Below are 57,671 nucleotides of genomic sequence, written 5' to 3' on the forward strand. Positions count from 1 at the left end.
CAAACCGCCCTCCGTATCCGGAACTTCGTTGAGCTCGGCGGACGCCTCGCCCTCTGCCACGACCCGGAGGACCGGCCATGAACCTCAGCGCCGCCGTCCTGACGCTTACCGCCTTCTACGAGGCCCGCCGCCGGTACAAGGCCGCGCGCACGCGCCACCATCTGCTCGCCGCACAGCATCGGCGGCTGGATAAATTCCTCGCCGGAAAAGCGGCGGATGTGCCCGCTTTTAAGGCCTTTGGCGGCCTGCCGCTGAGCGATTGGCCGGTGATGGACAAGGCCGCGCTGATGGCCGACTTCGACCGGTATAACCGCCTCGGCCTCACTGCCGTGCAGGGCTGGGCGCATCTGGAGGCGGGCACCGCGCCCAAGGGCTACGCCATAGGCGCAAGCACGGGCACATCCGGCAATCGCGGGCTCTATATCGTATCGGAGCGGGAACGCTATCGCTGGCTCGGCACGATGCTCTCGCGCGCGCTGCCCGATTTCCTTTCCCGCAAGCACCGCGTGGCCATTGTCCTGCCCGCCAACAGCCGGCTGTATGACGCGGCCAATGAAAGCGGCCGCCTCAGCTTGCGCTTCTTTGATCTTGGCCGGGGCATCGACGCGCAGTTTGCGCCCCTGGCGGAGTTTCAGCCGACGGTCATCGTTGCCCCGCCCAAATTCCTTCGCGCACTTTCTGAAAGCGGCACAGCCCTCACGCCAGAGCGCATTTTCTCCGGCGCGGAGGTGCTCGACAGTGAAGACCGGCGCATCATCGAGGCGCGCTTCGGCCTGAAGCTGCGCGAGATTTACATGGCCACCGAAGGCCTGTTCGCCATCGCGTGCGAGCATGGCACGCTGCACCTCCTGGAAGATCAGGTCGCCTTCGAATTCCAGCCTGTCGAAGGCAGCGACACCCTCGTCACGCCTCTCATCACCGATTTTTCGCGGCAGACGCAGGTGATGGTCCGCTACCGGATGAATGATGTTCTGGAACTGACCGACATGCCCTGCCCCTGCCACGCGCCCCACCGCGCCATCAGGCAGATCCATGGCCGCTGCGACGATATTTTCACCCTGCCGAGCTATGGCCAGCCGGTGCGCGTTACGCCAGATGTGATCCGCAATGCCGTGCTGCGGGCGGACCGGCGCATCTCCGATTTCCGGGTAACGCAGATTGCGCGCAACAAGGTGTTGCTGGAGTTGAAGGTGGAAGAAGCTGACTGCCTGGATGCCGCGTCTGCGAGCCTCGCAGCAATGTTCAAGGCCTGCGGCGCGGTCCCGGATATTGCCACGGGCACCGCCCTGCTTCTTCCGCCATCGGATCACAAGCTGCGCCGTGTGCGGGTCGCCATTCCATGAGAGTATCGATCCAGACGCTGGGCAGCCTCGGCGATGTGATGCCCTATATCACTACCGCCCGTGCCCTGATGGCAGGCGGCGCGGATGTGACGCTGATGGCGCCGCGCGAATACACCGAGACGATGACCGCCCATGGCGTCACGCCCGCCATGGCGCCCGCCTTCTCGCTGAATGAGTGGAACGCGGAGGCTGAGCGACGGGGCACATTATCCGATCCCGTACAATTCTTCCGGGACTGGGGCGAAATGGTCGTGCCCTATGTGGAAGACATCACCGCCCATTGCCTGATGGCGGCCGAACATGCCGATATCGTCCTCGGCAACAGCATCTGCGCGCCGGCCCGTGTTGCGGCCGAAGCCTATGGTATCCCCTACATCCTCAGCGCCCAGCAGCCCGCCATCAGCCCGACCCGTGAAATACCTTGCGCCCTCATGTGGCGCCCCTGGCATGGCACATGGCTGAACCGCGCGGGCTATCTTACAGTAGACATCGCCCAGCGCCTGATGCTCGAAGCGCTCAAGGACCAGAGACGCGCGCTCGACCTGCGCCCCATCCCGCAAGGCGGCACACGCTGGCATCTTGGCCAGCCGCTGGCCCGCGTCACCAGCGTCTCGCCCGCGCTCATTGCGTGCCGGCCAGAGGATTGGCGCTCGAACGATCATCTCATGCCGTATCCGTCGCTGGATGTTCAGGGGCCAGATGAACTGCCGCCGGCGCTGCTCGACTTTCTGAGCATGGGCGCCGCGCCTCTGCATGTCGGCCTCGGCTCGTTCGAGAGCGATGCAGAGCGCGAACAGATCTCCCGACTCCTGCGCGCCATCCGCCACCTGCGTTTGCGCGCGATCATCTCTTCGGGGCTCGTCGGGCAGCTGCCCCAGGATTTGACTGAAGGCCACTTCGTTTCTGGCCATGTATCTCATCCGGCACTGTTTCCCCTCTGCGCGGGCGTCATCCATCATGGCGGGGCGGGCACGCTCGACACGGCCCTGCGCGCGGGCACGCCGCAGCTGATCGTGCCGGATCGGCTCGACCAGTTCTGGCACGGCGTGCGCCTGCGCCAGATCGGCGTGGCACCGGCGCATATCACCGGCAAGTCGACAGAGGATGAGATGGTGACGCTGCTGGCCCAGCTCACCGCGCCCGAGATGCGCGCCCGCGCGCAATCCCTTGTCTCCGCCCTGCGCGCCCGTAACGGCGCGGCCGATCTCGCCGCCTTCACACGCGCCGAAACAGAGCGCTTCCAACAAAGTGTGAGATAACCCCCGCGATCAGGAACACCACCTGCCCGCCCGCCAGCAGCGCCCATTTGTGCGCTGCGATGAAGGCCTCCACGTCCACATCGCCCCGCGCCGCGCCCCAGGCGGCGGCGTAGCCAATCGCGACAAACATCCCCACGCCCAGCGTCACCCCCAGCGCTGACCCCACCGCAAAGCGCTGCCACGCCATCCCCGCGCTGCCACACACCGGCGGCATGAACCAGGCAATCGGCCCGAGCAGCCGCGACACCGCCACCGCCTTGATCCCATGGCGCGCCAGCAACCGCCGCGTTTTGCGCAGTGCCGCCCGTCGCGAGCGCTTAGCCAATGCAAACCGGTTGAACCAGGGCCGCATCTGCCGCCCGGTCAGATAGCCGATCTGGTCGGCCGCATACGCCCCGGCAAAGACGGCCGCCACTGCCCAGATCGCCCCCTCACTGAACAGCAGCCCGCCCGCCATCAGGAAGAATGCCTCCCCGAACACGAAGAAACAGAAACCGAGCGTCGCATCGAAGAACGCGCCAAGGAACAGGGTCAGGAGCAGCGAAACCGACATGTTATTCCAGGGCCAGATGAGCAAAGGCCGCCGCGATCTCCGCGACGGCCTCTTCTGTCTACAAGTCCTGCCCAGATTTGTCCCGGCTTGTCCTGATATGCGCTACTTCAAGCGCGAGAGCACACTGAACGGGCTGTCGGATGGCTTGGATTGCTCCTTGGCGGGTGGCGCCTTGGATGAGAGCGCAGAGGCGGCCTTGTCCGGCGCGCCGGAGGGGCGCTTACCCCCCTGTTTCATGCTGAGGCCGATCCGCTTGCGGGCAACGTCCACCTCCATCACGGTAACGCTCACCACCTGCCCTGTTTTCACGGCATCGTGGGGGTCTTTGATGAAGGTGTCAGACATCTCCGAAATATGGACCAGCCCGTCCTGATGCACGCCAATATCCACGAATGCGCCGAAGGCGGTCACATTGGTCACCACGCCCTCAAGACGCATACCGGGCTTCAGGTCGGTCACCTTATCTATGCCCTCCTGGAAGGTTGCCGTCTTGAACTCCGGGCGCGGGTCGCGGCCGGGTTTTTCCAGTTCTTTGAGGATGTCCTTGATTGTCGGTACACCGAATGTCGCGTCGGCAAAGTCTTCCGGCTTCAGCTTTGAAATGAAGGCCTTGTCGCCAATGATCGTCTCGACCTTACGGCCAGCCGCCTTGGCAATCTTCTCAACCACCGGATAGGCTTCGGGGTGAACCGCCGAAGCGTCCAGCGGGTTCTTGCCATTCATGATGCGCAGGAATCCTGCGGCCTGCTCAAAGGCTTTCGGGCCAAAGCGTGGCACCTTCTTCAGCTCCGTACGCGCCTTGAACGGACCGTTCTGCTCACGATAAGCGACAATGTTGGCCGCAATCGTCGCGTTGAGGCCCGCTACGCGTGCCAGCAGCGCCACAGAGGCGGTATTCACGTCCACGCCCACCGCGTTCACACAGTCTTCCACAACACCGTCGAGCGAGCGGGCAAGGCCTGCCTGATCCACATCATGCTGATACTGGCCAACGCCAATTGCCTTGGGTTCAATCTTCACCAGCTCCGCCAGCGGATCTTGCAGGCGCCGCGCAATCGAGACCGCGCCGCGCAGGCTGACGTCCAGTTCCGGAAACTCCTTCGCCGCCAGCTCCGAGGCGGAATAGACCGAGGCACCTGCCTCCGACACCATGATCTTGGTCAGCTTCAGCTCGGGCAGCTTGGTGCCCAGATCGCCCACCAGCTTCTCGGTCTCGCGGCCCGCTGTGCCGTTGCCGACACTGACCAGCTCCACCTTGTGGCGCTTGCAGAGGGTTGCCAGCGTCATCAGGGACCCGGCCCAATCCTTCTTGGGTTCATGCGGATAGATGGTCGCCGTTTCCAGCAGCTTGCCGGTCGCGTCCACGATCGCGACCTTGCAACCCGTGCGGATGCCAGGGTCGATCCCCATCACAACCTTTGGGCCAGCGGGCGCCGCCATCAGCAGGTCATGCATATTGCGCGAGAACACCTTGATGGCGTCGCGGTCGGCGCCCTCTTTCACGCGGCTGATCACGTCGCGCGAGGAGGAGGGCTCCATCTTGCTTTTCCAGGCGGCTTCGGCGGTATCCATCAGCCAGTCGTCGCCGGGGCGGCCTTTCTTGGCGATGCCGAACTCGGTGCGGATTTCACGCAGCGCCGGATGTTCGCGGCCCTGTTCCACCGGCACGGCCAGCTTCACTTTCAGCACGCCTTCCTTCTGTCCACGGAGGACAGCCAGCGCACGGTGCGACGGCATCTGCGTCACCGGCTCATCAAAGTCGAAATAGTCGGAAAACTTCGCGCCTTCCTGCTCCTTGCCTTTGACGAGGCTGGAGCCGAGCTTTCCCTCTTTCCAGACGGTCTCGCGCACCTTTCCGACAAGGCGCGGCGTCTCGGCGATCCGCTCCACCAGAATATCCCGCGCGCCTTCCAGCGCCGCATCCATATCCTTCACGCCCTTGCCGGACGCGATGAACGCCTTGGCCTCATCAAACGGCGAGAGCGACGGGTTTGCCAGCAGGCGCTCGGCCAGCGGCTCAAGGCCCGCTTCCTTGGCGATGGTCGCCTTGGTGCGGCGTTTCTGTTTGTAAGGGGCGTAAAGGTCTTCCAGCGCCACCTTGGTCATCGCCCAGTTGATCTCGCGCTCCAGCGCGGGCGTCAGCTTGCCCTGCTCGCGGATGGCGCTCAGAACCGTTTCGCGGCGCTTGGCCAGGTCGGTGAGATAGTCGAGCCGTTCGGCGAGGTTGCGCAGCTGCGTATCGTCCAGCCCGCCGGTGCGTTCCTTGCGGTAGCGCGCGATGAAGGGAACCGTCGCGCCTTCCTCCAGCAGCTCCATGACCGCCTGAACCTGACGCTCCTGAACGCCCAGCTCATCAGCAATGATGCGGGCAATGGAAGGCGGAGAAGCCTGAGAAGAAGAACGTACCTGTCCGGTCATGAACGCGCGCCTTATGCAAACGTTGGAAACTCTTGCCCCATCTGGAGCAAGCCTCCTCAATTGAAGATAAGACGTTTACACCTCGTTTACGCTCAAGGCACGCGCTGTGAATTCCGCGGGGCGTGTCAGGCTTTCTCGGGCAGCGAGGCGCGCAGATTATCGCGCAGCCCCGAAAGCGAGCGCTGCAGCAGCGTCAGCTGATCTACCGTCAACCCGGTCGCCTGAAGGATCTGCTCAGGCACGCAAGAGGCTTCGGCCAGCAGGTGCCGGCCTTTGTCGGTCAGGGACACCAGCACCTGACGCTCATCGGCCTTGGCGCGCGCGCGGCTGACCAAACCTGCCGCCTCCAGCCGCTTCAGCAGCGGCGTCAGCGTATTGGATTCCAGGAACAGATGCTCGCCCAGTTCGCTGACGGTCTGGCCTTCGGCTTCCCACAGCGCGACCATCACAAGGTATTGCGGATAGGTCAGCCCCAGTGGCTCCAGGAGCGGCTTGTAGACCCGGTTAAAAGCCAGCCCCGCCGAATAAATGGCAAAGCACAGCGCATGATCCAGCACGGCCGGACCATTCAGGGGGGAACCTTCGGGGCGTGTCTCGCGTTTTTTCTTCATGGCGGAAATATAAATCGCACGCGATTTAATCGCAAGGCTTGAAGTCTTAACGCCAATGCGCAATATGTATCGCACGCGATCTAATCGCGAATGATATTTCAGGATGGAACCAGCAGAAAAGGATGTTCCCCATGGCCATCAACGTTCTCTACAAAACCACCGCTACGGCCACAGGCGGCCGCGATGGCCGCGCCAAGACCGCCGATGGCGCGCTGGATGTGTCGCTTGCGATGCCCAAGGAGCTGGGCGGCAGTGGCAATGGCAACAACCCCGAACAGCTGTTTGCGGCCGGCTATGCCGCCTGCTTCCTCAGCGCCATGAAGGCCGTCTCCTCGCAGGGTAACCATTTCAAACTGCCCACCGACACCACCGTTGCCGCCACAGTCGGCATCGGCCCGCGCGAAGACAAAGGCTTCGGCCTTGTCGTTAAGCTCGACATCGCCATTCCGGGCGTTGAGCGCGCCGAGTCTGAAAAGCTCGTCGCCGAAGCTCATGAAGTCTGCCCCTACTCGCACGCAACGAAGGGCAACATCGAGGTTACGCTGAACGTCCTTTGACGAAAATCCGGGGCGCCTCTGAGAGACTCAGAGGCGCCCTGTTTTCGCTTCGGCGCGGCGGTAATCTGCGCGCGCCTTAACACGCATCAAAACGTAAAATCATCCTGCTTTATGATTGGATAGGATATATTGACGACGCTTATCTTTCATAAATCCAGGCGCATCCCAAACATAAAAACTCAATTTTATATCTGTTTTAATTGATATTTTTCTACGATCGCATCTTCCGACCCACATCCACTGATTGCTGGCGGATGTCCATTTTTCCAGTCCCGCCGGCAGCGCTCAAACTTCGTCAGAAAAAAGAACCCGAAAGCATTTGACTGCCCGTTAAGGCTTCCCTATCGCTGGCGTCGGGGCAGAGACCCCGGCAGCGTCGGCATTGTTCGCGCGGCTGATAATGGCGGGAGGTTTCCTCGATCCGTGAGCTTCGCGGCACGAGCTTCCTTGTAAAACACAGGCACATTTCATGGCGCGCGCCTCTTGGCGGCGATCCCTGTTGCTTTGCCGTGTCTGGCCATCATCCGCGCTTGCCGCCGCCAGCCAATGACACGTCAGCCCAGGGAGACTTCTCTTGAAAAAACTCAACTGCCGCCCGTTGCTCACCGGCACATCGGCGCTCGCACTCGCCGCCGTTTTCGCGCCGCTTTCCTTCGCCCAGGTCGAGGATCAGCCCGCCGAAGCAGAAGCCGAACAGAGCGACCTCAAGCTCAACCAGATCGTCGTCACGGCCACCCGCCGCGCAACCGATCTTCAGGACACAGCCGTTGCCGTGACCTCCGTCGATGCCGAGTTCATGGCCGAAGCGCGCGTCGAGAATATCGGCGACATCACCGCCGTTTCGCCCAGCGTGACCTTCCGCAACACGTCCAACCCGGCCACCTCCGCCAACCTCCAGATCCGCGGCATCGGCACCACCGGCGCCAACCGCGCATTTGAAGGCGCTGTCGGTGTCTTCGTGGACGGCGTTTATCGCACACGGCCGGGCGCTGCGCTTCAGAACTTCCTGGATGTCGGCAGCCTGCAGGTTCTGCGCGGCCCGCAGGGCACGCTATTTGGCAAGAACACGTCTGCTGGCGCTATCCTGCTGGAAAGCTCCACGCCGGTGATCGGCGAAACGGGCGGCGATTACTCCCTCTCCATCGGCAATTATGAAGCCGTGACAGGCCAGGTCACCGTCAATGCACCGATCGGTGACAAGGCAGCCCTGCGCCTCTCCGGCATCAGCGCCAACCGTTCGGGTTTCTTCGAAAACCCCAACACCGGCGAAGACTATAACGAGCGCCGCGGCATGGGCCTCAAAGGGCAGTTCCTTTACGAGCCCACCGACACGCTGCGCCTGCGCATCATCGCCGATCATTCGCGTTCGGACGAAAACTGCTGCTTCGGTACGGTAGATGCCATTCCCGGCCCTGTGCAGGATGTGGTTGACCAGATCATCCGGGATCGTGGCCAGGTGCCCACATCGCGCCGCAAGGATGAATACCAGTCGGTGCTGAATATTCCGCCCCGCCAGGTCGTCGAAGACACCGGCTATACCGTGAAAGCAGACTGGGACGTTGGCCCCGGAAAGCTCTCCTCGGTCACAGCACTTCGTCAGTACAAAGTCGACCAGATGACCGATGCGGACTTCTCCGGCGCCGATCTTCTCACGCTGAAGGAAAAGTTCAAAAGCAACTTCTTCTCGCAGGAATTCAGCTATTCCGGTGACCACCGTTTCGGAGCAGAAGGCAGCGCCGATTATGTCGCCGGCATCTTCTATTCGGACGAGAAGATCAATTCCAACCGCACCGCCTGGTGGGGCGAAGACCTTCAGGAAGTCTACAGCTTCACCCTTCCGCCGACTCTGGTGTTCGACGCCTCCGCCGGCCTGCGCTCGGTGGAAGTCATCGAAGGCAACAACCAGTCCTTCGCCGTCTTCGGCCAGTGGGACGGCCGCCTGAACGAGAATTGGGGCCTTACCGCCGGTCTGCGCTGGTCGCAGGAAGAAAAGCAGGGTCAGTTCGAAAACCTCTATTACCGCCCCAATCCTCTGGATGTGTACAAGGTGCTCGGCGTCCAGCCCGCGCCCCACTTCAACACCAGCAAAACCGATGAAGCCTTCAGCGGCACGCTCGGCGTCCAGTATCACGTCAACGAAGACGCGATGCTCTATGCCAGCTACAATCGCGGTTTCAAGGCGGGCGGGGTAAACCTCGACGCCAACGCCGCAGGTGGTTTCCGTCAGAACCCGGACTTCTTCCCTGGCGCGGTTCCCGGTGATCCGACCTATGATCCGGAATATGTCAACGCCTACGAACTCGGCCTGAAAACCGAATTCTGGGCCAGCCGCGCCCGCGCCAACTTCTCCGCCTTCTATAACGACATGACAGACCTGCAGGTAGCCCGCTTCGTCGGCACCCAGTTCCAGGTTCTCAACTCGGCCACCGCCGAGGTCTATGGCGCCGAGGTGGAAAGCGCGTTCGAGCTGACCGAGGACTTCTCGCTGGACGCAGCCGTCACCTGGCTCTCTCAGGCAGAGCTTGGCGAAGACCCCACGCTTGGCCCTGTTCTTTCAGGCCGCCGCTTCGCGATTGCTCCGGAACTTTCCGGCAGCATTGCCCTGCGCATGGATAAGCCCGTCACCGACAGCCTCTCCCTCGTCGGCCGGGTTCAGACGCAATATTCCGGCGGCTATTACACCGGCAACTCCGACTTCTCCGAGCAGGGCGGCTACGCGCTCACCAACCTGAACTTCGGGATCAAATCGGTCGATGGCTGGACGCTGGAAGCTTGGCTGCTGAACGCCTTCGACAAGCGCTACGTCACCAACCACTTCTCCACGACGCTGCAGTCGGGAGACGTCAACGCCTATATGAGCGCGCCGCGCACATTCGGGGTCACCCTGCGCGGATCATTCTGATCAGGCTGACGTTACGTAACCTGCTGCGACTTGCGGTCATCCCTTCCAAAATGGGGTGACCGCAAGTTCATTTCTGAACATAAGACCTGCATATTGTTTCAACAGAAACGATCTCAAGAGTGGAAGTTTCATGTCCCCGACACTCCTGCCACCCGGCACTGCCGCCGATCCGCAACAGCGCGTTCGGGTCACCCTCTGGCTCCTGCTGATCGTCAATGCGTTCAACTTTGTAGACCGTCAGATCGTCAACATCCTGGCTGAGCCGATCAAGAATGATCTCGGCCTCAACGACACACAGATCGGCCTGATGACCGGCCTCGCCTTTGCGGTCGTCTACACCTCGCTCGGCATTCCGATTGCGCGCTGGGCCGATAATCCCAAGTCAAACCGCGTCGGCATCATCGCCGGCTCGCTCGCCATCTGGTCGGGCATGACGGCGATCTGCGGTGTCGCCCAGAATTTCTGGCAGATGTTGCTCGCCCGCATCGGCGTGGGCATTGGCGAAGCAGGCTGCACGCCGGCCTCCCACTCACTGATCGGGGATACCGTACCGCCTGAAAAACGGGGCTCGGCCATCGCCTTTTTCGGCCTTGGCATTCCGATCGGTTCGCTTTTCGGCATGGTCATCGGCGGGGTTCTGGCAGACGCTGTCGGCTGGCGCATTGCGTTCATGGCCGTCGGCGTTCCGGGCGTCATCCTCGCCCTGCTCCTCTGGTTCCTCGTCAAGGAGCCCCGCAAGGACGGCACCCTCGCCGAAGCCGCCGCACGCCTCAAGCAAAGCCAGGCCGCGCCCCGCGCCTCGATCCGCGAAACCATCGCCGAAGTGCTCAGCTCCAAGGTCTTCATTTACGCCACTCTCGGCGCGTCCTTCGTCGCCTTCCTGGGCTATGGCAAAGGCGTCTGGAACGGCATCTTCCTCATTCGCACGCATGGCCTCTCGCTTACCGAAGTCGGTCTGCTCTACGGCGTCAGCGCAGGTCTCGGCGGCGTGGCAGGCACATGGCTGGGCGGTTGGACGTCGGACAAGTTCGGCATCCGCAAGCCGGTCCACTATATGCTCGCCCCGGCCGTCGCCATGCTGCTTACCGTGCCGATCCTACTGATCGGCTATGCCGGTCCCGTCTGGGTCGCCATCCCGATGCTCTGCCTCTCGGCGGCGCTGTCGGGCGTCTATTACGCGCCCACCTTCGGCTGTGTTCAGCTCCTCATCAGCCCGGCCTCGCGCGCCGTGGCGGTCTCTCTGATGCTGTTCACGCTGAACCTGATCGGCCTCGGCCTCGGCCCGCTCCTGTTCGGCATCCTGTCAGATCTTCTGGCGCCGATGGCGGGCAGCGAAAGCGTGCGCTGGTCGCTGTATGTGGCCGGGTGTATGGGCGTCATTCCCGCCGTGCTCTACTGGCTCGCCAGCAAGAATATCGGCCGCGAACTCAATGAGAAGGCCGCCCGCGACACCGCTCTTTCGTAAGGCAGAGCGCCCCAAACAAAAACGGGATCGGGCCACCGCCTGATCCCGTTTTCCATTTCCGGTGTGCCTCAAGGCCCGGTGAAGCGAATGTTCCCGGCTTCAAGCCCTTTCAGAACAATTTCTGTTCCGCCCGTCTTCATCATCCATTCCAGACGATGATCCCGGTACTGACGCTTGAACAGGCCGGCCTTAACCGCCTGATCCACCTGGTTCATGCCGCCGATAGAGGCTTCGGACTCGCGCCGCGCCAGCGCCACGCTTTCACGCGCATTCGCCCGCTTGGCCCATGCGCCAAGGCGCGAGCTTTCGGCCGGGCGGATGTCAAAGCCTGCCGCGCCATTGAGATATGGCACCACGCTGAGATCACCCCAGCCAAAACTGGCCCCATTGAACCACTCGCGGTCCCCCAGATACCCCTCCAGAACCTTGAAGAAAGCTTCGGCTTGCGTGCGTGCCTTGGCTTCCATTTCTTCTTTCTTGGCGCCCTCGGCGCGGCGGAAGAAATTGAGCTCGCCAAGGCCCCATGTGATCGCCTCAAACTGGGTGTCCATCACGTCTTCGATCATCCGCACACGGGCACGGTCCGCCGGCGACTTGGGCAGCATGGCAGGGTCGGGCCACACGTCCTCAATGTATTCCAGGATGATCGTGCTGTCGAAAATCTCCACATCGCCATGGATCAGCGCTGGCACCTCGCCGCGCGGATTGGCCTTGGCAAAGCCCCCCGCCGTTGCGCCCGTGCCGATGCCCTCGGGCAACCGCGTTTCAAACGGCACGCCCTTTTCCCGCAGCGAGATTTTCACCTTCTGCGCATAGGGTGAGAGCGGATGTTCATACACAATCACGTTAGTCATCTTCTTCCCCTCAATACCCGGCCAGACGGCCCAGCGGGCGCCCGTCCACGATCTGATCCAGATACTCGCTCATGCCGTAGCCCACCTTTCCGTCGCAGCGATACTCCGTCATCGCCTCGGTGATGCGCGTGGTCAGCTCGGTGCCATCGGGCGCCGTGCGCCGGTTGCGCAGCGGAATGAGGGAGAGCACCTTGCCGGTAACGGTATATTCCTTACCGCTCTTGGTACGGATCTTTGCTTCAAGATCGGTCTGGTATTCGTTTGCGTCCCAGTTGCTGGAAAGCTCGGCGGCAACGATCCCGTCATAGATGCCATCGCGGAACACCATGCCGCTCTGATGCACGCCGCCTTTGCCATCGCCCATCACATTGAACATCATGCCAAAGTCCGCCCCGAAATTCATCGGGCACCAGCGATACCATTCGATCGCCTGCCAGTGGCGCGGCCCCCAGGATTTGTCGCGCAACCCATGCCCGTCAATCTCCAGCCGCTCACCGCCGCATTCGATAAAGCCTTTGGCCGCGCAATGCTGCTCATAGTGCGCCTTGGCGAACGACTTCTCCGGATCGATCTCCAGCGGCGTTCCGTCAGCCTTGACGGTTTCCCCGCCATACATCGGTGAGACGCCGGTATAGGTCATCTCCATCTTGCAAGGCAGGCGCGGATTGTTCCGGAATGCCACCTTCGGATCAGCCATCTGGCCAGGCTCCTTCAGCACCAGCAGCTCGCCGGAATAGGTGATCTTCAGCGTCTTGAACGGCTCCACCACATCAATGCGCAGGCCGCCCGCGTTCATCTGTGAATTGTCACTGATCTCCGGCCGCGCAAACATGAAACCAACCCGGCCGTCGGGGAAGTAAACGCACATCGACATTTCGGCGTAGCGCTGGTTGGGCCGGTTGCCCAAACGGAACCACGCTCCGGCGCGCTTTCCCGCGTCGAACACGTTGAAATACATGCTTTCATTGTAATTCTCGGCGGTGCCCGGATCGTGGGTGAACTCGTCTTCCGGCGCGAGAATGGTCTTGTAGCCTTCAGCTGCTTCAGCCATGGCAAACTCCCCTGATATTCAGTTATCAGACGAACCTGCCACGCGATTTTCCGGATACAAGCCTGTCCTCGCGTCAGAACCCGCCCTATCCGGGAAACTACTCAGGCCTGCCGCCGGGTCAGCTCGCCGATGAAGGAATGCCGGTCGCCGGGGAAAGTCTGCCACACATGCGTCACCGGCACGCCGTTAAGCCATGTCCGCCGCTCCAGCAGCAGGCACGGCGCGCCTTCCGGAATATCGAGATGGGCTGCAATGGCGGGGTCGCCCGCCACCGCAAAGATCCGGTGCTCGGCCTGCGACCAGGGCACATGCCCCAAAAGCCAGGTGCCTGGCGGGGTTTCGGCAAAGTCGGCCGCTTCAACCTCGGGCACCGCCGCGAGGTTTACCAGCCGGCGCTCGAAACCGAACGGCTGCCCATCGGCCTGGTGCACGCCGCGCAGCTCAATCAGCCGCCCGCCCTTGCCCGCCAGCGCTTGCTCGCCTTCTCCCTTGGCCCGGCGCACGGCCCGGCGTAGCAGCGTGTAGTCATAGCGATGCCCCTTACGCTCCAGGTCGAGGCGAATGTCGGGAACGTCAAGGATGGTGGAATCGCTGGGCGGGTGCGCCACGAACGAGCCGGCCCGTTTCCGGCGCACGATCAGCCCCCGGCTCGCCAGATCGCTCACCGCCTTGTTCACCGTCATGCGAGAGCAGTCGTAAATCTCCATCAGCTCCCGCTCCAGCGGGATGCGGTCATCCGGCTTCAGCCCCCCGGAAAGGATCTGGCGCTCGATGTCGGAGCGGATGCGTTCGCTGACGGAAAGGGGTTCGGAAGGGTCGCGCATGTGTCCTGTTTTGTCCGGCTTTGTCTCGATTTGTCCAAGTTTGTCCAGATTTGTCCGGCTTTTGTCACGCCAGAAGCGCCTCAAGGCAGGCTTTGTACCGCGCCTCGATTGCGGGTCTGTGAATATGGTGTCCGCCCTGTACGACATGCTCACCGCGCCGCCAAACATCTGAAATTGCTCCGCTTTTAGCCCGGAACACCCAAGCGTCCAGCAAGCGGTCGTCCCCCATTGCCGCTTCGGGCAGCACCGCGTCGGTGATCGCGGCCATATCCGCCGGATTGCCGGGCGCCAGTCCAACAGAAATGCCCGCCGCCCGGCCCCCGCCTGCCAGGGCGTGCTCAAACATCGAACGCCCGGTCGAGGCAAACCCCTCACCGGTCAGGACGTTGCGAGACAATGTCTTGAAACGCTGGGAATATTCCAGCATCCGCAACTCGTCTGCCGCGCCAATTGAAACATTGGAATCGGTTCCAACGCCGTAGTGTCCACCATAGGAAACAAAGCCCCGGCCATCAAAAATGCCGTCACCCAAATTCGCCTCGGTCACCGGGCACAACCCCGCAACCGCCCCGCTTTTGGCTATCCCGTGGATTTCCCGGTCGTTCGTATGCGTCGCATGCACAAGGCACCAGCGGGCATCGACATCGGCATTGTGCAGCAGCCACTCCACAGGCCGCGCGCCCGACCAGGCCAGACAGTCCGCCACCTCCTGCGCCTGCTCGGCAATATGGATGTGGACAGGCCCGGCCTTGTCCATCGCCAGCAATGCCTTGAGCTGGGCGCGGGTCACCGCGCGAAGGCTGTGCGGCGCAAAACCCAACACAAAATCAGGCTGATTGGCACCATGCTTTGCTGCCGCGTCCATCAGCGTAGCAAAGCCCTCAAGATCACTCAGGAACCGCCTCTGCCCGTCCAGTGGCGGCTGCCCGCCAAAGCCCGAATGGGCATAGAACACCGGCAGCAGCGTCAGCCCCAATCCTGTATCGCCCGCTGCACGAACCACCTGCCCCGCCATCTCCGCCGGGTCGGCGTAACGCGCGCCCGCTTCGTCATTATGGACATAGTGAAACTCGCAGACCCGCGTGAAGCCAGCCTCGAGCATTTCCGCATAGGCCATCGCCGCAATCGCGTGGACATCCTCCGGCCCAATCCGGCTGACAAACCGATAGAGTAGAGTTCGCCACGACCAGAAACTGTCCTGAATATTTTCCCGAACTTCCGTCAGCCCGGACATCGCCCTCTGGAACGCATGGGAGTGAAGATTAGTCAGACCCGGAAGAACAGACCGGCCCCGAACCGCCCCTGAAGGAGGCGCAACATTTACGGATACATCTGCGATGAGCCCGCGCTCGATCGTGATCGCCACCCCGCTTGCCCAGCCAGAAGGCAGAAGCGCGTGATCGAACCAGAGACGCTCTGAAGATTTCCCGGCCACTGGACATCCCTCCGACTCTTCTATTATGTCTATACATATTAAAAGAAGTCCGATGCGAAGACAACGGGACCCTGGAGATGCAGAAGAAGCGGATCTGGACAAATGCACGCTTGGCCACAATGGCCGCAGGCCTGCCGGGCCTGGGCATTGTGGAAGACGGCCTCATCGCGGCAGAAGGCGACCGGATCACCTTTGCCGGCCTGGCATCTGACTTTCCCTATACGGAGGGGCCCTCTACGCAGGGATATGAGGTAACCGATTGCGGCGGCCGCTGGATACTTCCCGGCCTGATCGACTGTCATACACATCTCGTCTGGGCAGGCAGCCGCGCAGACGAATTTGAACGACGCCTCGCCGGCGCCAGTTATGAGGAGATTGCCCGCTCTGGCGGCGGTATCCGCTCAACCGTCAGCGCTGTTCGCGCGGCCAGTGAGGCTGAGCTGGTTGCTGAAAGTCTTCCCCGCCTTAACGCCTTGATTGGTGAAGGCGTCACGACGATAGAAATAAAATCCGGATACGGATTGAACATTGAAGATGAACTCAAACAGCTCCGCGCCGCCCGCGCGCTCGGTGAAGTCCGCCCCATCGATGTGGAAACCACCCTTCTCGCCGCGCACACTCTACCCCCGGAATATGAAGGCCGCGCCGACGCCTATATCGACCTCGTCTGCAACGAGATCATCCCTGCCGCCGCCCAGGCAGGGCTTGCAAGCGCCGTGGACGCCTTCTGCGAAACCATTGGCTTCACACCGGAACAGACTGGCCGTGTACTGAGCGCGGCCCGCCATCATGGCCTTGCCGTGAAGCTTCACGCCGACCAGCTCTCAAACCTTCAGGGCGGCGCTCTTGCCGCCCGCCACAACGCACTCTCTGCCGATCACCTGGAATATCTCGACGAGGCGGGCATTGCGGCGATGGCTCAGGCAGGGATGGTCGCCGTGATGCTTCCCGGCGCCTATTACGTGCTGCGCGAGACACATCCCCCGCCGCTGGAGGGACTGCGGCGCGCGGGCGTTTCCCTTGCGATTTCAACGGATTGCAATCCCGGAACCTCTCCCCTCACCTCCATCCTTCTGGCCATGAACATGGGCGCCACGCTCTTTCGCATGACCGTCGAGGAGTGCCTGCTCGGCACGACACGCCACGCCGCCCGCGCGCTTGGCCTCGAAAAAGCAACCGGCACACTGGAGGCCGGAAAGCTCTGCAATCTGAGTATCTGGGACATTGATCGTCCGGCAGAGCTCGTCAACGCCATGGGCCTAAACCCCCTTCACACGCGCGTCTGGAGAGGCCAATGACCACCATCACGCTGACGCCTGGCTCTGTCCCACTCTCCAGTTGGCGCGCCCTCTGGCAAGGCGCCACGCCCAAGCTTGATCCGGCCTGCCGCCCCACCATCGCCGGCAGCGCCAGCGCGGTCGCGCGCATCCTCTCCAGAGGAAAACCCGTCTACGGCATCAATACCGGATTCGGTAAACTCGCTGCCGTGCGTATTCCCGACGATCAGTTGGAAATGCTCCAACGCAACATCGTCCTCTCACATGCCGCCGGTGTGGGGGAGCCTTCGCCTGCAAACATCGTCCGCCTGATGATGGCCCTCAAGATGACAAATCTCGGCCGCGGCGCCTCCGGCGTGCGCCTTGAAACCATTGATTTGATGGAAGCGATGCTGGCCGCCGATCTTCTGCCGCTCATCCCGGCGCAAGGGTCCGTTGGTGCCTCGGGCGATCTGGCACCCCTCGCCCATATGGCCTGCGCGATGATCGGCGTCGGCGATGTGTTCCTCAAGGGAGAGCGCCTCAGCGCGGCATCCGCTTTTCGCAAGGCCGGCCTCACGCCCCTCCCCGCACTCGCGGCCAAGGAAGGCCTCGCCCTCCTCAATGGCACGCAATTTTCTACCGCCTGCGCACTCGCAGGTCTGTTTGAGGCCGAGCGCATTCTGCAAAGCGCGTTGGTCACCGGCGCCCTCTCCACCGAAGCGGCCAAAGGCTCCGACGCCCCATTCGACCCCCGCATTCACGAACTGCGCGGCCATAGGGGGCAGATCGACTGCGCAGATATCCTGCGGGATCTTATGGCGGGGTCTGCAATCCGCGCCAGCCACCTTGAAAACGATACCCGCGTTCAGGACCCCTACTGCATCCGTTGCCAGCCTCAGGTCGCCGGCGCCGCGCTCACCCTGCTCCGCCAGGCGGCTGACACACTGCTCACCGAATCCAACGGGGTCTCCGATAACCCTCTGATTTTTCCGGAGACGGATGAAGCGCTTTCCGGCGGAAATTTCCACGCCGAACCCGTCGCATTTGCCGCCGACATGATCGCAATGGCGCTGTGCGAAATTGGCTCCATCTCCGAGCGGAGAATTGCGATGCTGGTCGATCCGGCGCTTTCAGGAATGCCCGCCTTCCTCACGCCCCAGCCCGGCCTCAACTCCGGCTTCATGATCCCGCAGGTCACGGCGGCCGCCCTGGTCTCCGAGAACAAGCAGATGGCATTCCCCGCCAGCGTGGACTCGATCCCCACATCCGCAAATCAGGAAGACCATGTCTCCATGGCCGCCCATGGCGCACGGCGGCTTCTTACGATGGCAAAGAATGTGGATTATATTCTTGGTATTGAACTTCTCGCTGCGGCGCAGGCTTGCGACTTTCACGCGCCGCTGCGGTCCAGCGACGCCCTGGAGGCTCTGCGCGCCCGCATTCGCCAGGATGTGCCGCCGCTTGACCATGATCGCCTGATGCATCCCGATATCGAGGCTGCCACGGGGCTCATTCGCAGCGGCGAAGCCATCCGCGCCGTCAACCGGCCTCTGCCGGCCCTGGAGGCGGCGCCATGACCGGCTGGTTGACCGTCAAGGAGGGGCCCCGTCCCCTGATCATTTGCTTTCCGCATACTGGCACCGTTCTGCCGGAAGATGTGGCGGACCATTTCGTATCTCCAGAACTTGCACGCCGCGACACGGACTGGTGGGTCGACAAGCTGTATGCCTTCGCAGGCGACATGGGCGCCACCCTGATCCACACGGCCATCTCGCGGTCGGTTATTGATGTGAACCGCGATCCGTCCGGCGCCTCACTCTATCCTGGCCAGAACACAACAACGCTCTGCCCCCTGACAACCTTTGACGGCGCGCCGCTTTACAAACCGGGCCACCCCCCAAATGATGCGGACATCGCCCGCAGGCGCGCCGCATTTCATATTCCCTACCATCACGCTATCGAAGACCAGATTTCCCGCCTGCGCGCACGCCATGAAAAGGTTGTCCTCTATGACGCCCATTCCATTCGTTCGGAAATTCCAGACCTCTTCGACGGCCTGCTACCGGTCTTCAATGTCGGCTCAAACTACAAGACCACCTGCGCGCCGCAATTCGCCGAAAATGTTGAAGCCATATGCGCCGCCTCCGGCCAGCCCAGCGTACTGGATGGCCGCTTCCGGGGTGGATGGACCGTGCGCCATCATGGGCAGCCAGACCACAATGTCCATGCGATCCAGATGGAGCTTTCCTGCCGGGGGTATATGCGCGAATCCATCGGCGCGGTCGACGATACGGACTGGCCCGTTCCTTTCGATGCGGACTATGCCGCCCCCATGACAGACATCCTGAAACAGGTGCTAGGCGCCTGTCTCGCCTTTGCCGAAAACGCCTGAGGAGACTGCCGATGCCCTATCCTGCAAATGTCCGCGAAATCCGCGCACCACGGGGCACGACGCTGAATACCCAAAGCTGGCTTACCGAAGCGCCGCTCCGGATGCTGATGAATAACCTTGATCCCGATGTGGCCGAACGTCCGGAAGACTTGGTCGTCTATGGCGGTATAGGTCGCGCCGCCCGCAACTGGGAAGCCTTTGACGCGATTGTTGCCGCGCTCAAACGCCTGAAAGAAGACGAAACGCTCCTGATCCAGTCCGGCAAACCCGTCGGCGTCTTCCGTACTCATGCGGATGCACCTCGCGTGCTTCTGGCAAATTCAAACCTCGTTCCCAGATGGGCAAACTGGGACCATTTCAACGAGCTCGACCGCAAGGGGCTCATGATGTACGGCCAGATGACCGCGGGTAGCTGGATATACATTGGCGCTCAGGGCATCGTTCAGGGAACGTATGAAACCTTTGTCGAAATGGGCCGGCAGCACCATGGCGGAAATCTCAAGGGCAAATGGCTTCTGACGGCCGGTCTGGGCGGCATGGGCGGCGCTCAACCACTTGCCTCGGTTATGGCAGGGACAGCCTGCCTTGCCATAGAATGCCAGCCTTCCAGCATCGAGATGCGGATGCGGACTGGCTACCTCGATGCGTGGACGGACGACCTTGAGAAGGCCCTCGCCATGATCGACGAGAGCTGCGCCTCCGGTACGCCCAAATCCGTCGGGCTGTTGGGGAACGCCTGCGAAATTCTGCCGAAGATTCTGGAGCTTGGCCGCCTGCCAGACCTCCTGACCGACCAGACTTCGGCGCACGATCCGGTCAATGGATACCTACCCGAGGATTGGAACGTGGAAGACTGGAAGGCGCGCCGCCTCAGCGATCCCAAAGCTGTGGAAAAAGCGGCGCGTGCCTCCATGGCCAAACATGTCCGCGCGATGCTTGAATTCCAGAGGCGCGGCGTGCCCACGGTCGATTATGGCAACAACATCCGTCAGGTCGCGCTGGATGAAGGCGTCGCTGATGCCTTCGATTTTCCAGGTTTCGTGCCCGCCTATATCCGCCCGCTTTTCTGCCGGGGCATCGGCCCCTTTCGCTGGGCGGCACTCTCGGGTGATCCGGAAGACATCTACCGCACGGACCAGAAGGTGAAGGAACTCATCCCCGACAACCCTCATCTCCACACCTGGCTGGACATGGCGCGTGAACGGATCAAGTTCCAGGGTCTCCCCGCACGCATCTGCTGGGTTGGCTTGGGGGATCGCCACCGCCTCGGCCTCGCCTTCAATGAGATGGTTGCCAGCGGCGAGCTGAAAGCCCCCGTTGTCATTGGGCGCGATCATCTCGATTCCGGTTCGGTGGCATCGCCCAACCGGGAAACCGAAGCGATGCGCGACGGTTCTGACGCGGTATCAGACTGGCCACTCCTGAATGCGCTGCTCAACTGCGCTTCGGGCGCAACATGGGTGTCTTTGCATCACGGCGGCGGCGTGGGCATGGGCTATTCCCAACATGCTGGCATGGTCATCTGCTGTGATGGCACGGAGGCCGCCGCCCGCCGCATAGAACGCGTCCTGTGGAATGACCCTGCCAGCGGCGTCATGCGCCATGCCGATGCCGGCTATGACATTGCCATCGACAGTGCACGCGAACATGGCCTGGACCTGCCCAGCCTGAAGGGGTGAGAAAATCCCTGATTTACGCCGGATTTCCGGCGTAAGTCAGGGGGTCCGTTTCAAACCCCAAGTCTTCTGCTTTCTTCAGGATACGGTCAATCATCGCCTTGGGCGGCGCGGGGTCGCGTGCCAGTATCCAGAGATATTTCCCGCTCGGCGCGCCGACCAGCACGGCAGAATAGTCTGGCTCAAGGTGAAGCACCCAATAGTCGCCTTCCGCAAAAGGCACCCAGGACGGCGCAAATTTGACCTTCAGCTTAGCCCCATTGGAGCCTTCAACCACGCGTGCTGTGCCTTCGGCCACATCCGTCTTGCCGTCTTCCTTGGCGCAGCTGTTGGTCACCGAAATCTTGCCGTCGGGCAGTTGCGCATATTCAGCCGTAGCCGTCACACATCCCCGCTCAAACGAGTTTGGATAGCGCGCGATCTCGTGCCATTTGCCCACATACCGATCAAGATCGACTTCAGAGACGGTTGGCAGTTCTGCGTCAGAAGCGCGATAATCGGGCTGTGAAATGCATGCCGCGAGGGCCAAGGCGGAAAGCGGGGCCATCATGTGTTTGAGTTTCATATCTCTTCTCGATCCTCACGGAAAAAATCCATCATTGGAAGGTATAACTGATGAACATGCCCAAGGTTGCCTGGTCTTCGTCACCGCGAAGCTGAACCAAGGGCGCATCGGCTGCGTCACCGGATAACTTATCATAACCCGCGAGGAAGACAGCGCTCCATGCGCCGTCCCGGCTCAGGGGCAGAATGGCCGTAGCGCCCACACCATAAGAATGCAGCCCGCCGCCTGCCTCGTATTCAGGCAGACCCGAGGCCGCTGCCTGGCTTGGCGTTACCCCGAAATAGGCAGATGTATACGGATCATCCACCAGCCGCAGGCGCGGCCCGGCAGACCAGATCACCGGCGGGCCAAACGCGGTGGACACGCCGCTCCACCGTGCGCCAATATCGGCCACCAGCCCGTCATGCCCCGATACCGCCTGGCGTACTTCGGCGCTCAACGTCGCTGCGCCCAGTTCGTATTCAACAAATCCACCCAGCTCGATGCTGGTATCCACATCGCCCAGACCGCGCAGATCGCCGGTCTCTCCGCCGCTGATCGCAAATGTCTCATCTCCGCTTTCGTCCCGCGAAAAACGAATGCGCGCGATGGGGCCGGCGCGCAGGGTCTCGCCGTTCACGAGGTTGTAGCCCGCACCTTCCTGCACAGAGGCAAAGAAACGGTCCCCATACCGCAGCTGCACATTGGGGAGCAGTTTCAGGCTGTAATCATCGTCGCCTTCATAGGTGGGGGAATAAAGCGCGCCTGCGCCAAGTGTCACGGCCCAACCGTCCGATGGGGCGGGCTGAGCCACCGCTATAGCCGGGAAGGCCAAAGCCGCTGCGCCGATAAGTATGATGCGAACCAATAGAGCCTCCAGATTTGGAAAGCTCTACGGCGCAGGCGCGCGACTGGATCAGAGAGTTACACAACTTTCAGATGAGAGGCCGCGCCGGGAGCTGGGCTATTTGGCAATGCCACGCAGCACGGTTTCGGCTGCAAAGGCGGCGTATTCCCGAGCGAGTTCCTGGCCGACTTTGGTTTCGCCCACCAGCTCGCGCACCGTAATGCGTGTTGAGAAAATGTACTGGCACGCGCCATTGATCAGGAAATAGGCATATTTGGAGTCGACCTTCCGGAACTGACCGGCGGCAATACCGTCTGAAATGATCTGCTTCTGCGCATTGATCAGCGGCTGCATGAAGCTCGACCAGATCGACTGAGTGCCATCTTTTTCAGCATCCGTTTCCTTCAGGAAATTCTCGAGCAGCCGGTTGAGATAAGGATAGCGTGAATAGGTGCGGATGATGCCCTGGATGTGAATGCGCAGCTTGGTGGCCGGGTCGATGTCCATCTCCATCAACTCGGTCAGCTGCTTAATCGATTGGGCCGTATCGCGCTGGGCAAGCGCCAGCAGCAGGCCGTCTTTCGAGCCGAAATGATACTTCACAAGCGGCGCCGTTACGCCCGCGCGCTTGGCGATCTGGTGCAGGGAAACGTCAATCGTGCCGAGCTCGGACATCAGCTCGCCTGCTGCTTCCAGCAGCATCTCACGGCCTGAGCGTTCCGCTACGGCATCCACCAACTCGGCCTTCTCCGGTGTGTCCACGTTTGACATATCACCCCCTCATTCAGCGGGACTTGATGGCCGAAAAGGGCATCAGGTGCAAGCACGGGTAGCCCGCCGCTGCGGCGTATCCGGTTGGTCACGCCGGCACAAAGCTGGCAAAATCACTCCGCCTGCGGCAGATTCCACACCGCGTCCTTACGCATATGACCGTGTTGACAGGTGGCCGTCCTCAACCGACCGTTCGCGCGAGATGATCAAGGGAGTCGCCATCATGGCCGTTACGATCGCCAAGTCACAGCTTGCAGGCATTGCGATGCTCGCCGGCGCGCTTGCCTGCCTCCCGGCTTGCTCGCGGGAAGCAGGCGATGCCCCTGCGCCATCTGCGTCAGAGCCCGCAACCCTGCCGGGCGAACAGATTGCAACGGATCTCTGCGCGGGCTGCCACGCCGTGGGGCTCGAAGGGGAAAGCCCCCATACGGATGCCCCGCCCTTCCGTCAGCTGTCCGAGAAATATCCGGTGCGTTATCTGGAGGAAGCCCTCGCCGAAGGCATCTCCGTTGGCCATGAGGACATGCCGGAATTCACGCTTGAGGCCGATCAGGTGGAACAGCTGATCGTGTATCTGGAATCCATTCAGGCGCAGTAGACACCTATCGGGTTTCAGCGGGGATTGGAGATGATCGCTTCGTTGTAATAGCTCGGCACGATCGGGGTATCGGAAGCGAAGTCGGCCACCATACGCGCATAGCCGTTGGCGAAATGCGTGAACTGGCGTGTCCCATCGGGGAGGCTGTCGAACGCGCGCATCCCGTAATCATGGCCCGGATACTCGGCAAGCGTGATCGGGCGGCCTTCGTATTGCAGAGTTTTGAGCCGAGACCGGGTGTAGGCGGGCGGCGCTTCCCGGTCTTCACTCGCAAGGATCCACAATACAGGTGCGCTGATGCCGCGTAGAACCGGCTCGCCCTCATGCCGCCAACTCGTGCCGTCTGACCGGAGCGGCCCGGCAACTCTGAGAACGACGTCGGAATGTTGCAGAATCTCGCCCGTGAATTCTCCCTTCGCATACCGGTACCAGGGTTCGTTGCGATAGATTTTCTTGAGGGCCTCCAACTCAACATATCCGGATTTGAAGTCTGACACCATAATGGCGCCTGCCGCATCAGCCAGCATGCCCGCGGCCATCTGCGCCGCTGGACCAAAGCCCGCTTCGGTCACGTCCTGAACGGTCTGCGCGCGGTTTTCCGCAAGCGGACTTTCCAGAAGCCCGTAGGAAACAATCAGAAAATCCGGCTTCACCGCGCGCGCTGCCATTGGCGCAACCCAACCGCCCTGGCTGGCGCCGTGCAGGCCGAAGCGGCCGAGCCGGGGGCCGGCGAGGCGCCGCGCTTCAGCGGATGCAGCGGCAGCATCGGTGGCGAGAACCCCAAAGTCCTGCGTGTAGCTGCCCATTGAGGCGCCTGTACCGCGTTTGTCATAGACGAATACGCCAACCCCCTGCAGCGGCAGGAGTTGCTGGAAGGGGTCGTGGATCAGCGCGGACGTGCGCTCCGAACCCTGCACCTGAATCACAACAGGCACCGGCCAATCGCCCGCCGGAAGGATCAGCCGCCCGGCCAGTTGCGTGCCTTTGGCGCCGGAAAACACCGTTTCCTGGGTGACCACCTCGATCCGCGTGGCCGCAACGCCTTCGTAGAGGCTGAGGCCGGTTTCGCAGGTGAACTCCAGCTGGCGGGTCTCTGGTTGCTCGGTCCAGCCGCTATAGGCTTGCCAAAGGTCATTCTCGAATACGAAGCGGCCGGTTTCACCTTCCAGCGATTGCCAACGCAGCCCCTCTTCGCTCGGCGTAACCGCAATGCCGCCTCCATCCTGCAGACGCCAGCTGCCCGCACAGGCGGGATCGCCCGCGATGGGGCCGGGCGTGAAAGGGAGGGACAGGGCCGGCATCTCCGGCAGGCTGGACCGGGCGCTGGCGCAGGATGACAGCAGGCCAGCCAGCAGAGCCACAGCTACACGCCTCAACATTTCCATGCCCCGAATCCCCATGATTTCCAGCGTCTTGGAGGGAAGCATTGGCGCCGCGCGCGGGGAAACACAATGATAGACCCAGACATACAATAATAAGGCTTGATTGCCTTAGCGTTATGTCTCGCTCAAATAGAGTCAGCGGCAGATGAGGGTGGCCAACGCCCCGCGAAGAAACCGCGCCAGGGAGGAGTAATCCGGCCGATCATGCGCCGGGCAGAGGCCATGGAAGGCGATTCACAATCCTTTGCCGTTGAAACGGAGCCGACCGCCCGCCAGCGCGCCGTGGCTTTCGCACGGTCCAGGCGCGGCAGAATGGTTATCGCGGCAGCCGCCGCCTTGATCCTGATGGTACTGGCGGCGCGCTTCCTGATGGATCGCAATGCTTATGTCTCCACCTCTGACGCGCGGGTTGCGGCGGAGATGATTGCCCTCTCCACCGACATTTCCGGGCGCATCACCAGCGTTCAGGTGAATGAAGGCGACCGGGTTTCAGCTGGCGACATTCTCTACACGATAGATGACCGGGAGGCCGTGTTCACGCTGGCGCAGCTGGAAGCCGAGGCAACGCGGCTGCGGGCGGAGATGGCGCGGGAAGAAACCCGTGCCGGACTGGCAACGTCGAAGGCAGGCAGTCAGGTGGCGGCGCGGCGTGCAGGTACGCTGTCGGCGTCGGCCAGTGTCGAGGCAGCCAGGTCCAATCTCGAGATTGCCCAGCGTGATTATGACCGCACGAAAGACCTGTTCGAGCGAGGCCTGATGCCACAGTCCAATCTCGACCAGGCCAAGAACGTGCTTGATACACGTGCACAGGCGCTGCGCCGGGCAGAGGCTGAACGGGAAACCGCCGCCGCCGACCAGCGCACCGCCAGCATCACGGGTCAGGAAGTGCGCCTGATCGACTATGAACTCACCGTTCTGGGCGCCGCGCTGGATCAGGCAGAAGCCCGCGTTGAGGCGCAAAAAGTGGTGGTTGAACAACACACGATCCGCAGCCCGATTGACGGCGTGGTCGATGAGCTGTTCTTCGATAATGGCGAGCATTCGCTGCGCGGCTATCGCATGGCGCTGGTTCATGACCCTGATGCGGTGTGGATTTCGGCGAATATCAAAGAGACCGACATTCGCCATGTGCGCCCGTCGGCAAGCGCCCTGGTTCGGGCTGACAGTGACCCTTCCCACGAGATTTCCGGGCGGGTGGTACGCATTCATGACGCCACACTCGGGGAAGCGGCGATGATGCCAAACCCCAATGCCAATGGTGTTTTCACCAAGATCACGCAGCGGATCGGCGTGCGCATTGCCCTTGATCCGACAGATGTTGATCTGCGGCCCGGCACGATGGTGCGTGTCCGCATCCGGAAGATCGAAGGCGGCGCGGAGGCCGGCAGGACACCGGCGTGACCGTCGCCCCCGGCATCCCGTCCCAGAGCGGCCCCGGCACTGCCCGCAAACCCCTGCCCGACGACATTCCCGCCATGGCCGGCCCATCCGTCCGGGCTCAGTTCGAGCGATTTGGCGGCATCTATCGCTGGATATTGCTGTTCACAATGCTGACCGGCTCAATGGCCACCATGCTGGCCGCGACGACGATCAATGTCGCCCTGCCCGCGATTATCGGCGCCTTTGGCCTGGGGCAGGATCAGGCGCAGTGGATGTCCACAGCGTTCCTCGCCTCGTCCACCATCGCCATGCTGGCGAACGCCTGGGCGATGACCACCTTCGGGCCGCGGGCGACGTATACGTTCGGCATGGTTGTGTTCGTGTTCGGCTCCCTGCTGGGGGCGGTGAGCAACACGCTGGAATTGCTGATCGTGTCGCGCGGATTGCAGGGTATTTCGGCGGGCCTGCTGCAGCCGATGTCGATGTTCCTGATTTTTCAGACCTTTCCGGATAGCCGGCGCGGCACAGCGATGGGTGTGTTCTCGATCGGTGTGGTGCTGGCGCCTGCATTCGGGCCTGCGCTGGGCGGGATTGCGGTGGATCTGGCTAGCTGGCGGCTGGTGTTTGTGGCGACCCTGCCTTTGGCGCTGGTCGCGCTGGGGATCGCGCCTTTCCTGATGCCGAAGGGGGACCGCAACCGGAGCACCCCGCGCCCGCCGCTCGACTGGGTGGGGCTGAGCCTGCTGGCGGTTGCCGTGATCGGCCTGCTGGCCGCCTTTGCCGGGGGGAACCGGGATGGGTGGGATTCGGATCAGACCTATCTGCGCTTTGCCATCGCCATTCTTGCGGCCATTGCCTTCTTCTTCTGGGAATTGCGCCATCCCTTTCCGGCATTGAACCCGAAAGTGTTCACCTATCGGCAGTTCTGGTCGGCCGGGCTGATCATCTCGGCGACGGGGATTGCGATTTACGCGTCGACCTATCTCATCCCACTTTTCGTGCAGCTGGTGCAGGGCTATTCGCCCACGGCGGCAGGGGTGATGATGATCCCTGCCGGGATTGCCATGATGATCGGCTTTCCGATTGCCGGACGGCTTACCGACAGGGTTGATCCACGCTGGCTACTCGGCTTTGGCATCACCACCTTTGCCGCCTCTGCCTGGTTGCTGTCGCATGTTTCGGCCATGACCCCCTATTGGGTGCTGGTGGGCTGGATCTTGCTCAGCCGGATCGGGATCAGCTTCTGTATGCCGCCTTCCAATACGACCGCTGTGCGCGCAGTGCCCCCGCACCTGCTGGCCTCGGCGACGGGGGGGGTGTCTTTCCTGATGCAGGTGGGCGGGGCGTTCGGGGTGAACATCCTGGCGATCATCCTACAGCGGCGGACAATCTTTCACGGCGAACATCTTTCGACGGCGATGAACGAGACCAATGCCGAGATGATGTACCAGCATGCCTTGCAGGCACAGACGCTGGAGATGACCGGCATGACGCAGGTTCAGGCGTTTCAGTCTGCCTTCGGTCTGCTCAATCAGAAGGTGGCCATGGAAGCGTCCGTATATGCGTTCAGGGACTGTTTCTTCATTATCTTTGTCTGGTTCGTCATCGTCCTGGGCGCGCTTGCCTTGATGCCCAAGCCAAAGATGATACAGCCCGCGCGCTGAGCATTTTCACAGATAGGCTGGCCCTTTGGCACCCCAGGACACTCTTGCGCGCAACCGCGCGTTCATTGTCGCCAATACGCGGCTGGCGCCGGTGGACGGGCTGGAGCTGCGCCATAGCGAAACCCCGCAGCTGCTAAAGATATGGCAGGCTGACGAGATCACCCCGATCTGGGCGGCGACCGAGCAGGACCTGGACCGGCAGGGCATCGAGCCGCCTTTCTGGGCATTCCCCTGGGCAGGCGGACAGGCGGTGGCGCGGCTGATCCTGGAGCGGCCGGAGAGCGTGCGCGGCAAACGCGTGCTGGACATTGCCTGCGGCAGCGGAATGCTGGGCATAGCCGCAGCGGCCGCCGGAGCGAGCGCGGTGTGGGTGAATGACATCGACCCGATCTGCGAGGCGGCGGCGCAACTGAACGCCGAGGCGAACGGTGTTTCGCTCAGCTGGATGGGGGGCAACCTGCTGGATGCTCCGCCTGCGGATGTGGATGTGATCCTGGCGGGGGACATCTTTTACGAGATGAGCATGGCGGCGCGGTTTCTCGGCTGGATGCGGCAGGCGGCAGCGCGGGGGATTGCGGTTTATGCCGGTGATCCGGGCCGGGCCTATGCACCGGTGGCGGAGACCGGGCTGCTGGCCGAATACGACATCGCCACGACCATGGAGCTTGAAAGCGCCACAGCACGCCGCGCCCGTGTCTGGCAGATCGGAAGATAGTTCCGGAAAACCGGGTGAACATCCGTTTTGGCATCTGGAGAGTTTAGCAGGATGGGGCGCCGGTTGGATTGGTGGCGGGGCCGGCGGCGGAGGTGTGTTGGACAGGTGCTGACTGATCGGCGGCAGGCACGGCGCGGCGGTGTGGAAAGCACAGGGCGTAGCGGACCGACCGGTGTTGGACAGCTGGCTGAATGCGCGCGACTCGCACGTGGACAAAGCCGGACAAACTTGGACAAACCGGGACAAACTGGGACAAAACCGGACAAAACGGGTCATTTCAGAACACGGACGGGTCAGAATTTGACATCGGAAGACAGCTTCCCGAGCAGACCGGCAAGACAGGTGTGACCCGCCTTGCAGCAATCCTCCATAGGCCGGGAGGGGATCGGGGAGTCGCGTGTCAGACCCGTCATGTTTCTCCCTGCCCCCAAGCCGCACACATGCCGCGATACCGGGTGACCCGAGGTTTCAATCGGGCGCGGGCCGGGCGCCGGGCGGCAACCGGGACACCGCCCGCATCGTGTTGAAGTAGCGGCCGGTAGTTATTGGATATTTGTCCAATAAGTTATACTCAGGCGGCCGTTCGAGGGGCGCGATTGGCCCTACTTCGAGGCGAAGGATGGCGGAAATCGTGTCTTGATGGCCACAGCCAAAAACCCGTAACAATTTAATATTTTCAACGCATTAGTTTCGCAAAACCTTGATTTGAACGCTTGCGAGGCGCTCGTTAACGACCCGGCAACCGGCGCTCTGCTGCGCCGCAACACCGGGGTATGACATGAAATTCCGCATCCTTTCCGCAACCGCCGTTGCCGCCCTTGGCGTCTCCGGCCAGCTTTCCGCCTTTGCAGACGCGCCTGACGCAGAAGACTCGCGCCGCCTGGAAGTCGTCACCGTGACGACCCAGAAGACCGAGCAGTCGCTGATCGATGTTCCGATCAACATCTCCGTGACCGACCAGGACCTGATCGACAAGCTGGGCGGCGACGACATTGAAGACCTCGCCAACTTCATTCCCGGCCTGCAGGTGCAGGCACAGAGCCTCAACGCGCCGACCTATTCGCTGCGCGGGGTTGTGGCCGATGGCGGCGCGCCGCGCGTTGCGATCTTCCAGAACGGCGTGTCCATCGGGACGCCGGGCTATGCCACCAGCATCGCCATCTATGACGTTGAGCGCGTCGAAGTTGTGAAAGGCCCGCAGGCAACCCTGTTTGGCCAGGGCGCCCTGATCGGCGGCATCAACTACATTCAGAACCGCGCCTCGACCGAAGGCAATGAAGGCAAGGTAACTGTTGAAGGCGGCGATTACAGCTTCCTGCGCGGCGAAGGCTTCTACAACTTCGCGCTGAGCGACACGCTGGCCGTTCGCGTGGCCGGCCAGATCAAGAATATGGACGGGTATGTTCCGAACACGGCGAACTCTCCCGACCTGATGGGCCAGGACACGACCGCTGTTCGCGGCGCGATCCATTGGGAGCCGACCCCGGCGGTTACCGCCGATGTGTTCGTCAACTATCAGGAAGACGACTCCACCGGCACGCAGTTCACCTCCGGCTTCTTCCCCGTAAACGGCGTTGTGGACCCCTACGGCCCGACGGCGATGAACATCAACGCCGACCAGGTGCGCAGCAAGCTGGGCAATGACCGCGAGATCCTCGCCGGTACGGCCAACCTGGAATTCGTGCTGAACGACGCCTGGACGCTGACCTCGCTGACCGACTATCGCGAGCTGAGCTCGAACGAAGCCTGGGATTCGGATGGCGCAGCCTTCAACCTGCTGCAATTCTATCAGACCCGCGAAGGCGACGCCCTGAGCCAGGAACTGCGCGTCAACTATGACAATGGCGGCAAGCTGACCGGCTTCTTCGGCGCCAACTATTTCGACTATGAAACCCGCGACACGCTGACCTTCTCGACCGATGAAGCGTATGCACAGTCGCTGTTCGGCCCGCAGGTTGCGGCATCGGTAGGCGGCATGGCGAACGCCCGCCGCATTCTGGCGCTGGCCGGCGCGCCCGGCGCAGCCAACTTCGGCAGCTTTGAAACACCGTTCCAGTATTCGGTGGCACAAATCCTGGCGCAGTACGGCGCGCAGGCTGCCAATAACATCGCGGAAGCCGACATGGTGTTCGGCCCCTTCCTGGCACTCAATCCGGCCCACGCCGAACGCTCGCGCACCTCTGATGGTCGCACGAGCTACGACCTCTTCGGCGACATCACCTATGATCTGACCGATCGCCTGACGCTGACCGGTGGTCTGCGCTACACGATCAACGAGCTGTCTGCGTCCAACACCGGCGAAGTGCTTCGCGGCAACCCGGCACTCGGCGGCGCCCTCAACGGCGTGACCTTTGCGCCGGGCTTCCTGATCAACGCAGCGACCATCGGCAACCCGGTCAACGCTTCGGCCGAGCCGGACGGCGCCTTCACCTGGCGTCTCAACGCGGCTTACCGCGTCTCCGATAACGTCAACACCTGGGTGTCGTATGGCCGTGGCCGCCGCCCGGAAACGCTGTCGATTTCTGGCCGCAACGTCTCGGAAATCGATGCCGAGACACTGGACAACGTGGAAGCCGGCATGTTCGGCCGCTTCTTCGACGACCGCCTGCAGATGACGACCTCTGTGTATTACGGCCAGTACGAGAACTTCCAGACCAGCCGCTTTGACCCGATCAACGGCGTATTCATTGTCGAAAACTCCGGCAACGCCACACAGTATGGTCTCGAGTTCGACGGCCAGGCGCTGGTGACCGACAATATCCGCCTGCTGGGCACCTATGCCTACAACTTCTCTGAGTATGATGACGAAGACAGCAACGGGAACCCGCTGCAGTTTGCCGGTAACCGGTTCCGGATGAGCCCGGAGCAGAGCTTCTCTCTGGCCGCCGATATCACCCTTCCGTTCGCTGAGCACGGCACCTTCTCGCTCACGCCGAGCTATATCTGGAAGGGTCAGCAATACTTCGAGGACGACAACGGCTACGACTATGCGGCCGATGGCAATGGCGGGTTCGTTCGCCGCCGGGAAACCTATCCTGACGGGACGCCAGTGGTCGAAGAAACCGGTGCTTATGGCCTGGTCAACCTGCGCGCAGGCTTTGACAGCGCCGATGAACGCTGGGGCGTCTATGTGCTGGGCGAGAACCTTCTGGACGAAGAGTATCTGATCGATGTCGGCAACACCGGCGGCGCGTTCGGCCTGCACACCATCATCCGCGGCAAGCCGCAGATGCTGAAAGCCGGCGCCTACGTGAAATTCTGATCCGGGCAAAGAGGAGACCTCTGCCATGAAATATGTCGTCGCAATTGCCGCCATCATGCTGGCGGCTTGCAGCGCGGCCCCTGTTGCAGGCTCGGAGGAGGCGTTGACCTCCTCCGCAGCCGAGCAGGCGCCTGCTGCCTACGGTACGCTTTCGGGCGACAAGCCGATCATCATCGCCCACCGCGGCGCGAGCGGCCTGTTCCCTGAACATACGATCCCCGGCTATGAAGCCGCGATCGATCAGGGGGCGGACTTCATCGAGCCCGACCTCGTGATGACCAAGGATGGCGTGCTGATCGCCCGCCATGACGCCTATCTTTCCGCCACCACGGACGTGGCCGACCGTCCCGAGTTCGCTGATCGCAAGGTGAAGCGCGAAACGCCAATGGGCGAAATGGAAGATTGGTGGGCAGACGATTTCACGCTCGCCGAGATCAAGACCCTGAAAGCGCGCCAGCAATTCCCGTCGCGAACGAAGGAACATGACGGCAAGCTGGACATCGTGACCTTTGACGAGGTGATGGATGTGGCGCTGGCCGCCGCCAAGGAAGGCCGCACTGTTGGCCTGCACATCGAAGCCAAATGGCCGGGCTATTATTCCTCGGTGGGCCTCGACATGGTCGACCCGATGATCGAAGCCATGAAGGCCAAGGGCCTGGAAGAAGCCGACATCCCGGTGTTCATCCAGAGCTTCGAGCCGGAATTCCTGGCCGCCTTTGCCGCCAAGAGCGATCTGCCGACCATCCAGAACATGGTGGGCCCTCCCTACAACAAGATGCTCGGCCTGGAATACAATATCGACGAGATGACGACGACCGGCGTTGGCGCCGAGAAGTCCTTCATCCTCAACGCCGATGGCACGACGACGGACTTTATCGAGAAAGCCCACGCCAAGGGTCTGCTGGTGCACGTCTATACCGTGCGCGATGACGCGCCGATGGCCGGCTATGAAAATGCGCAGGCTGAGCTGACAGCGCTCATCAAGGCCGGCGCTGATGGAATCTGGGTTGATTACCCAGAAACCGGGGTCGCGGTTCGCGACGCCAACTGAAGCCGCGCAAGCGGTTAGTTTCCTCCCTAACTTTTTGGGGCGTCCTTCGGGGCGCCCCCTTTTTTTGTCTGGAATCAGGGGGGCGGAATGGGACGCGCCGAAAACCTGAAAAAAGCTCATAAGTTTCCCTAAGGGAGCCGCTTGCCAGAAAAATTAGAACATGTTCCAATTATTTCAAAGATCGGGAGGATTATCATGGCCGCTGCAGAACTCTCACGGGTGCGCAAATCGGTATTGCCCCAGCCGGGCGACACCTGGGACAGCATCGCAAAGCGCGAATTGCCGGACATGGACGCGGCCAAGGCCGTCTCCAGCCTGCAAAGCTGGAACCTGCATGTGTTCATGCGGGCAGCGGGCGCGGCGGGCGGCGTGCGCGGCACCAATCCGATCCTGCCAAGCGATGTGATCTTCATCGAGGCGCCGCAGGTCAAGGCATGAGCATTGCCGTCATCAGTGAGGTTCAGATTGCGGCCGCCCATGATGGCGACGCGGAGCTTCTGGTGACTTTGAAATATGAGAATGGCGGCACCACGCTCGTCACGCTGGACGAGTATGCCGTGCGGGCACTGTTTGATTCCTGCGGGACAACGGTGCCGGAGAAACTCATCGGGGCGAGCTGGGAGCATGTACGCGACGCGCTCATCGCCTCTTCACAACGATATGCCGGCGCATCGGCAACAGGACATTAGGGAGGATTTGAATATGTATGATCTGGTGATCAGGAACGGCACGATTGTCGATGGCTCGGGCATGCCTTCCTACAAGGCGGACATTGCCGTAACCGGCAATCGTATCGCAAAGATTGGCCGCGTGGCCGAAACAGGCCGTGAGGAAGTGGACGCTTCGGGTAAGGTCGTTTCGCCCGGCTTTATTGATCCGCACACACATTTCGACGCCCAGCTTCTGTGGGATGGCTATGCCAAGCCTGCCCTGTCGCATGGCGTGACGACGATCGTTCCTGGCAACTGCTCCCTGTCCCTGGCGCCGCTTAAAGCGGAACACCGCATGAAGCTTGTCGGCATGTTCAATCAGATTGAAGAAATGCCGTACAAAGCCTTCAAAGAAGGCGTCGTCTGGGACTGGGAGACATTTTCCGAATATATCACACGCATCCGCAAGGGGCTGGCCATCAATGTGGCGCCGCTGGTCGGGCATAGCGTGATCCGTCTCTGGGTGATGGGCGACGCCGCGATGGAGCGGACCGCGACGGCCGAGGAAATCGCCGGCATGCAAGGCGTGCTGCGCGAGTGTCTCGACGCCGGCGCGGTGGGCCTCTCCACCAGCTATGTCGACATGGACGAGACGCTGCTTCCCGTGCCGAGCCGGTATGCGGATGCGAGCGAAGTGGACGCGCTGGCCTCGGTGCTGGGCGAGTATGGCCGTATCCTGCAGATCGTGCCGGAGTTCTACGATCCGGACCTGACGATTGCGCGCCTTGATCAGCTGGCTGAAATCTCGCTGAAATATTCGATCCCGACGACCTTCTCGCCGCTGTTCATCAATGCCGACAATGTAGAGGCAGTGGAGCGCGTGATGGCGCGGGTGGACGAGCAGTTTGCGCGCGGGGCCCGTGTGTGGCCGCAGGTACAGACGCGCCCGATCGACATCAGCTTCAGCTTTGCTGTGCCGAGCCTGATCTTCGTGCGCCTGCCAAACTGGTACAAGATCATGCGCTTTGGCACGCAGGACGAAATCATTGCGGCGTTCTCCGACCCGGAGAAGCGCAAGAAGCTGATCGCCGAAGCCACGCCGAATATGGGCCTCTGGTCATTCCTGACACTGCGCTTTGCGCAGACGGAAGCGAACCAGAAATATGTCGGCAAGACGCTGGCCGAGATCGGTGAGATGCGCGGTTGCACGGCGCTGGAAGCGATGATCGACCTCTCCATCGAAGAGAAGCTGGACGCCCATTTCATGGCCGCAAACATGGGCCATAACTCCGACGAGCGTGTCAGCGCGATGCTGAAGCATCCGCGCGTGCATATCGGCGCCAGCGATGGCGGGGCGCACATCCTCTCCTTCTCCACCTATGGCGACACGGGATATCTGTTCTCCCACTTCGTCCGTAATCTGAATGCCATGAGCATCGAAGAAGCGGTGAAGAAGGTGACCTCTGACACGGCCGGCATCTGGGGCATTCCGGACCGCGGCCTGATCCAGAAAGGCTATGTGGCTGATCTGGTGGTGTTTGACGCCGCGACGATCGACCGGGGCGAAGAGACCTATGTTCAGGACGTTCCGGGCGACGGGAAACGCTATGTGCGCGACTCGCGCGGCGTGGACACTGTGGTGGTTGGCGGCGGCGTCGCCTGGTCGGCGGCTGCGGGCTACAAGGACGACACGCGCGGCGCGATCCTGCCGGGCGAAGCGGCAGCAACCCGCCCGCTGGTGGCCGCATGAGTTGGCCGGGCGTTACGCAGCGCCGGGTTGCGACCAACGGCATTGAGCTGAACATTGCCGAGGCGGGCGAAGGCCCGCTGGTGCTTCTGCTGCATGGCTTTCCGGAATCCTGGTATTCTTGGCGCCATCAGTTCGCGCCTCTGGCAGCGGCGGGCTATCATGTCGTCGCGCCGGACATGCGCGGCTATGGCAAGAGCGACAAGCCGCCGGAAATTACCGACTATGTTCAGACAGAAGTTATTAAGGACGTTATCGGCCTGATCCCGGCGCTGGGCTATGACAATGCCGTTGTGATCGGACATGACTGGGGGGCGCCGACGGCATGGTCGACCGCGCTGTTCCATCCGGACAAGGTGCGGGCCGTGGGCGGACTTTCCGTGCCGTTCATGCCGCGCTCGCCCGTTCAGCCGATGCCGATGCTGCGGGAAATTTACAAAGGCCAGTTCTTCTACCAACTCTATTTCCAGGAGCCGGGCGTCGCCGAGGCCGAATTCGAGAAGGACATGCACACCGCGCTACGCAAGTTCCTGATCATGGCGGCGGGCGAGACAGACCTGACCACGCTGGCGCCTAAGACGGAAGATGACGACCTTCTCACCAGCCTGCCCTATCCGGAAACGCTGCCGAAATGGCTGACGGCCGCCGACCTCGATTTCTATGTGTCGGAGTTCACGGCGTCCGGCATGCGCGGGCCCATCAACTATTACCGCAACCACGACCTTCACTGGCAACTGACCGAAGGCGCGCCGATGGAAATCCATCAGCCTGCGATGTTTATTGCCGGCACGGCGGACGGCGTGGTGATGATGGCGGCGGCCGCCATTGAGGCCATGCCGCATTTCGTCAAGGACCTGCGGATCAACAAGATGATCCCCGGCATCGGCCACTGGACCCAACAGGAAGCGCCGGAGGCGGTCAACGAGACCATCCTGGAATTCCTTCGCAACATCGACTCCTAAACCCTCAGGGGACCACGCATGCGTGAACAAGTAATCGTCATTGGCGCCGGAATCGGTGGGCTCTGCACGGCTTTGATGCTGGCGCCATCGGGGCGTGACATCATCGTTCTGGAGCGGGACGGGCCGCTGGAAACCAGCGATCCCGATGAGCTGTTCAAGACCTGGAAGCGGGTTGGCGTGGGGCATGTGCGCCAGAGCCACGCGTTTCTGGCGCGCCTGCGCACCATCATGAAATCTGAACACCCTGCCCTGCTGGACCAGCTGCTTGAGCTGGGCGTGCGGGAGTTGCCGTTTGAAAACATGCTGACCGAAAAGCAGCAGGCGCGTTACCGGGCAGAGCCCGAGGACGCCGAGCTGACCATTCTCACCAGCCGCCGCACGACACTGGAAATGGCCATGCGGCGCTATGTGCAGACACTGGAGAATGTGACGCTGCGTTCGGGATTTCTCGTCCGCAAGCTGATTACCCGAAAGGGCGAAGATGGTATCTTTGATGTCTCTGGCGTTGAGGGCGAAGAGAATGGCGCGCCGATTACGTTGACGGCTGATGTGGTTGTAGATGCCAGCGGCAAGAGCGGCTTCACCATTGAGCAGTTGATGGAAGAAGGCGCCGGTATCCGCGAGGAAAGCGAGAGCGCCGGCATTCTTTATTTCACGCGCCATTACCGGTTCCTGCCGGGAAAATCCGAACCCGACCGCAACGAGAACCCACCGCCGACCGGCGATCTGGGGTTCCTGAAGTTCGGGGTGTTTCCCGGCGACAATGGCAATTTTTCCATTACCGTCGCGATTCCCGAGATTGAGATGGAGCTGCGTAAATCCATCCTTGATCCGGATATATTCCACCAGATTACCCTGATGCTGCCGGGGCTTCGTCCGTGGACGAATTCGGAGCAGTCCGAACCGACGAGCAAGGTGTTCGGCATGGGCGATCTGATCAGCCGCTGGCGCGATATGGTGGTGGACGGAAAGCCTGCCGCGCGCGGCTATTTTCCGCTCGGCGATACGCTGGTGCGCACTAATCCACTGTATGGCCGGGGCTGTTCCTTTGCGGCGGTTGCCGCGCAGGCCTTGCGCCACACGCTGGACGAAACGCCTGATCCTGTCGCGCGGGCGCTGGCTTTTCATGAGCGCGTGACGGCGGAGCTTCATCCCTTCTATATCGTACAGCGCCGGCAGGACCGCAGCGCTATCAAACGCGCCCACGAAACGCTAACGCCGGGGGCCAAGCAGAGCTTCAAATCGAAGCTGATGGAAAGCTTTGTGGAGGACGGCGTGAAGATTGCCGTGCGCTCCGATCCGCGGCTTCTGCGCGAGGCAATGCGCGGGTTTCATATGCTGGAGCATCCGGAAAAGTGGCTCGGCAAGCCGAAGAACATGGCGGGCGTTCTCTATTACTGGGCGCGCGGCAAGCGGCTGAATGCGGCGGCCTATGCGCCCAAGCCGGGGCCAGAGCGGATCGAGATGATGAAGGCGCTGAAGCTGAACTATCAGGCCGACATGGAACGGGCCGCGACCGAAAGGCCACTGGCCGCATGAGCGGAAAGACGCCAGAACCCCGGAAGGCGCATATCGCATGACGCCGCCCATTCTGGAGGCTGGCCCCACGACCATGTCTGAACCCGTTGCTGATCTTGGCCGCCGCGAACAGGCGAAAGCCGAACGCCGGCAGAAGATTATGCGCGCGGCGCGCGACATGATCCGCGAGACGGGCGACATGAACCTCTCGATGCGTGAGCTGGCCAAGCGCGCCGAAGTGAGCGTAGCGACCTCATATAACCTTTTCGGATCAAAGCGCGCGGTCGTGATGGCTGTGCTGGAGGATGAGCGGGACTTCGTTCAGAAGTATCACAAGCTGCATGTGGCCAATGCGATTGAGCGCATCTTTGAGGCCTATGAGCTGGCCTATGGATATTTCGTTCAGGACCCGGACTTTTACCGGCCGCTCTGGCGCGCGCTGCTGACAGCGGGCAGCAAGGAAGATGATACCGGGCTGGTGAGCCCCGAACGCCAGGCGCAGACGCGCGCGGCGTGGCATCTGTTGCTCACCGAAGCGCGGGATGAGGGGTTGCTGCGCGCCGACACTGCCGTGACACCGCTGGAGCGCGCGCTATCTCACATTGCCGGAGGAACCCTTCTATCCTGGGCGGTTGGTACGCTGGATACCGAAGACCTGATGGCATCGGTGGGGCATGGCTACGCGCTGCTGCTGAGCGCTGCGGCGACGCCCGAGGGCCGGGACCTGCTGGAGCGTAAACGCAGAAACTATGAGACGGTTCTGGCTCAGAATGCGACGCGCTGACCTGTCAGCCTTCCAATGACACCGCTGGCGTGCGGCCCGAAATCTGGTCCGCTATGACACCGGCGGAACCGCAGGACATGGTCCAGCCAAGCGTTCCGTGACCCGTGTTCAGCCAAAGATTCTGATACTTTGTTGCGCCGACAAGCGGCACGCCGTTGGGCGTCATCGGGCGGTGGCCGCACCAGAGGTTGCGCTCGGTTGAGCTTGTGACGCCGGGAAACAGGCTGAATGCGGAGCATTCCAGTGTCTTGAGGCGTTCGGGGCGTAGGCTGCGATCAAAACCTGCAAGCTCTGCCATGCCGCCGACGCGGACGCGGTCTCCGAGGCGGGTGATGGCCACTTTGAAGGTTTCATCCAGCAGGGTGGACTGAGGCGCACGGGTTTCGTCCGTGATCGGCACAGTCATGGAATACCCCTTCACCGGATAGACCGGCAGGCGCAGGCCGAGGGGCCGGGCAAGACCGGGCGACCAGCTGCCCGCGGCCAGGACGAAGGCGTCGGCGTCCATGGGCTCTCCGCCAATGCGCGCGCGGACGCGGCCGCCGCTTTCGGAGAGGGCGTCAATTGTTGTGTTCCAACGGAATTTTACGCCCCGCGCCTCTGCAATGGCGGCGATGGCGTTGGTGAACTTGAAACAGTCGCCGGTTTCATCGCCCGGCAGACGCAGGCCGCCGATGATGGCATCTTCGGAATGGGCAAGGCCCGGTTCGGCGCGGTGGCAGCCTTCGCGGTCGAGCAGCTGGAAATCGATACCGCCGGATTTGAGTACTTCTATGTCGCGGGCGGCGGCGTCATATTGTTTTTGTGTACGGAAGAGTTGCAGGGTTCCGAGGGAGCGGTGGTCGTAGTCTATGCCTTCGGCGGCGCGCAGTTCCCGGAGCATGTCGCGGCTGTAGGTGGCCAGGCGGACCATCTTTTCCTTGTTGGCGGCGTAGCGCGCGGGCGTGCAGTTGCGCAGCATGGCGAGACACCAGGCTACCATGGCGGGGCTGAGCTTGTGGTACTGGATGATCAGCGGGGCGTGTTCCATGAACAGCCATTTCAGCGCCTTCTGGGGCACGTCCGGCGAGGCCCAGGGCGAGGCGTAGCCAGGCGATATTTCACCGGCATTGGCGAAGCTGGTCTCCAACGCAGGGCCGCTCATGCGGTCTACCACGGTGACGTCATGGCCATCGCGCGCGGCATAGTAGGCGGTTGTGATGCCGATGACACCGGCGCCCAGGATGACTACTTTCATGACTGCGCCTCTTCTCCGTGCAAGGACGGGGGGTTGATATAGCTGCGGGTGAAACGGCGCCCCAGGCTGGTGAGGATTTCGTGGGGGGTGGTGGCGAGTTGGCGGGCGAGATCGTTGACGGACTGGTGCGGACCGATGAGCTCCACACAGTCTCCGGGGCGGATACTTCCTTCTGGAAGGTTCGTCACGTCCACCATGCAGCTGTCCATGGAGACGCGCCCGAGGATGGGCAGGCGGTGGCCTGCGAACCAGGTGGCGCCCCCGTTGCTGAGCGCGCGGGGCCAACCGTCTGCGTAGCCAGCGGAAAGCGTAGCGACGCGGAGGGGGCGGTCCGCAATGTAGTCGAAGCCGTAGCCGACTCCGGCACCCGCTGGAATGTGGCGGAGCTGGATGATCCGCGCTTCTAGAGCGATCGCTGGCTGCATTTTCGGCACGCCGCCTGCGCCCGGATCGACGCCGTAGAGGACGAGGCCGGGGCGCAGGACGTCGCCGGCTGCCTCCGGAAGGAACATCGCGGCAGCGGAATTGGCGAGGGAGCGGGGGACCGATGGCAGGCGCGCTGCAAAGTCGGCGAAGCGACGCATCTGATCTGCGTTGGCGGGGGCGCCGGGCGTGTCTGCGCAGGCCATATGCGTCATCAGGAGGCAGATGTTTACCTGACCGGCAAAGCTTGGCCAGCCAAGAACGTCGTTAAGTTCACCCTCGCTGAGGCCGAGGCGGGACATGCCGGTGTCTACCTGGAGCGCGGCGGGAACCGGATGGGCCTTGTTCACCGCCAGCGTGTACCAGGCGCGCGCCTGTTCAGGCGTGTTGAGTACGGGCAATATACCCGCCTCGGCGCAAAGCGGTTCACTGCCGGGGGCGAGGCCGTTGAGGACGAAGAGGACAGCATCGGGCGGCAGGAGCGGTTTCAGAACCAGCGCTTCGGCGAGATGGGCAACGAAGAAGTCCCGCGCGCCCTGCCCGGCCAGCATGGGGGCGATCTGCGTGGCATCGAGGCCATAGGCATCGGCCTTCACAACGGCGGCGACGCGCGCGGCCGGGTGCATTGCACGCAGACGGCGGTAATTGGCGGCGATGGCGCCCATATCAATTGTCAGCCGGCCGGCCTCATCCGTAGACGGATGCCAGGTGCTTGTATGCTCAATCTGGAAGTGAGACGCCGGCGCGGCTGCCTCAGTGACCATCCGTGAGCAGCCCGAGGATGGCCAGTTTTTCGATACGGGGCAGCGTGCCCGCGTCGCGCACGAATTTGAAGGCGTCGTCAGCGACTTCAATCGTGTGGTCGATGTCCGCCTCGGTCATGGCGGCGCAGATAAACATGTTGTGCCAGGGGTGGAAGTAGACGCCGCGCTTCATCAGGGCATCGTTCCAGGCGTAGCCTTTGGAATAGCCCGGATCATCTTCGAACATGATGAGCGGCATTTCGGCCGGGCCGGTCTGGCGCAGGGCGAAGCCGTGACGGTTTGCGGCTTCGTCCAGCCCGGAGCGCAGGCGCTGGCCGAGGGATTGGGTGCGCTCAAGATAGTCGGTCTCGCGGATGAGGCGCATCGTTTCAAGGCTTGCGGCCATCGGCGCAGCGGAGAACCAGTAGGAGCCGGTCGCATAAATCGTGGCGGCGGCGTTGCGGGCTTTTTCGGCACCGAGCAAGGCAGAGATGGGATGGCCATTTGCGATGGCCTTGCCCCAGCTGGAGAGATCCGGCTTCACGCCGACGCGCGCCCAGCTGGAATCGCGGGCCAGGCGGAAACCAGCGCGGACATCATCGACGATCAGCAGCGCGCCGTTCTCATCGCAGAGTTCGCGGGCGCGGCGTGCATATTCCGTTGTCGGATCTTCCTGATCGACGAAGGTGTCGTGCTTGATGGGCGAGGCGAAGATGGCGGCGAGATCGTCACCGGCCTTGCGGACAGCTTCTTCGAGGCTGGCGACGTCGTTATAGGTGTAGAAGACCTGATTGGCGCGGTCGCTTGGCGCGGTGCCGTTTTTCACCGGTGTGCACCAGGGGGCGGCGCCGTGATAGGCGCCCTTGGCGAGGACGATGGTGTTCTTGCGGGTGAAGTTGCGGGCGACCATCATGGCCATTGTGGTGGCGTCCGTGCCGTTCTTGCAGAACATGGCCCAATCGGCATGGGAGACCATCGCGGTCATCTGCTCGGCGAGTTCCACCATGAGGCCGGCAGGGCCGGTCATCGTGTCGCCTTTCTTCAGCTGGTTGATGTAGGCCGCATCAATGGTTTCATGGCCATAGCCGAAGAGATTTGGGCCGTAGCCGCACATATAGTCAACGTACCGGTTGCCATCGGCATCCCACAGATAGGCGCCCGAAGCGCGATCAAAGAACTGGGGATAATCGTCTGGCAGGAGGCGGACGGATTGGTGGCCGTACATGCCGCCGGGAATGACCGCTTCGGCACGATCACGCAAAGCCTTGTCCACTGAGTTCGTCCACATGTTGCCCTCGCCGATTTTGCCGATAAGATAGTTTTGACTATCTTACTTAAGACCGATATGGACGCAAGGTAAATTCGGGAGGGAAAACAATGAAACTTGATCTTCTGTGCGTGGGGCTGACCACGCTGGATGTTGTGGGCCGGCCGATTACGGAAATTCCGCAGAATGAAGGCGGCCGCCTGATCGAGCAGATCGCCTGCGCGCCGGCGGGCACAGCGGCGGGCGCGGCGTGCGTGGCGGCGCGCCTCGGGCTGAAGGCCGGTGTGGCGGGCGCCATTGGCAGCGACCTGACCGGCAAGTTCGTACGCTTCGCGCTGGAAGATGGCGGCGTGGATACCAGCCTTCTTCAGACACTTGAAGGTTATCCCACGTCCACGACAATCCTCCCTATTGATCATCAGGGCCGCCGCCCGACGCTGCATGCGCCCGGCGCTGGCTCTGTGCCGCCGCTGACGGACGCGCTGGTGGCGGCGGCATCCCATGTGCGCTGCCTGCATTATGCGGCAATTGGCGCGCCGACATTTGATGGCGGGTCGGGCGAAAAACTTCTTGAGGCCGCAAAAGCTGGCGGGGCGGTGGTGACCTGCGATCTCATCGCGCCGAGACCGGACGCGAAAGAAGAGCTTAAACGCATCCTTTCCCATGTGGACTGGTTTCTGCCGAGCGCAGATGAAGCGCGGTTTCTGACCGGGATAGACGACCTGCAATCAGCCGCTGATGCCTTCGTTGCGATGGGCGCGAAGAACTGCGTCATCAAGGATGGCGGGCGCGGCGCGGTTATGGCGGCGGGCAAGCTGCGCGGGCGGGTGGCGGCATTCAAGGTGGATGTGGTGGATACGACGACCTGCGGGGACTCGTTTTGTGCGGGGTTCATCACGGCGCATCTCAAAGGTTGGGATGATCTGGACGCGCTGACCTTTGCGGCGGCGACGGCGGCGATGGTGGCCCAGGGGCTGGCGACGTATGGTAAGCTGGAGAGCTTTGATCAGGTGGAAGCGGCGATGAAAACCCTTCCGATTCAGGAGGCTGGCGCATGATGAGCGAACAGGAAACAAAGCTGCGCGAGCAGGTGGTTGAGGTGATGGCGGCGATGGATGCGCGCGGCCTGAACCGGGGCACTTCGGGCAATGTGTCGGCGCGGCTGGGCGAGGATATGCTGGTGACGCCGACGGGGGTTCCGCCCTCGATGCTGGCGCCGGAACATATCGTGCGGATGGCGCCGGATGGGAGCTTTGATCCAGCGGGCATGAAGCCGTCGAGCGAATGGCAGATGCACTGGAAACTGTTGCAGCTGCGCCAGGATGTGAACGCCGTGGTGCATTGCCATTCTCGCTTTGCAACGACGCTGGCCTGCGCGAACAAGCCCATCCCTGCCCTGCATTATATGGTGGCTGTGAGCGGGGGGCCTTCTGTGCCGGTGGCGCCTTATGCGACATTTGGATCTGCTGAGTTGGCCGAGGCCGTTTGCGAGACACTTTCGGGACAATTCGGGACACTTATGGCCAATCACGGACAAATCGTGGTCGCGCCGAGCCTCAAACAGGCGCTTCTGATCGCCGAGGAGATTGAGGAACAGGCGGCCATCTATTGGGGCACGTTGGCCATCGGCGGACCGACCCTACTGGCCGATGATGAGATGACGCGCATCGCTGACCGGTTCCGGTCCTATGGGCAGAAGAAGAAGCCTTGATCCAAGGTGCGGCGGGATTGCGCTTGCGCATACGGTAATGATGGCTACCATTAGTCCAGAGTGATTGATGGGAGCCCCCTATGCTGGCCTGCTATACTGACCGTCTGAGCCTTCGCCCTGGCGAGACTTTTGCCCTCCATATCAGCGTGGAGAACGGCCCTTGCCGGCTGGAGATCGCGCGCGTTGGCAAAGGGCGCGAGATTGTTCACACGCAGGACGGGATTGTGGCGGGGCATTATCCCGCGCCGGAGGATGCTGACCGGAATGGCTGTGGCTGGCCGGTGGCGCTGGAAGTGACGGCGGGCGCGGATTGGCGGACGGGGTATTATGACATCGTGCTGACCGATGCGGCGGGCGAAGCGACCCACCATTTCGTCTGCATCAAGCCAGCCGCGGGGACTACGGGCTCGAAAGCCGTGCTGGTGCTGGCGACGAACACCTATCATTCCTACAACTGGTGGGGCGGCGCGAACGCCTATTCCAATGTGACGGGGTTGATGACCGGCAAGGTGCCGTTTGATCAGGCGATGGATGAGGCGATTGGCGTTTCTTCAACGCAGCGGCCGTTCACGCAGATGATCATTGCGGCGCCGGACGACGCGCCGCGCCTGATCAACATGCGCTCGCGCGGCTTCAAGGAGAAGCCCTGGACGGCGGACCCGGACTGGATGCGCAAGCATCGTATCTCGCCCTATGATGGCTCGGCGGGTTTCCTCAACAAATGGGAACATGCCTTTGCGGCTTGGACGGAAGAAGAGGGCTACGCCTTCGACTATGTGACTGATTATGATCTGGATACGGATGCTGATCTGCTCTCGGCCTATACGTCTGCCTTCTTTGTCGGCCATTCGGAATACTGGTCTGGCAAGCAGCGTGAACAGGTGGAGCGGTTTGTCGACGGAGGCGGTTATGCGGCGATCCTCTCTGGCAATACCTGCTTCTGGAAGGTGCGCTGGGAGGACGATGGCAAGACGTATGTGTGCCACAAATGGAAAGGGTTTGAGGCCGAGGATGTGCCCGATGCCGACGCAACGCATCTGTGGTCTCACCCCGCTTTCAAGGCGCCGGAAGCAGAGATTACCGGGCTGAGCTTCAACTTTGGCGGCTATCATCGCCTTGGCATGTGTGTGTCGCGCGGGTCTGCCGGCTTTACCGTTTACAATGACAAACACTGGGCGCTGGAAGGGACAGACCTTTTCTATGGCGACATTCTGGGCGGGGACGTTCCGCTGATCGGCTATGAGAGCGATGGGTGCCAGTTTGAGTTTGGCGCAGACGGCCTGCCCAAGGCGATCCCGCTGGGCGGGGTTCCGGAGAACCTGGAGATTATCGGGATTGCGCCGGTGACGCTGGGCGAGGATTCCAGCAGCGGCTATGCACCGATGATCCCGCCGGAGAAGCTGGATGTGATTGCGCAGGTGATCCATGGCGACGGCTCGCCCGCAATGCAGCAGCGGGTGTTGCGCGGGCATGCGATGCTGGCGAGTTTCAAGCGCGGCAAGGGCGAGGTGTTCAATACCGGGACGACCGAATGGGCCCATGGCCTGGCCGCGCATGATCCGTTTGTTGAGACCATCACCCGCAATGTGATGAAGCGGTTTGGCGTGACGCAGAGCTGACGCGCCGTTTCCTCTGCCTACCTACAAATGTTGAAAGGCGCGGGAGGGACAGCCCCCGCGCCTTTCTTTTGGCCCAAACCGATCTGGGAGGAAACTTTAGATCAATCGGGGGCCAAATCTGGTTCCTTGCCGCCGCCCTTCACGAAGAAGAGGAGGATGAACCCTGCCGCAAACAGGACGGCGACGGGGATGAAGCCAGCCTGTTGCGAATGGAAGACTGCGGTGAAAATGCCGACGAACATGGGGCCAAGCCAGCTGGTGGAGTTGCCCGCAAGCGCAGCCAGACCAAAGAACGCGCCCATCTGGGAGGCGGGCGCGAGGCGTGTCAGCAGTGTGCGGCTGGAAGACCAGGCTGCGATCTGGAAGACGAAGCCGAGGAAGCCAAAGAAGACAAAGACCAGCTCTGGCAGCGTCGTGAACATCGGCGCGTTCCAGATGGGCTGGGGATCAGCGACCGGCATGAAGAGGATCTGCGCGGGCGCGGCGCCGATAATGCCGATGAGGCCGATGACGGAGCCTGCGATCTCGATCTGGAAGGCGATCCTGGGTCCGAAGGTTTCGTCCAGCCAGCCGGCGAGGACGCCGCCGATGAGGCCTGCGACGCAGCCGAGCAGTCCGTAGACCAGCATTTCCGTACCAGCCCAACCCATGACGCCGGCCGCATAGACACCGCAGAGGATGAGGAGCACGCCTCCGGCATCCTGCGCCAGCGTGCGCGCGAGGAGGTAGATCATCGCATCGGAATTCTGTTTCCAGTTACGGATGAGAGAGATGAGCGAGCCGACGCCTGCCCGGACGGAGGAGGCATCTGCCTTGCCACCGGATTTGGCCGCGTCCTTGCTGAAGAGGAACAGCGGGATGGCGCAGAGAGCAAAAGTGAGCGCGACGAGGATGGGGACCATCCGGTCGGGCTCGCTGTTTTCCTTGGAGAGGCCGAAGAGGGGCTGCTCCGGCAGCATCAGCGCCATCAGGATGAAGACGAGCAGGATTATCGAGGTGACGTTGCCGAGGGAGAGGGCGAGGCCCGACGCCATCGGCCGCATGCGCGGGGCCGCCGCATAGGGCAGCATCGAGGAGAAGAGCACTTCGCCGCAGGAGAGAAGAATTGAGATCAGTCCGAGGATGCCGACGACGACCCAGGGCGAGAGAATCGCCCCGCCCGGCGCCGCGAACCAGAGCGACATCATCAGGGGAATGACCATCAGCGTGATCAGCGCGAGCCAGGGCTTGCGCGGGCCGATGGTGTCCACCGTTGCGCCGATGACCGGGGCAATGAAGGCAACCGTCAGACCCGAGATCATGCCCATCTGGGCAATCATCGCCTGCCCTTTTACGCCGTCGCCCACAACCAGAGTTGCGAAATACGGCGCGAAGAGGAAGCCGTTGACGAGGCCGATATAGGGGTCACGCCCCGCCTGGTAGGTGGCCCATGACCAGGCGGAACGATCGAGCTTTCGCGACCCCGAAACGGAACCGGCAGCGGCAAGATCCGCTTCCGGTCCGTCCACTGCCGGCATCAGGCCCATCTCAGTAGTTGTAGCGCAGGAAGAGGCCAGCGCTACGCGGGCGGGAATAAGTCAGAAGGTCCACGCCGAGGCTGTCGATCGGGTTGGCCGAGGTGAGGTAAGCCTCGTCGGTCAGGTTGCGGCCCCAGAGACCGGCTTCGATGCTGCCATCGGGCGAAGCAACGGCGAGTTCTGCGCCCACGAGCCAGAGCTCGGGATCGGAGAGACGCTCGCGCATCGTGCTGTCGAAATAGACTTTCGAGCGGTAGGACACGTCCACGCTGGGGGTGACCGTGACGCCGGTATCGGCGACGAAGGTATAGGCCGCGCGGCTGGTCAGGCTGTATTCGGGCGACTGGGGCATCTGGTTGCCGGTATAGTCGCCGCCGAGAGAGTTATATTCTCCGTACTCGGCATGCAGCCAGGCGAGGCCGAGCGAGAGATCGAGGTTTTCGATCGGCATCGCCGTGAATTCGGCCTCTGCGCCGTACATCTCGGCGCCCGCAGCGTTGTCGAGCACCTGAACGGTGAGACCGTTGCGCTCGACCGTCGAGTAAGCCTGGATGTCCTGATAGTCGTAATAGAAGCCCGAGAGGTTCATCCGCAGGCGGTTGCCGAGGAGATCGCTCTTGGAGCCGATTTCGTAGGCGTTGACCGTCTCGTTTTCGTAGGGCTCGATCTGTTCGGCATTGTCTGCGTTGCCGCCGAAGAAGCCGCCGGATTTGTAGCCGCGGCTGTAGCTGGCATAGATGTTGGTGGTGTCGGTCAGGTCATATTTCAGGCCGACTTTACCCGACCAGTCGCTGAAGGTTTTGCTGTCCTGGAAGGTGAACAGCGGCAAGACGCCTTCGGCGATGGTGGTGTAGTCCATCGACTTTTCATCCGACGACCAGCGCAGGCCGGTGGTGAGGATAAGGCCCGGCGCGAGCTCATAATCGGCCTGGCCGAAGATGGCGTAGGTGTCGGTTTCCTGCGTATACGGATAGCCGAGATAGATGACCGAGTTTTCAGGGCTGACGCCTGTCGGGTTTTCCGGCGAGGTGAACATCGGGCGCAGGATGCGCAGGATGTCGTAGGCGCTGTCGCTCGTGGTCGTGTCCTGCATGTAGTAGCCGCCAACGACCCATTTCAGCTTGCCCACATCCGAGGCAAGGCGCAGCTCTTGAGAGAACTGTTCCTGGGTGTTGTTGTAGAAGGCTTCGAGCATCTGCAGCGGGCTGGAATCGGTGTTCTCGTGCGCGGCGCGCTCGACATCCTGATAGGCTGTGATCGAGGTCAGCGTCAGATCGCCGATCTCGCGGTCGATGGTGAGGGCGGCGGACCAGAGGTCAACCTTGTCTTTGCCTTCGACATCGCTGGTGATGGTGTAGGGATCGGCGTCCGTATCGGCAAAGCCGATAGCGTCGGTGCAGAGGCCGCTGCGGAAGAAGTCTGGCGCGCAGACGCCGTCCGGGCCTGCAGCGGCGGGGTCAACCGGGAAGAGTTGGCGCGATTTGGGCTGCACAGCGCCGCCGCGGTTAGCGAAGGTGTTGACCGTGAAGAGGATGTCCGTGAGGTCGTCCGGCGTGAAGAGCAGCGAGCCGCGCAGGGCGTAACGCTCGGCATTGTTGACCTTGTTCCCGGTGACGGCGTTGGTGCTGTAGCCGTCATCTTCGGCATATTGGCCGGCGACGCGGAAGGCGAGCTTGTCGCCGATGATCGGGCCACCAAAGGCGGCGTTCGTCTCTACCGAACCAAAATTGCCAACCTCGATGGAGGCGGTGCCTTCGGGGGTGAAGGTGGGGCGTTTGGAGATGACGTTGATGGCGCCGCCGGTGGTGTTGCGGCCGTAGAGCGTGCCTTGCGGGCCGCGCAGAACTTCAATCCGGTCAAGGTCGTAGAAGGTCGAGAACTGGGCGAGCGGCGAGCCGATATAGACGCCGTCCGCATAGAGGCCGACGCCGCTGGACGAGGTCGGGTTGAAGTCGTTGAGGCCAGCGCCGCGAATGAAGATTTTCGGGTTGGCAGCTGCGTCGGCCGCGGCAATGCGCAGGCCTGGCGCGAGATTGTCGAGCGAGGTGATGTCGGTAACGCGCTGTTTTTCCAGCATCGTGGAGGAGAGCGCCGTGATCGCGATTGGCACGTCCTGCACGTTCTCGGAGCGCTTCTGCGCGGTGACAACAATGCTCTCAAGGCGCGCGGTTGCGTCTTCCTGTGGCTCCACTTCGGTCTGCGCGACCGCAGTTCCTGTCCACAAGAGGGCAGCAGCGCCCGTTCCGATCAAAAGAGATCTCATCGCAGAATCCTTCCTGTCCATCCCAATTCGAGGACGAATGGATAGCGATCACTACTACTTTTACAATAGCTTTAATTACCGTTTTATGATGTTTAGTGTATGTGGACGCATAATGAGCATCAGAAATCCGGGGAACGCCGCAGAAATGAGCAGCTCCAAGAAAGCGCCTGTCCGCAAAGCGGCTGACCCTATGGATGTGGTGACCGCGACCAAACAGCAGCCTCAACAGGCGCGGGCGCAGGACACGTTCGAGTTGATCCTGGATACGGCCGGACGCCTGCTGGATGAGGTTGGGCTGGAGCGGCTGTCGACCAATCTTGTCTGCCGCCGCGCAGGCCTCTCCCCGCCCGCGCTCTATCGCTACTTCCCCAACAAGTACGCCATCCTGCGCGAGCTGGGCGACCGGTTGATGGCGTTGCAGGATCAGGCCGTGCTCGACTGGATCGAAGAGGGCGGGCTCGCTACCGATACGTTCGAGGACAGCGTTGCAAGCAATGTGCGCCTGCAGGAGCGGGTGAACGAGATCACGCGACAGTTTCCGGGCAATATCTATGTGCTGCGCGCGCTGCGGGCCATCCCGATCCTGAGGGAAGTTCGCATGGCCTCAAGCGAGATGGTGGCGGAGAATGTGGCCGACGCCATGATTGCCAATGGGCACAAGGCCTCGCGCGACCGGTTGATTGCTTCGGCGCGATTGACGACGGAACTTGCCTACAGCGCCATGGAAATGGTGCTGGAGGAGCCCAGCCGTGATGCCCATCAGATCTGCACCGATGTCTCCACTATGATCGTGACACACTATGCACAGCTTACGGGCTGATCGCGGGTCAGGATTTTACTTGAAGGCGCAGCCTTCTTTCACACCGAACATCTTGAAGATCATCGCCGCCGGACAGAAACCGGTGAACGAAGCCTGCAACAGGTTGAGACCCGCAAAGGCCGGCAGCAACAGCCAGTAGGGCGATACATAATAGCCCAGCGTCAGGCCGATGAGGACGACAACGCCGGCAAAGGCGAGAACAGCACGGTCGAGATTCATTTCAGGTTACTCCGCTTGAGGATCAGTTGGGCGCCGGCGCGAGACCGAACAGTCCACGCACCCATCGTTCGAGCGCGCCGCCAGCCGGAGCGCCAGACTGCCGGGTGAGTTCCCGCCCGCCTTTCCACGCCACGAGCGTCGGCACGCCGCGGATATTCAGGCGAACGGCAGCATCAGGGTGCTGGTCGGTATTGATTTTATAGAAGCGGACATCCCCCTGAAGGCGCTCTGCGGCGGCGTCATAGTGGGGCGCCATCATGCGGCAGGGGCCACACCAGGGCGCCCAGAGATCAACAATGAAGGCGCCGGTGTCTTTCTTTTCCAGGGCGCGCATCTGGTCATTGGTGATTTCGGCGGGGTGGGGCGTTGCCAAAAGCCCTGCACAGCGCCCGCATTTCGCAGCCGTCAGTGCCCTGCCCTCCGGCACGCGGTTCACCGCATTGCAGGCGAGGCAAACGATCATCCTGTCTTCACTTGCCATGTCAGCGTCTCCTGTCGCGTCTTTCAGCCTTTCAGCTTGTAGGTCTTGATAAGGGCGAGGGCGGCATTCTCATAGAATGTTTCCGCCTTGCCCGCCCTCACCTTGCCGAGGAAGTATTTCTCGAAACCAACCTTGGCGGTATGCACCCAGCCGCCGGAGCCCGACCAATTCACATTGCGCGGCGGGATCTGGGGCTGGGCAATGAACGCCACACCCTTGTCGCCAAAGTCTGCCAGGCAGATGGCGTTCCAAGTCGCCTCATGTGTCGGCTCCTGGCCGTCGAGGAGTTGTGCAAGGTTTTCAGCCGTCGCCGTGACCATGGACTCGATCATGAATCCGGTTTTGGGAACACCGACCGGTACGGGCGTCTTACCGACCGGCGGAATGGCAATGCACACGCCTATGCCGAAGATTTCAGGATATTTCGGATTGCGCTGATGCTTGTCCGTGAGGATGAAGCCGCGCGGATTGGTAAGCCCCTCGATGCCGTGTACGGCTTTCACGCCCCGGAATGCGGGCAGCATCATGGAGAACTTCATCGGGAGTTCGTGAACCTGCTTAATGCTGCCGTCTTCATTGACCTCTTCAACCGTCATCTTGTCCGGCTCGGCCTTCAGGACGCGGGCATTGGTGATCCATTTGATGTGGCGCTCGCGCATTTCGCTTTCGAGCAGGCTTTTTGTATCGCCCACCCCATCAAGGCCGAGGTGGCCGATATAGGGCTCTGAAGTCACGAAGGTCATCGGAACCCGGTCCCGGATCTTCCGTTTGCGGAGCTCGGTTTCGATGATCATGAGGGTTTCGTAGGCCGGGCCGAAGCATGACGCGCCCTGAACGGCGCCCACCACCACCGGGCCAGGGTCGCGGCAGAACGCTTCAAACGCCTGGTGAGCGGAAAGCGCATGATCAATCTGGCAGACGGACTGAGTGTAACCGTCCGGACCCAAACCTTCGATCTCATCAAAGGCCAGCTCCGGGCCGGTTGCGATAACAAGATAATCATAGTCGAGAAGCTGGCCATCACTCATGCGCACACGTTTGGCCTCCGGCTCTACCCGCTCCGCCTGCCCCACAATCAGGCCGATATGACGCTTCTTCATGGGACCAGCGAGATCGACCACAATGTCCTTTCGGTCTCTCCAGCCTACGAGGACCCAAGGATTAGAGGGCACGAACTGGTAATAGTCCGTCGCATTGATCACCGACACAGTGTCTTCCCGGCGGACCGCATTGCGGATCTCGTAAGCGGCGATGACGCCACCAAGGCCGGCCCCCAAAACGATAATTTTCGCCATATCCTGTGCGCTCCCATCTTGATATCGAAGATAATTATATTTTATTGTTTTATAAAATACGTATTATTACTAATGGCTCGAAGGGGGAAATTGCAGTTGTGACAAACTGCCCCCTAAAGCCCGCCTGTGGAGACCCGGCATGAGTGACCCAAGAGACCTATCGCCCGCCATGGTGTTCGATGCGCTGAAGCGGCAAGATGTGCTGCTGATTGACGTTCGCGAGCCGGCGGAGTTTGCAAACCTGCGTATTCATGGCGCTCTGCTGCATCCGCTATCAACGTTTGAGCCGCGCGCCATTCCTGCCAATCCCGATCGCCGGATCGTGTTTCAGTGTGGATCGGGCAAACGATCGCGCATGGCGCTGGACCGGTTCATGGCGGAAACAGGCGCGGAGGCCGCGCATATGGCCGGCGGCATCGGGGCCTGGAAGTCGGCGGGGTTGCCGTGTGTTTCCATAAACCCGGCGACCGGAGAGGTGGAAGATCATGGCCGCTATTGAAAAACACCGAATGCTGTTGGCTGGTCTTGCTGTCATTGCCTTAGCCAGCGGTGCCTGGGCGCAGACACTCACCGTCGAGGAATCAATCGTCGTTGACTACCGGCCCGTGATTGCCCGCATTGAAGCGGGCGATACGGCCACAGGCCGATCCCGCCTGCAGGGCGTGGTCACGCAGCTGAACGCGGTGGAGGGCCAGATCGTGAAAGCGGGCGATGTCGTCGCGGTAGTGACCGATGAAATGATTACGCCGCAGCTCTCAGGGCTCACGTCCCGTATTGAGGGGCTGAAGTCGCAGCTGCGCCAATCCGAGGACGACCTGACGCGGAATGAGGGGCTTCTTGCACGCGGTTTCTATCCCAAAGTACGGCTGGATGAGGAGCGCACAGCACTGGACGTGCTGCGCCGCACGCTTGCTTCTGCCGAAGCAGAACGCCGGGCGCTGTCTGCCCGCGAGGGGGAAGGCCGTATCCTGGCGCCTGCGGATGCGCATGTTACGGATGTGAATGTTGTAAAAGGCTCAGTGGTGTCGCCGGGGGACGTGCTGGTAAGCTTTTCTACCGTGAACGGCGTTGTGCGGCTTGCTCTGCCTGAGCGCCATGCGGCGACGCTGGTGGAAGGGGAGACGATTTCGCTCCGCCTGCCCTCACGGTCGAATGACATCCGCACCGCGACCATTATGCGGATCTATCCGGAACTGCGCCAGGGATCGGTCATTGCCGACGCGACAGTACAGGGCGGGCTGACGGCGCTGTTTGGCGAGCGTGTCGACGTACTGGCGCCTGTCGGTGAACGTAGAGCTGTCCGTATACCGAAAGATTACGTTTCCACCCGGTTTGGGGTGGACTTCGTGCGCGTGGCTGTGGGCGACCGTTTCATCGACGCCCCCGTCGCGCTGGCGGCGCCTCTGGTGGATGATCAGGGCCAGTATGAAATCCTCTCGGGCCTGAAGCCCGGCGATAAAATCCAGAAACCGGAATAACGCCGATGAAACCGGACCTTTCGGGCGCCATTACACGGTCGACCATCCGGTCGCCCCTGACGCCACTTTTCCTGCTGACGGCGCTGGCTGTCGGGCTTATCGCGCTGCTGACGATCCCGCGTGAGGAGGAGCCGCAGATTTCCGTGCCGATGGTGGACATCCTCGTCTCCGCGCCCGGTCTGAAAGCGCCCGATGCCGTCGAACAGGTGACCAAACCCCTGGAAAGCATCCTCATGGCAGTGCCGGATGTGGACCATGTCTACTCCCAGACACGCGACGATGGCGCGATGGTGACCGCGCGGTTCAATGTCGGCACCGATGCGGATGACGCCATACTCCGCATTCATGAGAAGATCCGGGCCAATCTCGATTCCATTCCCTACGATGTGCCGATGCCGCTGGTAGTGGGGCGCGGGATCAATGACGTTCCGATTGTCACGCTGACGCTCTCGCCGGACGAGACGACGGGCAATGTATGGAACGACACGGCGCTGCGGATGCTGGCGGATGAGCTGCGCAACGAGCTGATGAAGGTGAAGGATGTCGGCATCACCGACGTCATCGGCGGGCGGCCGCTGGAGTTGCGGGTCGAACCGGACATTCAGGCTCTGTCGGCGCAGGGCGTGACGCTGCAAACGCTGGTGCAGAGTGTGCAGAATGCGGCTGCTGCGCTGCCTTCTGGCCGGGCACATCAGGATGGGAGCTCGCTGATCGTTCAAGCCGGCGACCGGATCAATGCAGTGCATGAGCTGGAACGGCTGCAGATTCGCGGCGCAGGTGGCCGGGTTGTCTATCTGAGCGATGTGGCAAATGTGAAAGTGTCCGGGGCGGAAACCGATGCGCGCGTCTGGACGATGATCCACGGCGAGGATGGGAGCTTCAGCGCCGCGCCTGCCGTGACCGTTTCGCTGGCAAAGCGGCCGGGCGCAAACGCCGTGCTGGTGGCCGAGGCAATCCTTCACCGGGTGGAGGCGCTGGAAGGCAATCTCATTCCGGAAGGCGTTCATGTCGAGGTGACCCGTGACTATGGCGAGACGGCCAACCACAAGGCGAACGAGCTGTTATTCCATCTGGGGCTGGCGACCGTTTCGATTGTGGTGCTGATTGCATTCAGCATTGGCTGGCGCGAAGCGCTGGTGACGTTGATCGTCATTCCCACAACGATCCTTTTGACGCTCTTTGCTTCGCTGATGATGGGCTACACCATCAACCGGGTAAGCCTGTTTGCACTGATCTTCTCGATCGGCATTCTTGTGGATGATGCCATTGTCATCATTGAGAATATCGCCCGCCACTGGGCCATGCAGGATGGACGCACGCGGATTCAGGCGTCTGTTGACGCCGTCTCCGAGGTTGGAAACCCGACGATCATTGCAACTCTGACCGTTATCGCCGCGCTGTTGCCCATGATGTTCGTATCCGGATTGATGGGACCGTACATGGCACCCATCCCGGCCAATGCATCGGCGGCGATGCTGTTTTCCTTCTTTGTAGCCGTGGGCATTGCGCCCTGGCTGATGATGAAAATTGCCGGCAACGCACCTCTGCACGGGGCGCATGATGGCGCCCACAGCGAGACACGGCTGAGCCGGTTTTATCGACGCGTGGCCGCGCCGGTCGTGGCGTCCAAGAGGAACTCCTGGATATTCCTGGGTGTTGTGGGCGCGGCGACGCTGTTGTCGCTGACATTGTTTGCGACAAAGGCGGTGCCGGTGAAGCTGCTGCCGTTTGACAACAAGTCTGAAATTCAGGTGATCGTGGACCTGCCAGAGGGTGCAGCGCTGGAAGATACCGAGCGGGCCTTGTTTGCACTGGCCGATGCCATCGGACCGGTTGAGGAAGTGACCACGATCCAGGCCTATGCCGGCACGGCGGCGCCGTTCAATTTCAACGGCCTTGTGCGCCATTATTTCCTGCGGGCCAGCCCGGAACTGGGCGATCTGCAGGTGAACCTCTCGGCCAAGGAAGACCGCAAACGGGCGAGCCATGACATTGCCCTCGACATGCGCACGCGGCTGCTGGCTGTGCCTCTGCCCGAAGGGGCGAAGGTCAAGGTTGTGGAAGTACCACCGGGACCGCCCGTGATCTCTACCCTGATGGCCGAAATCTACGGCCCGACACCGGAGGCGCGCCGGGAAACGGCGGCGATCATCGAACGGTTCTTCGAGGAGACCGACTTCATTGTCGATGTCGATAACTCCATGGGCGATATGGCGCCGCGCCTGACATTCGGGATTGATGAGCCGGCCGCCGCGGATGCGGGCGTTCTGGAGCAGGACATTCTGGATGCGATCGGTATGGCGTTTGGCGGACAGACAGTGGGCGTGAGCCCCCGCGGTGAGGGGCGAGACCCGCTGAACATCCGGGTGTATCTGCCGCGCTCGGAGCGGAGCTGGACGCAGGAGATGGCCGCCATCCCCGTGCCGCGCCGGCTGGCAGGGACGGACGCCGCGCCGATCGAACTGGGAGAACTGGTAGATGTGCGCGAGGAGGCGGGATCGCCCACCATATTCCGCCGGGACGGGCATTTTGCCGACATGGTGATGGGCGAACTGGCCGGGCGTTTCGAGGCGCCGATCTACGGCATGTTCGAGATTCAGGACCGGGTAAAAACTTTCGACTGGGCAGCTGAAGGCCTGGAGATGCCTGCTGTGAGCCTTTACGGGCAACCAGCCGACGAGACGGGTACGACGGTGCTTTGGGATGGGGAATGGGAGGTGACGTATGTGACCTTCCGCGACATGGGCATGGCATTCGGCGTCGCACTTCTGGGGATTTATATCCTTGTGGTGGGCCAGTTTGGCACCTTCCGCATCCCGCTGATTATCCTCACGCCTGTACCGTTGACACTGATCGGCATCATGATCGGCCATTGGCTGTTCGGGGCCGCGTTTACGGCCACATCAATGATCGGCTTCATCGCGCTGGCGGGGATTATCGTTCGCAACTCCATCCTTCTGGTCGACTTTATCCGACACACAACGGATGCCGAGAAGCCACTGAAGGAGGTGTTGCTGGAGGCCGGCGCGATCCGGTTCAAGCCGATTGTGTTGACGGCGCTGGCCGCGATGATCGGGGCCGCCGTGATCCTGACTGACCCGATTTTTCAGGGGTTGGCGATTTCGCTTCTGTTCGGGCTGGCTTCGTCAACAGCCCTGACAGTGCTGGTCATTCCAGCGATTTATATCGCCATTCGCGGGCCAGACTGGCGCCCGGCGGCGTCAGATCCAGGACAAAGCGTGACAAATCTGGACAAATCTGGACACGATAATGCCCCTCCCCAAAGGTGAGCGCAGTAAGGCACTGATCATCGTTTCGAGCCGCGTTGAGGAGGCGGCAGAAGTGATGAAGGCGATGGCGAGCGAGACCCGCCTCAAGATCATGTGCGCGTTGAGCGAAGGAGAGTTGCCGGTGAACCAGCTCGCCCAGCTGACCGGCCAGAGCCAGTCGGCGGTTTCCCAGCATCTGGCAAAGCTGCGCGCCGCTGGCCTTGTGACCAGCCGGCGGGCGGGGCAAACGATTCATTACCGCTGCCGCGCCGGGATCGCGCAGCAGATCATCGACACGCTTTGCGGGTTCTATTCAGAGCCCTGAACGCAGCTGGGACCGCCCCCTTGCGCTGAGGGGCGATCGCTTTCACCATCGGACATCTGATTTAGATTGTTCGTAATGACTGACGCGCCTGCCCCCAGCCCCTTCTCCATTCCCCTGTTCAAACGCATCTGGGTGGCCAATATCGCCTCGCAGTTTGGCGGGCTAATCCAGAGCGTGGGCGCGGCCTGGCTGATGGTGCAGCTGGGCGGAAGCGAAACGCAGATCGCGCTGGTGCAGGCTTCTGTAACGCTGCCGATCATGATCCTGTCGCTGCTGTCAGGTGCGATTGCCGACAACTATCCCCGGCGTACCGTGATGCTGCTGTCGCAGGTCTACATGTTCATCGTGTCGGCCGTGCTTTGCGTATTTGCGTTCATGAACGGGCTGAGCCCGTGGCTGCTGCTGACATTCACATTTCTGCTGGGCTGCGGAACTGCGCTGAACGCGCCTTCCTGGCAGGCGACCGTAGGCGATATTGTCCCGCGCCAGACGATTGCGGCGGCCGTTTCCATGAACAGCCTCGGCTTCAA

50 protein-coding genes (2 of these 50 cut by a window edge) are annotated in these 57,671 nt (G+C 61.8%); 31 read left to right on the forward strand and 19 right to left on the reverse strand.

The window, feature by feature from the left end; genetic code table 11:
• The 3 genes in view from HNE_RS11775 to HNE_RS11785 are tightly spaced (each overlapping or abutting the next) and all read left to right on the forward strand, a layout consistent with a single transcriptional unit that may run on beyond the window.
• Positions 1-81, forward strand: the final stretch of a protein-coding gene (locus HNE_RS11775) for an MBL fold metallo-hydrolase (RefSeq protein WP_011647375.1). 696 nt of this gene lie to the left of the window's left edge; the window shows 81 of its 777 coding nt (coding positions 697-777); its start codon lies off the left edge, out of view; its stop codon occupies positions 79-81.
• Positions 78-1,343 (forward strand): F390 synthetase-related protein, encoded by a 1,266-nt coding sequence (locus tag HNE_RS11780; RefSeq protein ID WP_011647376.1) that lies wholly within the window; start codon positions 78-80, stop codon positions 1,341-1,343. Before HNE_RS11775 ends, HNE_RS11780 begins: the two co-directional genes overlap by 4 nt.
• Positions 1,340-2,602, forward strand: a complete 1,263-nt coding sequence (locus tag HNE_RS11785; RefSeq protein WP_011647377.1) for a glycosyltransferase — start codon at positions 1,340-1,342, stop codon at positions 2,600-2,602. Before HNE_RS11780 ends, HNE_RS11785 begins: the two co-directional genes overlap by 4 nt.
• Here the strand turns inward: HNE_RS11785 and HNE_RS11790 are convergent.
• The 3 genes from HNE_RS11790 to HNE_RS11800 form a co-directional block, all read right to left on the reverse strand.
• Positions 2,559-3,155, reverse strand: a complete 597-nt coding sequence (locus tag HNE_RS11790) for a DedA family protein (protein ID WP_148205874.1) — start codon at positions 3,153-3,155, stop codon at positions 2,559-2,561. The genes HNE_RS11785 and HNE_RS11790 overlap by 44 nt on opposite strands.
• A gap of 102 nt (positions 3,156-3,257) precedes the next feature.
• A complete protein-coding gene (locus tag HNE_RS11795; RefSeq protein WP_011647379.1) occupies positions 3,258-5,573 on the reverse strand; it encodes a Tex family protein in 2,316 nt (771 codons plus the stop codon).
• Positions 5,574-5,698: 125 nt separating this feature from the next.
• The gene (locus HNE_RS11800; protein WP_011647380.1) at positions 5,699-6,184 is read right to left on the reverse strand and encodes a MarR family winged helix-turn-helix transcriptional regulator; all 486 of its coding nucleotides are present in this window, start codon (positions 6,182-6,184) and stop codon (positions 5,699-5,701) included.
• Between the two features lie 131 nt (positions 6,185-6,315).
• Between HNE_RS11800 and HNE_RS11805 the strand changes: the two genes are divergently transcribed.
• The 3 genes from HNE_RS11805 (at position 6,316) to HNE_RS11815 (ending at position 11,108) form a co-directional block, all read left to right on the forward strand.
• Positions 6,316-6,741, forward strand: a complete 426-nt coding sequence (locus HNE_RS11805) for an organic hydroperoxide resistance protein (protein WP_035591054.1) — start codon at positions 6,316-6,318, stop codon at positions 6,739-6,741.
• Positions 6,742-7,315: 574 nt separating this feature from the next.
• Positions 7,316-9,643, forward strand: a complete 2,328-nt coding sequence (locus HNE_RS11810) for a TonB-dependent receptor (RefSeq protein ID WP_011647382.1) — start codon at positions 7,316-7,318, stop codon at positions 9,641-9,643.
• 130 nt (positions 9,644-9,773) lie between these two features.
• Positions 9,774-11,108 (forward strand): spinster family MFS transporter, encoded by a 1,335-nt coding sequence (locus tag HNE_RS11815; protein ID WP_148205875.1) that lies wholly within the window; start codon positions 9,774-9,776, stop codon positions 11,106-11,108.
• 68 nt (positions 11,109-11,176) lie between these two features.
• On the opposite strand, the gene HNE_RS11820 is transcribed toward HNE_RS11815, so the two are convergent.
• The 4 genes from HNE_RS11820 to HNE_RS11835 form a co-directional block, all read right to left on the reverse strand.
• Positions 11,177-11,962: a glutathione S-transferase family protein gene (locus HNE_RS11820; protein ID WP_011647384.1), complete on the reverse strand. Its 786-nt coding sequence runs from the start codon at positions 11,960-11,962 to the stop codon at positions 11,177-11,179.
• A gap of 10 nt (positions 11,963-11,972) precedes the next feature.
• Positions 11,973-13,013 (reverse strand): DUF7064 domain-containing protein, encoded by a 1,041-nt coding sequence (locus tag HNE_RS11825; RefSeq protein ID WP_011647385.1) that lies wholly within the window; start codon positions 13,011-13,013, stop codon positions 11,973-11,975.
• A 101-nt stretch (positions 13,014-13,114) separates the two neighbouring features.
• Positions 13,115-13,837, reverse strand: coding sequence for a UTRA domain-containing protein (locus HNE_RS11830; protein ID WP_011647386.1), 723 nt, complete (start codon positions 13,835-13,837; stop codon positions 13,115-13,117).
• A gap of 64 nt (positions 13,838-13,901) precedes the next feature.
• Positions 13,902-15,272, reverse strand: a complete 1,371-nt coding sequence (locus tag HNE_RS11835) for a formimidoylglutamate deiminase (RefSeq protein WP_011647387.1) — start codon at positions 15,270-15,272, stop codon at positions 13,902-13,904.
• A 77-nt stretch (positions 15,273-15,349) separates the two neighbouring features.
• Here HNE_RS11835 and hutI point away from each other — a divergent pair, with 77 nt between their 5' ends.
• Genes hutI through hutU form a run of 4 tightly spaced genes read left to right on the forward strand, consistent with a single transcriptional unit; the run spans position 15,350 to position 20,602 of the window.
• On the forward strand, positions 15,350-16,570 hold the full coding sequence (gene hutI, locus HNE_RS11840) for an imidazolonepropionase (protein WP_011647388.1): 1,221 nt from the start codon (positions 15,350-15,352) through the stop codon (positions 16,568-16,570).
• Positions 16,567-18,108, forward strand: coding sequence for a histidine ammonia-lyase (gene hutH, locus HNE_RS11845; protein ID WP_011647389.1), 1,542 nt, complete (start codon positions 16,567-16,569; stop codon positions 18,106-18,108). The genes hutI and hutH overlap by 4 nt, the downstream gene beginning before the upstream one ends.
• A complete protein-coding gene (gene hutG, locus HNE_RS11850) occupies positions 18,105-18,923 on the forward strand; it encodes an N-formylglutamate deformylase (protein WP_011647390.1) in 819 nt (272 codons plus the stop codon). The genes hutH and hutG overlap by 4 nt, the downstream gene beginning before the upstream one ends.
• An 11-nt stretch (positions 18,924-18,934) precedes the next feature.
• The gene (gene hutU, locus HNE_RS11855) at positions 18,935-20,602 is read left to right on the forward strand and encodes a urocanate hydratase (protein ID WP_011647391.1); all 1,668 of its coding nucleotides are present in this window, start codon (positions 18,935-18,937) and stop codon (positions 20,600-20,602) included.
• Between the two features lie 13 nt (positions 20,603-20,615).
• On the opposite strand, the gene HNE_RS11860 is transcribed toward hutU, so the two are convergent.
• The 3 genes from HNE_RS11860 to HNE_RS11870 form a co-directional block, all read right to left on the reverse strand.
• A complete protein-coding gene (locus tag HNE_RS11860) occupies positions 20,616-21,164 on the reverse strand; it encodes a lipocalin family protein (protein WP_011647392.1) in 549 nt (182 codons plus the stop codon).
• A 31-nt stretch (positions 21,165-21,195) separates the two neighbouring features.
• Positions 21,196-22,011, reverse strand: coding sequence for a MipA/OmpV family protein (locus tag HNE_RS11865; RefSeq protein ID WP_011647393.1), 816 nt, complete (start codon positions 22,009-22,011; stop codon positions 21,196-21,198).
• Between the two features lie 96 nt (positions 22,012-22,107).
• Positions 22,108-22,761 (reverse strand): TetR family transcriptional regulator, encoded by a 654-nt coding sequence (locus tag HNE_RS11870; protein ID WP_011647394.1) that lies wholly within the window; start codon positions 22,759-22,761, stop codon positions 22,108-22,110.
• 223 nt (positions 22,762-22,984) lie between these two features.
• Here HNE_RS11870 and HNE_RS11875 point away from each other — a divergent pair, with 223 nt between their 5' ends.
• Positions 22,985-23,359, forward strand: a complete 375-nt coding sequence (locus HNE_RS11875; RefSeq protein WP_011647395.1) for a c-type cytochrome — start codon at positions 22,985-22,987, stop codon at positions 23,357-23,359.
• Between the two features lie 14 nt (positions 23,360-23,373).
• On the opposite strand, the gene HNE_RS11880 is transcribed toward HNE_RS11875, so the two are convergent.
• A complete protein-coding gene (locus HNE_RS11880) occupies positions 23,374-24,744 on the reverse strand; it encodes an alpha/beta hydrolase family protein (protein ID WP_160162622.1) in 1,371 nt (456 codons plus the stop codon).
• 309 nt (positions 24,745-25,053) lie between these two features.
• Here HNE_RS11880 and HNE_RS11885 point away from each other — a divergent pair, with 309 nt between their 5' ends.
• The 11 genes from HNE_RS11885 (at position 25,054) to HNE_RS18065 (ending at position 38,474) form a co-directional block, all read left to right on the forward strand.
• Positions 25,054-26,142 carry an HlyD family secretion protein gene (locus HNE_RS11885; RefSeq protein ID WP_148205877.1) on the forward strand — a complete coding sequence of 363 codons (1,089 nt, stop codon included), beginning with the start codon at positions 25,054-25,056 and terminating at the stop codon, positions 26,140-26,142.
• A complete protein-coding gene (locus tag HNE_RS11890) occupies positions 26,139-27,785 on the forward strand; it encodes a DHA2 family efflux MFS transporter permease subunit (protein ID WP_233351906.1) in 1,647 nt (548 codons plus the stop codon). The genes HNE_RS11885 and HNE_RS11890 overlap by 4 nt, the downstream gene beginning before the upstream one ends.
• Before the next feature lie 25 nt (positions 27,786-27,810).
• Positions 27,811-28,500, forward strand: a complete 690-nt coding sequence (locus HNE_RS11895) for a class I SAM-dependent methyltransferase (RefSeq protein WP_011647399.1) — start codon at positions 27,811-27,813, stop codon at positions 28,498-28,500.
• A 778-nt stretch (positions 28,501-29,278) separates the two neighbouring features.
• Positions 29,279-31,762 (forward strand): TonB-dependent receptor, encoded by a 2,484-nt coding sequence (locus tag HNE_RS11900; RefSeq protein WP_011647401.1) that lies wholly within the window; start codon positions 29,279-29,281, stop codon positions 31,760-31,762.
• 25 nt (positions 31,763-31,787) lie between these two features.
• Complete coding sequence (locus tag HNE_RS11905) at positions 31,788-32,813, forward strand: glycerophosphodiester phosphodiesterase family protein (RefSeq protein WP_011647402.1); 1,026 nt, start codon at positions 31,788-31,790, stop codon at positions 32,811-32,813.
• Positions 32,814-33,008: 195 nt separating this feature from the next.
• Positions 33,009-33,251, forward strand: a complete 243-nt coding sequence (locus tag HNE_RS11910) for a hypothetical protein (RefSeq protein WP_035590947.1) — start codon at positions 33,009-33,011, stop codon at positions 33,249-33,251.
• The gene (locus HNE_RS11915) at positions 33,248-33,502 is read left to right on the forward strand and encodes a hypothetical protein (RefSeq protein WP_011647404.1); all 255 of its coding nucleotides are present in this window, start codon (positions 33,248-33,250) and stop codon (positions 33,500-33,502) included. The genes HNE_RS11910 and HNE_RS11915 overlap by 4 nt, the downstream gene beginning before the upstream one ends.
• Positions 33,503-33,515: 13 nt before the next feature.
• Positions 33,516-35,213 (forward strand): N-acyl-D-amino-acid deacylase family protein, encoded by a 1,698-nt coding sequence (locus tag HNE_RS11920; RefSeq protein ID WP_011647405.1) that lies wholly within the window; start codon positions 33,516-33,518, stop codon positions 35,211-35,213.
• Entirely contained in the window at positions 35,210-36,172 is a 963-nt protein-coding gene (locus tag HNE_RS11925) for an alpha/beta fold hydrolase (RefSeq protein ID WP_011647406.1), read from the forward strand. Before HNE_RS11920 ends, HNE_RS11925 begins: the two co-directional genes overlap by 4 nt.
• 18 nt (positions 36,173-36,190) lie before the next feature.
• Positions 36,191-37,711 carry an FAD-dependent oxidoreductase gene (locus HNE_RS11930; protein ID WP_011647407.1) on the forward strand — a complete coding sequence of 507 codons (1,521 nt, stop codon included), beginning with the start codon at positions 36,191-36,193 and terminating at the stop codon, positions 37,709-37,711.
• 37 nt (positions 37,712-37,748) lie between these two features.
• Positions 37,749-38,474 carry a TetR/AcrR family transcriptional regulator gene (locus tag HNE_RS18065; RefSeq protein WP_011647408.1) on the forward strand — a complete coding sequence of 242 codons (726 nt, stop codon included), beginning with the start codon at positions 37,749-37,751 and terminating at the stop codon, positions 38,472-38,474.
• 4 nt (positions 38,475-38,478) lie between these two features.
• On the opposite strand, the gene HNE_RS11940 is transcribed toward HNE_RS18065, so the two are convergent.
• From HNE_RS11940 to HNE_RS11950, 3 genes are all read right to left on the reverse strand, one after another.
• Positions 38,479-39,711, reverse strand: a complete 1,233-nt coding sequence (locus HNE_RS11940) for a D-amino acid dehydrogenase (protein WP_011647409.1) — start codon at positions 39,709-39,711, stop codon at positions 38,479-38,481.
• Positions 39,708-40,799 carry an alanine racemase gene (gene alr / locus HNE_RS11945; protein WP_407637718.1) on the reverse strand — a complete coding sequence of 364 codons (1,092 nt, stop codon included), beginning with the start codon at positions 40,797-40,799 and terminating at the stop codon, positions 39,708-39,710. The genes HNE_RS11940 and alr overlap by 4 nt, the downstream gene beginning before the upstream one ends.
• A gap of 88 nt (positions 40,800-40,887) precedes the next feature.
• On the reverse strand, positions 40,888-42,165 hold the full coding sequence (locus HNE_RS11950) for an aminotransferase class III-fold pyridoxal phosphate-dependent enzyme (protein WP_011647411.1): 1,278 nt from the start codon (positions 42,163-42,165) through the stop codon (positions 40,888-40,890).
• An 89-nt stretch (positions 42,166-42,254) separates the two neighbouring features.
• On the opposite strand from HNE_RS11950, the gene HNE_RS11955 reads away from it, so the two are divergent.
• The 3 genes from HNE_RS11955 to HNE_RS11965 all read left to right on the forward strand — a co-directional run bounded on the left by HNE_RS11955 (position 42,255) and on the right by HNE_RS11965 (position 45,474).
• The gene (locus HNE_RS11955; RefSeq protein ID WP_011647412.1) at positions 42,255-43,202 is read left to right on the forward strand and encodes a carbohydrate kinase family protein; all 948 of its coding nucleotides are present in this window, start codon (positions 42,255-42,257) and stop codon (positions 43,200-43,202) included.
• Entirely contained in the window at positions 43,199-43,855 is a 657-nt protein-coding gene (locus tag HNE_RS11960) for a class II aldolase/adducin family protein (protein WP_035590950.1), read from the forward strand. Before HNE_RS11955 ends, HNE_RS11960 begins: the two co-directional genes overlap by 4 nt.
• Before the next feature lie 80 nt (positions 43,856-43,935).
• Entirely contained in the window at positions 43,936-45,474 is a 1,539-nt protein-coding gene (locus tag HNE_RS11965; RefSeq protein WP_011647414.1) for a N,N-dimethylformamidase beta subunit family domain-containing protein, read from the forward strand.
• A gap of 101 nt (positions 45,475-45,575) precedes the next feature.
• On the opposite strand, the gene HNE_RS11970 is transcribed toward HNE_RS11965, so the two are convergent.
• Positions 45,576-46,991 carry an MFS transporter gene (locus HNE_RS11970; RefSeq protein WP_035591072.1) on the reverse strand — a complete coding sequence of 472 codons (1,416 nt, stop codon included), beginning with the start codon at positions 46,989-46,991 and terminating at the stop codon, positions 45,576-45,578.
• 10 nt (positions 46,992-47,001) lie between these two features.
• A complete protein-coding gene (locus HNE_RS11975) occupies positions 47,002-49,254 on the reverse strand; it encodes a TonB-dependent receptor (protein WP_011647416.1) in 2,253 nt (750 codons plus the stop codon).
• Positions 49,255-49,399: 145 nt separating this feature from the next.
• On the opposite strand from HNE_RS11975, the gene HNE_RS11980 reads away from it, so the two are divergent.
• Positions 49,400-50,074 (forward strand): TetR/AcrR family transcriptional regulator, encoded by a 675-nt coding sequence (locus HNE_RS11980; protein WP_198022854.1) that lies wholly within the window; start codon positions 49,400-49,402, stop codon positions 50,072-50,074.
• Positions 50,075-50,089: 15 nt separating this feature from the next.
• Here the strand turns inward: HNE_RS11980 and HNE_RS11985 are convergent, their stop codons facing one another.
• The 3 genes from HNE_RS11985 to HNE_RS11995 are packed head-to-tail and all read right to left on the reverse strand — an operon-like array spanning position 50,090 to position 52,069.
• Entirely contained in the window at positions 50,090-50,293 is a 204-nt protein-coding gene (locus HNE_RS11985; protein WP_011647418.1) for a YgaP family membrane protein, read from the reverse strand.
• A gap of 22 nt (positions 50,294-50,315) precedes the next feature.
• Positions 50,316-50,774: a thioredoxin family protein gene (locus HNE_RS11990; RefSeq protein ID WP_011647419.1), complete on the reverse strand. Its 459-nt coding sequence runs from the start codon at positions 50,772-50,774 to the stop codon at positions 50,316-50,318.
• Positions 50,775-50,797: 23 nt separating this feature from the next.
• Positions 50,798-52,069 carry an NAD(P)/FAD-dependent oxidoreductase gene (locus HNE_RS11995; protein WP_011647420.1) on the reverse strand — a complete coding sequence of 424 codons (1,272 nt, stop codon included), beginning with the start codon at positions 52,067-52,069 and terminating at the stop codon, positions 50,798-50,800.
• Positions 52,070-52,208: 139 nt separating this feature from the next.
• Between HNE_RS11995 and HNE_RS12000 the strand changes: the two genes are divergently transcribed.
• The 5 genes from HNE_RS12000 to HNE_RS12020 all read left to right on the forward strand — a co-directional run.
• Positions 52,209-52,568 (forward strand): rhodanese-like domain-containing protein, encoded by a 360-nt coding sequence (locus HNE_RS12000; RefSeq protein WP_011647421.1) that lies wholly within the window; start codon positions 52,209-52,211, stop codon positions 52,566-52,568.
• Positions 52,569-52,578: 10 nt separating this feature from the next.
• The gene (locus HNE_RS12005; protein WP_035590953.1) at positions 52,579-53,547 is read left to right on the forward strand and encodes an efflux RND transporter periplasmic adaptor subunit; all 969 of its coding nucleotides are present in this window, start codon (positions 52,579-52,581) and stop codon (positions 53,545-53,547) included.
• Positions 53,548-53,552: 5 nt separating this feature from the next.
• Positions 53,553-56,837 (forward strand): efflux RND transporter permease subunit, encoded by a 3,285-nt coding sequence (locus HNE_RS12010; RefSeq protein ID WP_011647423.1) that lies wholly within the window; start codon positions 53,553-53,555, stop codon positions 56,835-56,837.
• Complete coding sequence (locus HNE_RS12015) at positions 56,818-57,141, forward strand: ArsR/SmtB family transcription factor (protein ID WP_011647424.1); 324 nt, start codon at positions 56,818-56,820, stop codon at positions 57,139-57,141. Before HNE_RS12010 ends, HNE_RS12015 begins: the two co-directional genes overlap by 20 nt.
• 75 nt (positions 57,142-57,216) lie before the next feature.
• On the forward strand, positions 57,217-57,671 hold the beginning of the coding sequence (locus tag HNE_RS12020) for an MFS transporter (RefSeq protein ID WP_011647425.1). 1,186 nt of this gene lie beyond the right edge of the window; only the first 455 of its 1,641 coding nucleotides appear in the window; it begins with the start codon at positions 57,217-57,219; the stop codon falls past the right edge of the window.

The sequence above is a fragment of the Hyphomonas neptunium ATCC 15444 genome, from assembly GCF_000013025.1.
Taxonomy (GTDB): domain Bacteria; phylum Pseudomonadota; class Alphaproteobacteria; order Caulobacterales; family Hyphomonadaceae; genus Hyphomonas; species Hyphomonas neptunia.

Excerpts from the sequence above, each read along its gene's own strand:
- HNE_RS11780 (WP_011647376.1), top strand. The coding sequence starts at position 78 with ATGAACCTCAGCGCCGCCGTCCTGACGCTTACCGCCTTCTACGAGGCC.
- HNE_RS11785 (WP_011647377.1), top strand. The coding sequence starts at position 1,340 with ATGAGAGTATCGATCCAGACGCTGGGCAGCCTCGGCGATGTGATGCCC.
- HNE_RS11790 (WP_148205874.1), bottom strand. The coding sequence starts at position 3,155 with ATGTCGGTTTCGCTGCTCCTGACCCTGTTCCTTGGCGCGTTCTTCGAT.
- HNE_RS11795 (WP_011647379.1), bottom strand. The coding sequence starts at position 5,573 with ATGACCGGACAGGTACGTTCTTCTTCTCAGGCTTCTCCGCCTTCCATT.
- HNE_RS11800 (WP_011647380.1), bottom strand. The coding sequence starts at position 6,184 with ATGAAGAAAAAACGCGAGACACGCCCCGAAGGTTCCCCCCTGAATGGT.
- HNE_RS11805 (WP_035591054.1), top strand. The coding sequence starts at position 6,316 with ATGGCCATCAACGTTCTCTACAAAACCACCGCTACGGCCACAGGCGGC.
- HNE_RS11815 (WP_148205875.1), top strand. The coding sequence starts at position 9,774 with ATGTCCCCGACACTCCTGCCACCCGGCACTGCCGCCGATCCGCAACAG.
- HNE_RS11820 (WP_011647384.1), bottom strand. The coding sequence starts at position 11,962 with ATGACTAACGTGATTGTGTATGAACATCCGCTCTCACCCTATGCGCAG.
- HNE_RS11825 (WP_011647385.1), bottom strand. The coding sequence starts at position 13,013 with ATGGCTGAAGCAGCTGAAGGCTACAAGACCATTCTCGCGCCGGAAGAC.
- HNE_RS11830 (WP_011647386.1), bottom strand. The coding sequence starts at position 13,837 with ATGCGCGACCCTTCCGAACCCCTTTCCGTCAGCGAACGCATCCGCTCC.
- hutI (WP_011647388.1), top strand. The coding sequence starts at position 15,350 with ATGCAGAAGAAGCGGATCTGGACAAATGCACGCTTGGCCACAATGGCC.
- hutH (WP_011647389.1), top strand. The coding sequence starts at position 16,567 with ATGACCACCATCACGCTGACGCCTGGCTCTGTCCCACTCTCCAGTTGG.
- hutG (WP_011647390.1), top strand. The coding sequence starts at position 18,105 with ATGACCGGCTGGTTGACCGTCAAGGAGGGGCCCCGTCCCCTGATCATT.
- hutU (WP_011647391.1), top strand. The coding sequence starts at position 18,935 with ATGCCCTATCCTGCAAATGTCCGCGAAATCCGCGCACCACGGGGCACG.
- HNE_RS11860 (WP_011647392.1), bottom strand. The coding sequence starts at position 21,164 with ATGAAACTCAAACACATGATGGCCCCGCTTTCCGCCTTGGCCCTCGCG.
- HNE_RS11870 (WP_011647394.1), bottom strand. The coding sequence starts at position 22,761 with ATGTCAAACGTGGACACACCGGAGAAGGCCGAGTTGGTGGATGCCGTA.
- HNE_RS11875 (WP_011647395.1), top strand. The coding sequence starts at position 22,985 with ATGGCCGTTACGATCGCCAAGTCACAGCTTGCAGGCATTGCGATGCTC.
- HNE_RS11880 (WP_160162622.1), bottom strand. The coding sequence starts at position 24,744 with ATGGAAATGTTGAGGCGTGTAGCTGTGGCTCTGCTGGCTGGCCTGCTG.
- HNE_RS11885 (WP_148205877.1), top strand. The coding sequence starts at position 25,054 with ATGGTTATCGCGGCAGCCGCCGCCTTGATCCTGATGGTACTGGCGGCG.
- HNE_RS11900 (WP_011647401.1), top strand. The coding sequence starts at position 29,279 with ATGAAATTCCGCATCCTTTCCGCAACCGCCGTTGCCGCCCTTGGCGTC.
- HNE_RS11905 (WP_011647402.1), top strand. The coding sequence starts at position 31,788 with ATGAAATATGTCGTCGCAATTGCCGCCATCATGCTGGCGGCTTGCAGC.
- HNE_RS11910 (WP_035590947.1), top strand. The coding sequence starts at position 33,009 with ATGGCCGCTGCAGAACTCTCACGGGTGCGCAAATCGGTATTGCCCCAG.
- HNE_RS11915 (WP_011647404.1), top strand. The coding sequence starts at position 33,248 with ATGAGCATTGCCGTCATCAGTGAGGTTCAGATTGCGGCCGCCCATGAT.
- HNE_RS11920 (WP_011647405.1), top strand. The coding sequence starts at position 33,516 with ATGTATGATCTGGTGATCAGGAACGGCACGATTGTCGATGGCTCGGGC.
- HNE_RS11925 (WP_011647406.1), top strand. The coding sequence starts at position 35,210 with ATGAGTTGGCCGGGCGTTACGCAGCGCCGGGTTGCGACCAACGGCATT.
- HNE_RS11930 (WP_011647407.1), top strand. The coding sequence starts at position 36,191 with ATGCGTGAACAAGTAATCGTCATTGGCGCCGGAATCGGTGGGCTCTGC.
- HNE_RS18065 (WP_011647408.1), top strand. The coding sequence starts at position 37,749 with ATGACGCCGCCCATTCTGGAGGCTGGCCCCACGACCATGTCTGAACCC.
- HNE_RS11940 (WP_011647409.1), bottom strand. The coding sequence starts at position 39,711 with ATGAAAGTAGTCATCCTGGGCGCCGGTGTCATCGGCATCACAACCGCC.
- alr (WP_407637718.1), bottom strand. The coding sequence starts at position 40,799 with ATGGGCGCCATCGCCGCCAATTACCGCCGTCTGCGTGCAATGCACCCG.
- HNE_RS11950 (WP_011647411.1), bottom strand. The coding sequence starts at position 42,165 with ATGTGGACGAACTCAGTGGACAAGGCTTTGCGTGATCGTGCCGAAGCG.
- HNE_RS11955 (WP_011647412.1), top strand. The coding sequence starts at position 42,255 with ATGAAACTTGATCTTCTGTGCGTGGGGCTGACCACGCTGGATGTTGTG.
- HNE_RS11960 (WP_035590950.1), top strand. The coding sequence starts at position 43,199 with ATGATGAGCGAACAGGAAACAAAGCTGCGCGAGCAGGTGGTTGAGGTG.
- HNE_RS11965 (WP_011647414.1), top strand. The coding sequence starts at position 43,936 with ATGCTGGCCTGCTATACTGACCGTCTGAGCCTTCGCCCTGGCGAGACT.
- HNE_RS11970 (WP_035591072.1), bottom strand. The coding sequence starts at position 46,991 with ATGCCGGCAGTGGACGGACCGGAAGCGGATCTTGCCGCTGCCGGTTCC.
- HNE_RS11975 (WP_011647416.1), bottom strand. The coding sequence starts at position 49,254 with ATGAGATCTCTTTTGATCGGAACGGGCGCTGCTGCCCTCTTGTGGACA.
- HNE_RS11980 (WP_198022854.1), top strand. The coding sequence starts at position 49,400 with ATGAGCAGCTCCAAGAAAGCGCCTGTCCGCAAAGCGGCTGACCCTATG.
- HNE_RS11985 (WP_011647418.1), bottom strand. The coding sequence starts at position 50,293 with ATGAATCTCGACCGTGCTGTTCTCGCCTTTGCCGGCGTTGTCGTCCTC.
- HNE_RS11990 (WP_011647419.1), bottom strand. The coding sequence starts at position 50,774 with ATGGCAAGTGAAGACAGGATGATCGTTTGCCTCGCCTGCAATGCGGTG.
- HNE_RS11995 (WP_011647420.1), bottom strand. The coding sequence starts at position 52,069 with ATGGCGAAAATTATCGTTTTGGGGGCCGGCCTTGGTGGCGTCATCGCC.
- HNE_RS12000 (WP_011647421.1), top strand. The coding sequence starts at position 52,209 with ATGAGTGACCCAAGAGACCTATCGCCCGCCATGGTGTTCGATGCGCTG.
- HNE_RS12005 (WP_035590953.1), top strand. The coding sequence starts at position 52,579 with ATGCTGTTGGCTGGTCTTGCTGTCATTGCCTTAGCCAGCGGTGCCTGG.
- HNE_RS12010 (WP_011647423.1), top strand. The coding sequence starts at position 53,553 with ATGAAACCGGACCTTTCGGGCGCCATTACACGGTCGACCATCCGGTCG.
- HNE_RS12015 (WP_011647424.1), top strand. The coding sequence starts at position 56,818 with ATGCCCCTCCCCAAAGGTGAGCGCAGTAAGGCACTGATCATCGTTTCG.